At 55.8% G+C, this 56315-nt stretch carries 59 protein-coding genes and 1 tRNA gene (2 of these 60 only partly in view); 28 read left to right on the top strand and 32 right to left on the bottom strand.

Annotated features, from left to right (window positions below):
- From PJU76_RS06860 to PJU76_RS06845, 4 genes are all read left to right on the top strand, one after another.
- Positions 1–417: the final stretch of a translocation/assembly module TamB domain-containing protein gene (locus tag PJU76_RS06860; protein ID WP_271778904.1), read on the top strand. 3138 nt of this gene lie to the left of the window's left edge; 417 of the gene's 3555 nt are visible here — the last part of the coding sequence; the start codon falls outside the window, past its left edge; the stop codon is at positions 415–417.
- A 17-nt stretch (positions 418–434) separates the two neighbouring features.
- Positions 435–1526, top strand: coding sequence for an NAD(P)/FAD-dependent oxidoreductase (locus tag PJU76_RS06855; RefSeq protein WP_271778903.1), 1092 nt, complete (start codon positions 435–437; stop codon positions 1524–1526).
- A gap of 66 nt (positions 1527–1592) precedes the next feature.
- Positions 1593–2018 (top strand): Fur family transcriptional regulator, encoded by a 426-nt coding sequence (locus tag PJU76_RS06850; protein WP_271778902.1) that lies wholly within the window; start codon positions 1593–1595, stop codon positions 2016–2018.
- A gap of 56 nt (positions 2019–2074) precedes the next feature.
- Positions 2075–2150, top strand: a tRNA-Lys gene (locus tag PJU76_RS06845).
- Positions 2151–2228: 78 nt separating this feature from the next.
- Here PJU76_RS06845 and PJU76_RS06840 read toward each other — a convergent pair.
- Both PJU76_RS06840 and PJU76_RS06835 read right to left on the bottom strand, forming a co-directional pair.
- Positions 2229–2969: a M48 family metallopeptidase gene (locus PJU76_RS06840; RefSeq protein WP_271778901.1), complete on the bottom strand. Its 741-nt coding sequence runs from the start codon at positions 2967–2969 to the stop codon at positions 2229–2231.
- 132 nt (positions 2970–3101) lie between these two features.
- Positions 3102–3347 carry a hypothetical protein gene (locus tag PJU76_RS06835; protein WP_271778900.1) on the bottom strand — a complete coding sequence of 82 codons (246 nt, stop codon included), beginning with the start codon at positions 3345–3347 and terminating at the stop codon, positions 3102–3104.
- A gap of 353 nt (positions 3348–3700) precedes the next feature.
- On the opposite strand from PJU76_RS06835, the gene PJU76_RS06830 reads away from it, so the two are divergent.
- The 3 genes from PJU76_RS06830 to PJU76_RS06820 all read left to right on the top strand — a co-directional run bounded on the left by PJU76_RS06830 (position 3701) and on the right by PJU76_RS06820 (position 6401).
- The gene (locus tag PJU76_RS06830) at positions 3701–4321 is read left to right on the top strand and encodes a thioredoxin fold domain-containing protein (RefSeq protein ID WP_271778899.1); all 621 of its coding nucleotides are present in this window, start codon (positions 3701–3703) and stop codon (positions 4319–4321) included.
- A gap of 118 nt (positions 4322–4439) precedes the next feature.
- Complete coding sequence (locus PJU76_RS06825) at positions 4440–5156, top strand: VIT1/CCC1 transporter family protein (RefSeq protein ID WP_271778898.1); 717 nt, start codon at positions 4440–4442, stop codon at positions 5154–5156.
- A gap of 123 nt (positions 5157–5279) precedes the next feature.
- Complete coding sequence (locus PJU76_RS06820; RefSeq protein ID WP_271778897.1) at positions 5280–6401, top strand: fatty acid desaturase; 1122 nt, start codon at positions 5280–5282, stop codon at positions 6399–6401.
- Positions 6402–6419: 18 nt separating this feature from the next.
- Here the strand turns inward: PJU76_RS06820 and PJU76_RS06815 are convergent, their stop codons facing one another.
- The 3 genes from PJU76_RS06815 to rfaD are packed head-to-tail and all read right to left on the bottom strand — an operon-like array spanning position 6420 to position 8823.
- Positions 6420–6815, bottom strand: a complete 396-nt coding sequence (locus PJU76_RS06815; protein ID WP_271778896.1) for a hypothetical protein — start codon at positions 6813–6815, stop codon at positions 6420–6422.
- Positions 6816–6832: 17 nt separating this feature from the next.
- Entirely contained in the window at positions 6833–7834 is a 1002-nt protein-coding gene (locus tag PJU76_RS06810; RefSeq protein WP_271780999.1) for an NAD-dependent epimerase, read from the bottom strand.
- The gene (gene rfaD / locus PJU76_RS06805) at positions 7834–8823 is read right to left on the bottom strand and encodes an ADP-glyceromanno-heptose 6-epimerase (protein ID WP_271778895.1); all 990 of its coding nucleotides are present in this window, start codon (positions 8821–8823) and stop codon (positions 7834–7836) included. The genes PJU76_RS06810 and rfaD overlap by 1 nt, the downstream gene beginning before the upstream one ends.
- A gap of 158 nt (positions 8824–8981) precedes the next feature.
- Here rfaD and PJU76_RS06800 point away from each other — a divergent pair, with 158 nt between their 5' ends.
- The 3 genes from PJU76_RS06800 to PJU76_RS06790 all read left to right on the top strand — a co-directional run bounded on the left by PJU76_RS06800 (position 8982) and on the right by PJU76_RS06790 (position 14337).
- A complete protein-coding gene (locus PJU76_RS06800; protein WP_271778894.1) occupies positions 8982–10967 on the top strand; it encodes a monovalent cation:proton antiporter family protein in 1986 nt (661 codons plus the stop codon).
- A 96-nt stretch (positions 10968–11063) separates the two neighbouring features.
- Positions 11064–13031 (top strand): acetate--CoA ligase, encoded by a 1968-nt coding sequence (gene acs, locus PJU76_RS06795; RefSeq protein WP_271778893.1) that lies wholly within the window; start codon positions 11064–11066, stop codon positions 13029–13031.
- A 121-nt stretch (positions 13032–13152) separates the two neighbouring features.
- Positions 13153–14337 (top strand): glycosyltransferase, encoded by a 1185-nt coding sequence (locus tag PJU76_RS06790; RefSeq protein ID WP_271778892.1) that lies wholly within the window; start codon positions 13153–13155, stop codon positions 14335–14337.
- A gap of 7 nt (positions 14338–14344) precedes the next feature.
- On the opposite strand, the gene clpB is transcribed toward PJU76_RS06790, so the two are convergent.
- The 7 genes from clpB to xseB are packed head-to-tail and all read right to left on the bottom strand — an operon-like array spanning position 14345 to position 23121.
- Positions 14345–16945: an ATP-dependent chaperone ClpB gene (clpB, locus tag PJU76_RS06785; protein WP_271778891.1), complete on the bottom strand. Its 2601-nt coding sequence runs from the start codon at positions 16943–16945 to the stop codon at positions 14345–14347.
- A gap of 40 nt (positions 16946–16985) precedes the next feature.
- Positions 16986–18149, bottom strand: coding sequence for an MFS transporter (locus tag PJU76_RS06780; RefSeq protein WP_271778890.1), 1164 nt, complete (start codon positions 18147–18149; stop codon positions 16986–16988).
- Between the two features lie 3 nt (positions 18150–18152).
- Positions 18153–19244, bottom strand: coding sequence for a chorismate synthase (gene aroC / locus PJU76_RS06775; RefSeq protein WP_271778889.1), 1092 nt, complete (start codon positions 19242–19244; stop codon positions 18153–18155).
- Positions 19245–19247: 3 nt separating this feature from the next.
- Complete coding sequence (folE2, locus tag PJU76_RS06770; RefSeq protein ID WP_271778888.1) at positions 19248–20081, bottom strand: GTP cyclohydrolase FolE2; 834 nt, start codon at positions 20079–20081, stop codon at positions 19248–19250.
- Between the two features lie 3 nt (positions 20082–20084).
- The gene (gene dxs / locus PJU76_RS06765) at positions 20085–21959 is read right to left on the bottom strand and encodes a 1-deoxy-D-xylulose-5-phosphate synthase (protein ID WP_271778887.1); all 1875 of its coding nucleotides are present in this window, start codon (positions 21957–21959) and stop codon (positions 20085–20087) included.
- Positions 21956–22876, bottom strand: a complete 921-nt coding sequence (locus tag PJU76_RS06760; protein WP_271778886.1) for a farnesyl diphosphate synthase — start codon at positions 22874–22876, stop codon at positions 21956–21958. The genes dxs and PJU76_RS06760 overlap by 4 nt, the downstream gene beginning before the upstream one ends.
- A complete protein-coding gene (xseB, locus tag PJU76_RS06755) occupies positions 22873–23121 on the bottom strand; it encodes an exodeoxyribonuclease VII small subunit (RefSeq protein WP_271778885.1) in 249 nt (82 codons plus the stop codon). Before xseB ends, PJU76_RS06760 begins: the two co-directional genes overlap by 4 nt.
- Positions 23122–23251: 130 nt before the next feature.
- Between xseB and PJU76_RS06750 the strand changes: the two genes are divergently transcribed.
- Together PJU76_RS06750 and PJU76_RS06745 are read left to right on the top strand one after the other, a co-directional pair.
- Positions 23252–24469, top strand: coding sequence for an MFS transporter (locus PJU76_RS06750; RefSeq protein WP_271778884.1), 1218 nt, complete (start codon positions 23252–23254; stop codon positions 24467–24469).
- A gap of 114 nt (positions 24470–24583) precedes the next feature.
- Positions 24584–25423, top strand: a complete 840-nt coding sequence (locus PJU76_RS06745) for a TonB family protein (protein ID WP_271778883.1) — start codon at positions 24584–24586, stop codon at positions 25421–25423.
- Positions 25424–25501: 78 nt separating this feature from the next.
- Here PJU76_RS06745 and trxA read toward each other — a convergent pair whose 3' ends face one another.
- The gene (gene trxA, locus PJU76_RS06740) at positions 25502–25876 is read right to left on the bottom strand and encodes a thioredoxin (RefSeq protein WP_271778882.1); all 375 of its coding nucleotides are present in this window, start codon (positions 25874–25876) and stop codon (positions 25502–25504) included.
- Positions 25877–26039: 163 nt separating this feature from the next.
- Between trxA and xseA the strand changes: the two genes are divergently transcribed.
- On the top strand, positions 26040–27374 hold the full coding sequence (gene xseA / locus PJU76_RS06735; protein WP_271778881.1) for an exodeoxyribonuclease VII large subunit: 1335 nt from the start codon (positions 26040–26042) through the stop codon (positions 27372–27374).
- A gap of 56 nt (positions 27375–27430) precedes the next feature.
- Here xseA and PJU76_RS06730 read toward each other — a convergent pair whose 3' ends face one another.
- Positions 27431–27856: a DUF4168 domain-containing protein gene (locus PJU76_RS06730; RefSeq protein WP_271778880.1), complete on the bottom strand. Its 426-nt coding sequence runs from the start codon at positions 27854–27856 to the stop codon at positions 27431–27433.
- A gap of 658 nt (positions 27857–28514) precedes the next feature.
- Here PJU76_RS06730 and PJU76_RS06725 point away from each other — a divergent pair.
- The 6 genes from PJU76_RS06725 to PJU76_RS06700 all read left to right on the top strand — a co-directional run bounded on the left by PJU76_RS06725 (position 28515) and on the right by PJU76_RS06700 (position 36025).
- Positions 28515–30134, top strand: coding sequence for an APC family permease (locus tag PJU76_RS06725; protein ID WP_271778879.1), 1620 nt, complete (start codon positions 28515–28517; stop codon positions 30132–30134).
- Positions 30135–30327: 193 nt separating this feature from the next.
- Positions 30328–30840 (top strand): peptidylprolyl isomerase, encoded by a 513-nt coding sequence (locus tag PJU76_RS06720; RefSeq protein WP_271778878.1) that lies wholly within the window; start codon positions 30328–30330, stop codon positions 30838–30840.
- A 10-nt stretch (positions 30841–30850) separates the two neighbouring features.
- Positions 30851–31618 (top strand): UDP-2,3-diacylglucosamine diphosphatase, encoded by a 768-nt coding sequence (locus PJU76_RS06715; RefSeq protein WP_271778877.1) that lies wholly within the window; start codon positions 30851–30853, stop codon positions 31616–31618.
- Between the two features lie 31 nt (positions 31619–31649).
- On the top strand, positions 31650–34133 hold the full coding sequence (locus tag PJU76_RS06710; protein WP_271778876.1) for a cation-translocating P-type ATPase: 2484 nt from the start codon (positions 31650–31652) through the stop codon (positions 34131–34133).
- A gap of 69 nt (positions 34134–34202) precedes the next feature.
- Positions 34203–34391, top strand: coding sequence for a hypothetical protein (locus PJU76_RS06705; protein WP_271778875.1), 189 nt, complete (start codon positions 34203–34205; stop codon positions 34389–34391).
- On the top strand, positions 34376–36025 hold the full coding sequence (locus PJU76_RS06700; protein ID WP_271780991.1) for a hypothetical protein: 1650 nt from the start codon (positions 34376–34378) through the stop codon (positions 36023–36025). Before PJU76_RS06705 ends, PJU76_RS06700 begins: the two co-directional genes overlap by 16 nt.
- Here the strand turns inward: PJU76_RS06700 and PJU76_RS06695 are convergent.
- Positions 35992–37401 carry a 2-isopropylmalate synthase gene (locus PJU76_RS06695; RefSeq protein WP_271780990.1) on the bottom strand — a complete coding sequence of 470 codons (1410 nt, stop codon included), beginning with the start codon at positions 37399–37401 and terminating at the stop codon, positions 35992–35994. The genes PJU76_RS06700 and PJU76_RS06695 overlap by 34 nt on opposite strands.
- Before the next feature lie 141 nt (positions 37402–37542).
- On the opposite strand from PJU76_RS06695, the gene PJU76_RS06690 reads away from it, so the two are divergent.
- Both PJU76_RS06690 and PJU76_RS06685 read left to right on the top strand, forming a co-directional pair.
- Positions 37543–38028 carry an Lrp/AsnC family transcriptional regulator gene (locus PJU76_RS06690; RefSeq protein WP_271780989.1) on the top strand — a complete coding sequence of 162 codons (486 nt, stop codon included), beginning with the start codon at positions 37543–37545 and terminating at the stop codon, positions 38026–38028.
- Between the two features lie 143 nt (positions 38029–38171).
- The gene (locus tag PJU76_RS06685) at positions 38172–38585 is read left to right on the top strand and encodes a GFA family protein (protein WP_271780988.1); all 414 of its coding nucleotides are present in this window, start codon (positions 38172–38174) and stop codon (positions 38583–38585) included.
- A 269-nt stretch (positions 38586–38854) separates the two neighbouring features.
- Here the strand turns inward: PJU76_RS06685 and PJU76_RS06680 are convergent, their stop codons facing one another.
- The 3 genes from PJU76_RS06680 to PJU76_RS06670 all read right to left on the bottom strand — a co-directional run bounded on the left by PJU76_RS06680 (position 38855) and on the right by PJU76_RS06670 (position 40398).
- Positions 38855–39226, bottom strand: coding sequence for a VOC family protein (locus tag PJU76_RS06680; RefSeq protein ID WP_271780987.1), 372 nt, complete (start codon positions 39224–39226; stop codon positions 38855–38857).
- A 100-nt stretch (positions 39227–39326) separates the two neighbouring features.
- Positions 39327–39716, bottom strand: a complete 390-nt coding sequence (locus tag PJU76_RS06675) for a helix-turn-helix transcriptional regulator (RefSeq protein ID WP_271780986.1) — start codon at positions 39714–39716, stop codon at positions 39327–39329.
- Complete coding sequence (locus PJU76_RS06670; protein ID WP_271780985.1) at positions 39700–40398, bottom strand: ArsR/SmtB family transcription factor; 699 nt, start codon at positions 40396–40398, stop codon at positions 39700–39702. Before PJU76_RS06670 ends, PJU76_RS06675 begins: the two co-directional genes overlap by 17 nt.
- Positions 40399–40479: 81 nt before the next feature.
- Between PJU76_RS06670 and PJU76_RS06665 the strand changes: the two genes are divergently transcribed.
- From PJU76_RS06665 to ilvB, 3 genes are all read left to right on the top strand, one after another.
- Positions 40480–40890, top strand: coding sequence for a cupin domain-containing protein (locus PJU76_RS06665; protein WP_271780984.1), 411 nt, complete (start codon positions 40480–40482; stop codon positions 40888–40890).
- Positions 40891–40942: 52 nt separating this feature from the next.
- Positions 40943–41224, top strand: a complete 282-nt coding sequence (locus PJU76_RS06660) for a hypothetical protein (RefSeq protein WP_271780983.1) — start codon at positions 40943–40945, stop codon at positions 41222–41224.
- Between the two features lie 112 nt (positions 41225–41336).
- Complete coding sequence (ilvB, locus tag PJU76_RS06655) at positions 41337–43193, top strand: biosynthetic-type acetolactate synthase large subunit (protein ID WP_271780982.1); 1857 nt, start codon at positions 41337–41339, stop codon at positions 43191–43193.
- A gap of 118 nt (positions 43194–43311) precedes the next feature.
- Here ilvB and PJU76_RS06650 read toward each other — a convergent pair whose 3' ends face one another.
- The 7 genes from PJU76_RS06650 to PJU76_RS06625 form a co-directional block, all read right to left on the bottom strand.
- A complete protein-coding gene (locus tag PJU76_RS06650; RefSeq protein WP_271780981.1) occupies positions 43312–43830 on the bottom strand; it encodes a DinB family protein in 519 nt (172 codons plus the stop codon).
- Positions 43831–44090: 260 nt separating this feature from the next.
- Positions 44091–44306 (bottom strand): DUF4926 domain-containing protein, encoded by a 216-nt coding sequence (locus tag PJU76_RS06645; RefSeq protein WP_271780980.1) that lies wholly within the window; start codon positions 44304–44306, stop codon positions 44091–44093.
- Positions 44303–44437: a DUF6883 domain-containing protein gene (locus PJU76_RS13725; protein WP_408629753.1), complete on the bottom strand. Its 135-nt coding sequence runs from the start codon at positions 44435–44437 to the stop codon at positions 44303–44305. The genes PJU76_RS06645 and PJU76_RS13725 overlap by 4 nt, the downstream gene beginning before the upstream one ends.
- A 10-nt stretch (positions 44438–44447) precedes the next feature.
- The gene (locus tag PJU76_RS06640; RefSeq protein WP_271780979.1) at positions 44448–44834 is read right to left on the bottom strand and encodes a hypothetical protein; all 387 of its coding nucleotides are present in this window, start codon (positions 44832–44834) and stop codon (positions 44448–44450) included.
- 158 nt (positions 44835–44992) lie between these two features.
- Positions 44993–45355, bottom strand: coding sequence for a type II toxin-antitoxin system PemK/MazF family toxin (locus tag PJU76_RS06635; protein WP_271780978.1), 363 nt, complete (start codon positions 45353–45355; stop codon positions 44993–44995).
- A 14-nt stretch (positions 45356–45369) separates the two neighbouring features.
- Positions 45370–45621, bottom strand: coding sequence for an AbrB/MazE/SpoVT family DNA-binding domain-containing protein (locus PJU76_RS06630; protein WP_271780977.1), 252 nt, complete (start codon positions 45619–45621; stop codon positions 45370–45372).
- Between the two features lie 57 nt (positions 45622–45678).
- The gene (locus PJU76_RS06625; RefSeq protein ID WP_271780976.1) at positions 45679–45885 is read right to left on the bottom strand and encodes a hypothetical protein; all 207 of its coding nucleotides are present in this window, start codon (positions 45883–45885) and stop codon (positions 45679–45681) included.
- 21 nt (positions 45886–45906) lie between these two features.
- Here PJU76_RS06625 and PJU76_RS06620 point away from each other — a divergent pair, with 21 nt between their 5' ends.
- Positions 45907–46158, top strand: coding sequence for a hypothetical protein (locus tag PJU76_RS06620; protein ID WP_271780975.1), 252 nt, complete (start codon positions 45907–45909; stop codon positions 46156–46158).
- A 345-nt stretch (positions 46159–46503) separates the two neighbouring features.
- On the opposite strand, the gene PJU76_RS06615 is transcribed toward PJU76_RS06620, so the two are convergent.
- Together PJU76_RS06615 and PJU76_RS06610 are read right to left on the bottom strand one after the other, a co-directional pair.
- Positions 46504–46935, bottom strand: a complete 432-nt coding sequence (locus PJU76_RS06615; RefSeq protein ID WP_271780974.1) for a TA system VapC family ribonuclease toxin — start codon at positions 46933–46935, stop codon at positions 46504–46506.
- Positions 46935–47168, bottom strand: coding sequence for a CopG family transcriptional regulator (locus PJU76_RS06610; protein WP_271780973.1), 234 nt, complete (start codon positions 47166–47168; stop codon positions 46935–46937). Before PJU76_RS06610 ends, PJU76_RS06615 begins: the two co-directional genes overlap by 1 nt.
- Before the next feature lie 241 nt (positions 47169–47409).
- Between PJU76_RS06610 and PJU76_RS06605 the strand changes: the two genes are divergently transcribed.
- Positions 47410–47694 (top strand): hypothetical protein, encoded by a 285-nt coding sequence (locus PJU76_RS06605; protein WP_271780972.1) that lies wholly within the window; start codon positions 47410–47412, stop codon positions 47692–47694.
- A gap of 94 nt (positions 47695–47788) precedes the next feature.
- A complete protein-coding gene (locus tag PJU76_RS06600; RefSeq protein ID WP_271780971.1) occupies positions 47789–48313 on the top strand; it encodes a methylated-DNA--[protein]-cysteine S-methyltransferase in 525 nt (174 codons plus the stop codon).
- Here PJU76_RS06600 and PJU76_RS06595 read toward each other — a convergent pair.
- The 5 genes from PJU76_RS06595 to PJU76_RS06575 form a co-directional block, all read right to left on the bottom strand.
- Entirely contained in the window at positions 48310–49779 is a 1470-nt protein-coding gene (locus tag PJU76_RS06595; RefSeq protein WP_271780970.1) for a DNA-3-methyladenine glycosylase 2, read from the bottom strand. The genes PJU76_RS06600 and PJU76_RS06595 overlap by 4 nt on opposite strands.
- Before the next feature lie 106 nt (positions 49780–49885).
- Positions 49886–52267 (bottom strand): sucrose synthase, encoded by a 2382-nt coding sequence (locus tag PJU76_RS06590; RefSeq protein ID WP_271780969.1) that lies wholly within the window; start codon positions 52265–52267, stop codon positions 49886–49888.
- Positions 52260–54404, bottom strand: a complete 2145-nt coding sequence (locus tag PJU76_RS06585; RefSeq protein ID WP_271780968.1) for an HAD-IIB family hydrolase — start codon at positions 54402–54404, stop codon at positions 52260–52262. The genes PJU76_RS06590 and PJU76_RS06585 overlap by 8 nt, the downstream gene beginning before the upstream one ends.
- 2 nt (positions 54405–54406) lie before the next feature.
- The gene (locus tag PJU76_RS06580; protein WP_271780967.1) at positions 54407–55309 is read right to left on the bottom strand and encodes a PfkB family carbohydrate kinase; all 903 of its coding nucleotides are present in this window, start codon (positions 55307–55309) and stop codon (positions 54407–54409) included.
- Positions 55306–55878, bottom strand: a complete 573-nt coding sequence (locus PJU76_RS06575) for a mechanosensitive ion channel family protein (protein ID WP_271780966.1) — start codon at positions 55876–55878, stop codon at positions 55306–55308. The genes PJU76_RS06580 and PJU76_RS06575 overlap by 4 nt, the downstream gene beginning before the upstream one ends.
- A gap of 217 nt (positions 55879–56095) precedes the next feature.
- Here PJU76_RS06575 and PJU76_RS06570 point away from each other — a divergent pair, with 217 nt between their 5' ends.
- Positions 56096–56315, top strand: partial view of an MFS transporter gene (locus tag PJU76_RS06570; protein WP_271780965.1) — the 5' portion only. 1166 nt of this gene lie beyond the right edge of the window; 220 of the gene's 1386 nt are visible here — the first part of the coding sequence; it begins with the start codon at positions 56096–56098; the stop codon falls past the right edge of the window.

The raw sequence follows: 56315 nt of genomic DNA, 5'->3' as shown, positions 1-56315 counted from the left end.
GGTACACTGCAAATGCCCCAGGTGGCGCTCTATTCCAAGCCAGCGATGTCGCAGACAGACATCCTCTCCTATCTCGTGCTGGGTACTCCGAGTAGCGGCCTCGCCAGTCAGGATGCATTGCTTTCCGCCGCCGCCGGTACGCTCTTTTCTGCCAGTCGTGCCGCGGTCTTCGGCGATAACCTGAGTAGCAGCGGCATTAACGTTGGCGTAAGTTCCAATGGTAATTCGGGCTTGGCGGGTGCTATGGTCACCCTGGGCCATTATCTTACCCCCGATCTTTATCTCAGTGTCGGACAATCCGTGCTGGGTAGTGGTACCGTGGCACGCTTGCGTTACCGAATTTCACGCCACATCGAACTACAGACGGAGAGCGGCACCCAGAATGGCGCCAATATATTTTACCGAATTGATTTTTAAGATAGTGGTGACCTTAGATGCTCGCTGAAACCCCTGTGCAAACGGATGTTCTACTGATTGGCGGTGGTGCGATCGGCTTAGTCAGTGCGATTAAGCTTGCGGAGGCTGGTCTACGGGTTACAGTGCTCGATCAAGGTCATATCGGTCAGGAAGCATCATGGGCTGGTGGGGGTATTCTGAGCCCATTGTATCCGTGGCACTACCCCCCTGCCCTATTGCGTCTTGCGCTGTATAGTATGCAACGCTATTTCTCCCTGACTTCCACGTTGCTGGAGCAAACTGGCATTGATCCTGAGTGGATACCTTCCGGCTTGCTTATTCTGGAGGGCGAGCATGAGAAAATCCCAAATGATGTGCTGGCTTGGGGCGCCGCGTGGGGACTGGATTGGCGCCCAGGGCTGGCAGGCGAAACCCAAACACTCTGGTGCCCGGAAGTCGCACAAGTACGGAACCCCCGCTTGCTGGCGGCAATGGCCGCACGCTGTCGCCAACTGGGCATCATTTTGTATGAAAATACAGCAGTCACTGGCTTTCGTAAGCAAGGCGAACGGCTGCAAGGCATAGAAACCATCACCGGCTTTATCCCCGCGGAGCGGGCCATCGTGACCGCCGGTGCCTGGAGTGGAAAAATACTCGGAGAAATAGGCATTCACCTGGACATCATTCCAGTGCGCGGCCAAATGCTCCTGCTTCAGGGCAAACCGGGAGTCCTCAATACGATGTTGATGCGCGACAACCATTATCTGATACCGCGACGGGATGGTCTGATTCTGGCGGGCAGCACGAGCGAGCTTGCGGGGTTTGATAAATCGACCACGGACGAGGCACGAAACGAACTTGTGGACTTCGCCACTCAAGTCTATCCGGATCTGGAGTCGCTACCAATCCTCAAGCAATGGTCTGGATTGCGCCCAGGAAGTCAGGATAGTATTCCCTATATTGGTCCTGTTCCCGGCTGGGAGGGGCTTTTTGTCGCCGCTGGTCATTTCCGTTACGGACTTACCAATGCGCCCGCGACTGCCGACATTCTGGCATCCTTATTAATGAAGACGCCACCGCCGCTGGATATTAACCCTTATGCAGTTCTGGCACCGAGACCGGCACACTAAAGCCTTTTACTGGCTGTGCATTGGCGCTACAATTATAACGAGTTTAAAATTAAAGCGAGACCGCCCGTGGGAAATGACGACTGGAACAAGCAACGTGTGTTGGAAGTGCTTCGCGACGCGGGGGTGAATCCCACCAGCCAAAGGGTAGAGATTGGCTACGCGCTCTTCTCCTCTTGCGCGCATCTTTCCGCGGAAGAGATCATGCAGCGTGTCAATGCGGATTATCCCGTGGTGTCTAAGGCAACGGTCTATAACACCCTTGGCCTGTTCGCCGATCACTCATTGGTGCGCGAAGTGATTGTGGAGCCCGGCAAGGTGTTCTATGACCCCAATGTTTCTCTTCATCATCATTTCTATTATGTAGACTCGGGAGAGTTGCTGGATATTCCTGCGTCTGCCCTGCAAATCAACAGGCTCCCCGACCTGCCGCTGGAGACTGAAGTGGAAAGGGTCGAGGTGGTGATCCGGCTGCGACGATGCACGGCTCACTAACGCTACCGCGTCCGCTCTTGCTTTCTTGGCGAAAATTCCTATAATACGGGTCCTCTGGGTTGTTAGCTCAGTTGGTAGAGCAGCTGACTCTTAATCAGCGGGTCGTGGGTTCGATCCCCTCACAACCCACCATATAGAGCAGGCACTTAAATGGTTTTTCTAGGTGCCTTTTGTTTTTACTCATGAGGAAAAACAGGGTGCCAGTGCCGTTCATGGGGTTTTGTTTTCGCATTCAGGCAATACCAGTGGTAACCCCTCCTTCAGCTTACTCTTCACTTGCCGCCAGTGCGGCATCACCCGGTCCAGAATGCCTTTGAAGCGGTCATTATGTAACCGTTCCAGCAAGTGCGTCATTTCATGCACCACCACATATTCCAGGCAGGACTCGGGGTATTGTGCCAGATCCAGGTTCAGCCAGATTCTTCGTGCCTGAATATTACAGGTCCCCCAGCGGGTTTTCATGCGTTTGATGCCCCATTCCGCGACTTTTACCTTGAGAATGGGCTCGTATTGAGCAATGAGTTCAGGAATGCGTTCCTGTAGATTCTGTCGGTGCCAGGTTTGAAGCAGTCTTTCCTTATGGTCTTTGTTGGCGCCTTGCCGACAATATAGGTCAATAAAATGAGCGTGGCCGAGTTCAACGTGTCCGGCTTGGGTGGTGGAGTGGATTCTCAGCCGATATCGTTTGCCCAGGTAATAGTGACTCTCCCCGGATACATACGCACGGGGAGAGATTCTTTCCTGCCCGAGAAACTTTTGCTGCTGCTTTCTAATCCAGCTGAGGCGGTTGAGTACCGCTGCCCGTATGGCCTCTTCGCTGAGCCTTAATGGGGCCGCCACACGCACCCAACCAGTGGGCGGATACACCCCCAGGTGCAGGTTCTTGATCGGCTTTTTGATCACCTGCACGGACAGGTCACTGACTTGCAGCGTGAAGGTTTCAGTAATCACCGCGTTGTTCCTTCACCAAGGTACTGCTGGTAAGTGAGCACCTGTTCCCGGCGATTTTGAATCAGGGTCCCCAGCAGTTCAGGCCTCTTTGGACTGCTGGGGGATTCGTCGGTAGAAACAACGAGAAGCCAGTTACATGGGCATCTTCTTATGGTTCATCATATATGCCTTGCCGCATTTGCCATCATGGGCCTTGATCATTGCGGCACTCACGCAATGCCCTTCACTTTTGGCAGAGACAGGCATGGCCGCCGGTTGCGCAGTCATCAATATCTGTGGCGCTGCCGCATCCTCTGCTATAGCGGTTAAAGGTAAGGCACCGAGAGTGACGGCGAATGCGGAACTGAGCGTGACAGACCAAACAAAATTCTGCTTCATGACTAACTCCTTATAGGGTTTGCGGTTCAGGAATAATGGACTGCGTTGCCGATGCATTATTAACATCGCCTACTGGCAGTTCAGGCTACCATAAATGAGGAATGCAATATAGTAAAGTCATATATCTGACATGGCAAATTGAATGGCATGCGAATCCATGCTAATAGCATAATTTTTAATGGTAATATATATGACAGTTTATAATTTAAATCCAATAACATGTTTTTATATGAATAAGCGCATAGGGCAATTTTACCGTTGTTCATTAAAAATATGGAGAAGCTCCCTCAGTCTAATGCTATACTGCCCAGCCTCGGAATACGGTCTTGCTCTCCCTCCAAGGAATCTGTTACATGCAAATTTCATTCAAGTCGGTTTTGATTAACACGCTGACACTGGCTTCCACAATGGCGTCCGGTTTGACCTGGGCGGGTGCCGTCGTCGCCCCTCCCGTGCATCTCACCTATCCCAAGAAAATGACCGCGCAGTTCGTCTGGAATCAGGTCCTTGCACGGCAGGCCACCTATATCCAGGATGGGGACAAGGGGCCAATCATTTACGATTTCCAGGATCCCAACTGTCCTTATTGCCACGTCCTCTATAAAGCGGAGGCACCGTTGATTCGCGCCGGTCTGTTGACTGTGCGCTACGTGCCGGTGGCCTTTATCTCGCCCAACAGCCTGCCGGAAGCCGCTGCTTGGCTGCAGGCGTCGCAACCAATGCAGGCTTTGCAGCATTTCGAGAACATCATTGGGCCGAGTTTCCGAAATGGCGGCACGAAAGACCTGCCGAAAGCCTCGCCGACCGAAGATACTCGGGCCGATCTGCGAGAGAACATGAAACTACTGGGCTCGCTCGGCTTTCAGGGGACGCCGGCAATCATTTTCCGCGCGAAGTCTGGTCAGTTGGGCCGTATCCCAGGGGCTATTTCCGAAGCTCAACTCAAACGGCTTTTACCGAAGCTCGCCCCCTGATCGGGTTGACGTAACATGGACTCGGATGAATGCCCAAATCTGTAAGGGCCTCTGGTACAATAGCCCGGACAAAAAAGATTCAGCTGCGGAAGACTAGACAGGAGGGAGGATGCAAAAAATGGCACGAATCGTATCTCTTTCCAGGCACCATCAAGAAGACCATCGCCATAAGAACATCGGCTGGTTACGGGCCAGTGTGCTCGGTGCTAACGATGGCCTGCTTTCCACAGCGAGCCTGCTTACTGGTGTGGCGGCCGGGCGAGCGAACCATGAACAAATTTTACTTGCTGGTGCCGCAGCGCTGGTCGCTGGGGCCTTTGCCATGGCGGCTGGTGAATATGTATCCGTGAGTTCACAGGCCGATACCCAGCGGGCCGATCTTGAGATTGAAAGACGGGAACTGAAGAAGAGTCCCGATAAAGAACTTCTTGAGCTCCGCGATATTTATATGGCGCGCGGCCTTGACGAAGCACTGGCCCAGCAAGTCGCTGCGCAGCTTATGCAACGTGACGCCCTCGCCGCGCATGCGCGCGATGAACTAGGCCTGACGGAAATGGCCACGGCTCGGCCTGGCGAAGCTGCTTTAGCCTCAGCCGCATCTTTTGTATGTGGCGCCTTATTCCCGGTGCTGATCGCCGCTTTCGTGCTTCACAGCGAGGTGCTACCAGCCCTGTATACGACCACCATTCTGTTGCTGGTGATCCTTGGTGCGGTTGCTGCCAAGGCTGGGGGTGCATCCATGATAAAGGGCGCTCTCCGCGTTCTCTTCTGGGGAGCCCTCTCAATGGTCAGCACCACGCTGATCGGCTACCTGCTTGGACATGCAGTAATCTAACGAGTCTGACAATCTGTTTAGAATGCTTTTACCCCGTGCCTTGTCTTGCTTTTCAATTGCATAATAGGACACGTTGGTATATTGTACGGCATGAAATGGACTTGCTAGGGAGCACGTTTTGTCATGCCACTTACTTCCTCCGGTGCTGACTATAAGGCATTACACCCCATCAAGCTGCAAACCATCCGCGAGGCTATCCGACCGGAGCGTTATCAGCGTTCGGCAGCTATTGCCGTAGCTTGGTATGGTTTCGATGCGCTTCTTTATCTGTCCGCTATTGCGGGTGCGTTGCTCGTCGAAGCCTGGTGGCTTAAGTTGTTGTTCGGGCTCCTTGCCGGGTCGGCAGTCGCTTTTATGTTCGTCTGGGCGCACGATGCGGCGCACGGCGCCCTTTTCCAGAGCAAACGCACTGCCGAAATCATGGGCACAATCTTCATGCTGCCCTCGTTGAACATGTATCGCCTTTGGGCCTTCGGGCACAACCGCGTCCATCATGGCTTTACCAGCCTGACCACTGTCGACTGGATATGGCGTCCATGGACACCCCAAGAATATCGAAGCAAGACGGTTTGGCAGAAAATGATCTACCGCTTGGAACGCAGTCCTTACACCTGCGCCCTGCACTATCTGTTGCGGATCTGGTGGCCGGGCATGGTGCGTTTCAAAGCGGATGCCAAAAGCAAGGATCGGCAGGTATTTTTCTATAGCAAAATAGTGACGTTGGTGTTTTTTCTCAGCTTTTCCGCGCTGGCGTATTGGGCGGCAGGCATGATGGGCGTCATTGCGGCGGTAATCCTGCCCTTTCTGTTGTTCAACTACTACATCGCCTTATTTGTCTTTCTCCATCACACGCATCCTAAAGTACCCTTCTTCGCAGAGAAAGAGGAGTGGAGCCAGAGCGTTGGCCAACTGTATTGCAGCACTATTGTGCGTTGCTCAAAGATCAGCGAGTACCTGATCCACAATATTTTGCTCCACACGCCGCACCACGTGGACCCCCGGATCCCTTTCTACCATCTGAAGGGGGCCTACGAAGATTTGCGCGCGGAATACGGCCAGTATATTCATGAAACGCGCTTCAGCTTTTTTGAGGTTCGACGTATATTCAAAGAGTGTAAGCTATATGATTATGAGGGGAAATGCTGGATGAGCTTCCGCTCCGGTCGTAGTTGGATTGAGGAAAAGGCCGCTGACATCGCCGCATCCGCCGCCTCGTCCGTGTATCCAGGCAAAACGGCGCACTGAGTAAGTTAAGTTAATGTGTCAGTCTTCTGAGAGATCCGGGTGCCGGTTTCTCTGTGCGGGAGAGGGCGTGTTGAGCGCCCGAAGGTGCAAAATCTTCAGAAGTCGCTCGACCAGTGGATACAAAAGAACGGCGGAAACAGCTAGATAGACAATACCAGAGTAAAGTGCATAAACACTGGCAAACAATTTGGCGACTGTGCCGTGCAAGCCAGAAACTGGCCCCATGCCACTAAGAATCATGCTGGCATTCAGCAGGCTGTCGATCCAGTCGATATGCGCCAGAAAATGATAACCCAACACGCCCATGCCGAGGGAAAGCAGCATGAAACCCAGGCCTGCCCCCGTGTAACGCAACTGGCGCCATAGGAATTCCGTGCGGCTGCGAAGGGTTAACGGTTGATGAGTACGCATCATAATTCAGAAAGTTTCCCTCAGCCGTAATACTGGCGGTACCAAGTCACAAAGTGTTGCAGTCCCTTGTGCAAGGAGGTGTCTGGGGCAAAATCTATGCTTTGCTGTAATGGTGAAACGTCGGCATAGGTAGCCACCACATCGCCATCCTGCATGGGGAACCATTCAATCTGTGCGGATTTACCGAGGCATCCCTCCAGAGTATGGATGAAGTCCGTGAGTGCAATGGGCGTGTGGTTGCCAATGTTGTGGATGCAGAATGGTGCCGCACTGCTTGCCGGGTCTTCCGGCCAGATATTTTGCGCTTCCGGTGCATGTGGAATGAGGCGCGTCACCCCTTCGATGATGTCATCAATATAGGTGAAGTCGCGCCGCATTTGGCCGTGGTTGAATACGGGGATGGGTTGGCCGGCCAGAATCTTCTGCGTGAAGCTGAAATACGCCATATCGGGACGCCCCCAAGGCCCGTAGACGGTAAAAAACCGCAATCCCGTACTGGGGATGCCATACAGGTGGGCGTAGCTGTGTGCCACGAGCTCGCCGGCCCGCTTGGTGGCCGCATAAAGGCTGAGCGGATGATCCACCGGATCATGGACGCTGTAAGGCAGGCGATTGTTGGCACCGTATACAGAGCTAGAGGAAGCGAAGAGCAGGTGGCTTACTCCCTGCGCACGGCAGCCCTCCAGCACGTTCAAAAAGCCCACGACATTGCTGTCCACATAGCTATGCGGCGCTTTCAGGGAATGCCGCACCCCCGCCTGGGCAGCCAGATTGATGACGACGTCAAAGTGTGGGCCCGCAAAGAGCGTCTGCATAGCCTCGCGATTGGCCAGATCCAGAGGCTGAAACTGAAAAGCGGGATGCCCCTCCAGTTGCGCCAGGCGATCCCTTTTCAAACTGGGATCATAGTAGTCGTTGAGATTGTCTATGCCGCTGACAATCCAGCCATCCGCGAGTAAGCGACGGGCCATATGAAAACCGATGAATCCCGCAGCACCGGTAACCAGTACCCGCCCGTCCATCAAGCCAGCCGCTCCGCCAGCCATCGTACGTAGCGATCCACCCCCTGCTCCACCGTCAGGAAAGGTTTGGCATATCCCGCGCTACGCAACTTACCCACTTCCGCTTGGGTGAAACTCTGATATTTACCGTTCAGTGCCTCGGGCATATTGACGTAGCGAATGGTCTGCGCTTTCTGCAGTGCAGACAGGCTTTGTGCCGGGTGGTCTGCGCGGCGTTCCAGACTATTGATCACGGCGATCGCCACTTCGTTGAAACTCTGCGCCTGCCCGGTACCCACATTGTAGATTCCGCTGTGCGGGTGATCCAAAAAGTGCATATTGACGGCAACCACATCGTCTATGTGAATGAAATCACGCCGCTGCTCGCCATCGGCATAGCCATCCGTACCCGCAAACAAGCGAACATGATTATCCAGCCGATATTGGTTGAAAAAATGCAGCGCTACTGAGGCCATGCGATTTTTGTGGAATTCGCGTGGGCCGTAGACGTTGAAATAGCGAAAGCCATGCACCGGGGCCCGCAAGTCTGCCCACATCCGTCGGAGATACTGGTCGAACTGGAATTTGCTGAATCCGTAGATGTTGAGCGGGGATTCCGCGGCACGCTCCTCGACGAAGGTGCCGGTCATACCATAGACAGAGGCGCTGGAGGCGTAGAGAAAGGGAACATTATGACGCTGACACCAATGCAGCAAAATTTTGCTGAAGGCGAAGTTGTTTTCCATGACGTAACGGCCGTCGGTGGCCATGGTGTCGGAGCAGGCCCCTTCGTGAAAAATAGCCTCAATGCCCTTCAGGTGTCCATTTTCTACCTGGCGGAGAAAAGTTTCCGCCTCCATGTAATCGGTAAGTTCCAGATCGGTGAGATTAAGAAACTTGTCGGCGCGGGTCAGGTGGTCCACGACGAGGATATCTGTAATGCCCCGCTGATTGAGGGCTTGCACGAGATTGGCACCAATAAAACCGGCACCGCCAGTAACGATGTACATGCGTGATCCTCCTTTTCCCGCTATCATAGCAGAAAGCCGACGTCTTCCTATAAGGCGCCATAGCTCTGCCCTTTTGTCCGGGCTCAGACCTTTACTATTTCCTGCCGCAAACAATAAATGGCGCTCCAGAGAGGGTGTCGCCATATCCGAGGAGGAACATGCAAGACCACGGTCTGTTGACGATTATCCTGCTCCTGGCTACCGGGGTGCTGCTGGTCGGTTTTCTGCGCTACCTGCGTCTACCGGCGGTGTTTGCTTATCTGCTGACCGGCATCATTCTCGGCCCACATGCCCTGGCTGTAGTGCCGGATCTTGCCAGTACCCGACAACTCGCCGCTTTCGGTGTGGTTTTCCTGATGTTTAGCATCGGGCTGGAGTTCAGTCTGGCGCAGTTTTTGAGCATGCGTCGCCTGGTCTTCGGAATGGGGCTGGCGCAGGTGGTCTTGACCAGTCTGATTTTCGTCGGCATCGCTTTGCTCATCCCACTTTCCTGGAAGACCGGCGTAATCCTCGGGGGAATTCTGGCCATGTCGTCCACCGCCATGGTCGTGCGCGCGCTGGCCGAAAAAATGGAAATCCAGACCCGGCACGGACGTATCGCGGTGAGCGTGCTGCTTTTTCAGGACCTGGCTGTAGTGCCGCTACTGATTCTGATCCCTGCCCTTGCTGGTTCGACCACTAATCTGCCCCATGATTTGGCTATGGCCGGACTCAAGGCGATGCTGGTGCTGTTGGTTTTGTTGGTGATCGGGCGGCCGGTGATGCGGCCCTGGTTTCAGTTTGTGGCCAACCGTAAGTCCACGGAACTATTTATGCTCAATGTGTTATTGGTGACCTTGGGTTTGGCATGGATCACCGAACAGGCGGGATTATCGCTGGCTTTGGGGGCCTTTGTGGCGGGGATGCTGATTTCCGAGACGGCCTACCGTTATCAGGTGGAAGCGGACATCGCGCCTTTCCGCGACATTTTGTTGGGGCTCTTTTTCGTCACCATCGGTATGCTCGTGGATCTCCCCGCGTGGTGGGCGAATCTGGCCTGGGTTTTAACCGTGCTGGCCATGCTTCTGCTGTTGAAGGGTGCGCTGGTCTGGGGGCTGGCCCGTCTTTTCGGCTACGAGCCGGGTGTGGCATTGCGCTCAGCCATTGTGCTGGCGCAGGCAGGAGAGTTTGGCTTTGTGCTACTGGCGTTAGCCAATCAGTACCAACTGTTGCCCGCCCACGTGCTGCAACCGGTCCTCGGCGGTATGCTCGTGTCGATGATGCTGGCGCCCATCCTGGTGGAGCGCAATGGCTGGTTGGCGCGCCAATTGGTGGGCAGCTATCGCGGCCACCGCGATCAGCAACTGGCTGACATCCGCTCGGCAAATTTGCAGGCCCATGTCGTGCTCTGTGGCTACGGCCGGGTGGGGCAAAGTGTGGGGCGGGTCTTGGAAGAGGAAGGTATTCCTTTTGTGGCCCTTGATCTGGACCCGGTACGCGTACGCCAGGCGCAGTCTGCGGGTGAGTCGATCTTTTATGGGGATGCCAGTCGCCGCGATGTGTTGCAAGCGGCAGGGATTTTTTCGGCTCGGGCTGTAGTGATCACCTATGCGAATGTTACGTCGAGCCAACGCGTTTTATCCATTATTAAGGAGTTGCGCCCCGATCTGCCGGTAGTCGTCCGTGCCCATGACGACAGTCAACTGGAGAAGTTGGAGGCCGCCGGAGCCGATGAAGTGGTGCCGGAAGTGACCGAGGGTGCGCTGATGCTGGCCTCGCAGGCCTTGTTGCTGATGGGCTTCCCGATCAGTACGGTACTACGTCGGGTGCGGCGCTTCCGGCAGGAGCGTTACCAGTTTTTTCGAGGGGCCTTCTGGGGGAGTTCGGAGCCGGGCGAAGATCAGGATTCGGCGCGGCTGGCGTCTATCGCTCTGGGCGAAACGGCTTTTGCCATCCACCTCAGTCTGCGCGAACTGAATCTGACCAGTTTCGGGGTGGCGGTCGTAGCGGTGCGCCGTCATGGGATTCGCGGGCGCGAACCTTCTCCTGATACGGTACTCAAGCCCGGGGATGTGCTGGTGTTGTTCGGGACACCTGCGGCGCTCACCAAAGCTGAGACCTATGTGTTGGAAGGCAATATGGTACAGGAAGCGGCAACAGCGTGAGCCACTGGTCACCATACGGGTGGCCACAAAGTTTGTGCAGTGCTATGGTTTGAGAACTGCCTGTTCATTCATGATGACACCTTCGCCGAGTAATCCATGCCACCATCCATTGACTCTACCTTAGCCGAAACCCGCTCCTTTGCCGTCTCTGCTGATTTTGCCCGGCAGGCCAATATGAATGCGGAAACCTTTGCTCGTTTGAATCGTCAGGCGACCGAAGATCCTCATCGCTTCTGGGGAGATTTGGCGCGCGAATATCTAGACTGGGATCTTCCGTTTCAACAGGTGCTGGAGACCGATCATGCCCCTTTCTATCGCTGGTTCAGCGATGGTCAGCTCAATGTGGCGCACAACTGCGTGGATCGCCACCTGCAAGGTGCAACCCGGCACAAGGCGGCCTTGATTTGGGAGGGCGAGGATGGCAGCGTCAAAACCTTGACCTACGCGCAGTTACACCGCGAAATGTGCCTTTTTGCCAACGCTCTCAAACATCAGGGGGTACAAAAGGGGGATCGGGTCGCGATCTACATGCCCATGGTGCCAGAGGCGGTCATCGCCATGCTCGCCTGTGCACGGATCGGGGCGATCCACACGGTGGTGTTTAGCGGGTTCTCAGCGGAAGCCCTCAAGGACCGTCTGGAGGATACGGATGCCAAGATACTGATCACCGCCGACGGCGCCTGGCGTGCGGGCAAGCTTGTGCCACTCAAACGCCACGCGGATCAGGCTCTGCTGCGGGAGCGTGAACATTCCGTGCAGCGGGTTATTGTCCTACGTCGTACCGGTGCCGAAATCGATATGCAGGAAGGTCGCGATGTCTGGTGGGAGGATGTCATCATCGGTATGAGTGCCGATTGCCCTGCCTTACCTATGCAAGCGGAGGACCCGCTTTTCATTCTGTATACTTCGGGCAGTACCGGTAGACCTAAAGGGGTTTTCCACAGTAGCGCAGGCTATTTGCTTTGGGCCATGCTCACCACTCGCTGGGTTTTCGATGTCAAACCCGCTGATGTCTACTGGTGTACCGCCGATATCGGCTGGATCACCGGCCATAGCTACGTGGTCTATGGTCCGCTGGCGAACGGAGCCACCGTCTTCCTTTATGAAGGGGCACCCATGTATCCGCAGCCGGACCGGTTCTGGGAAATGATTGCGCGGCATGGCATCAGCATTTTCTACACGGCACCGACAGCAGTGCGCGCCTTCATGAAAATGGGCGACGAATGGCCGCAGCGCCATGATCTTTCCAGCCTGCGACTCATGGGTTCGGTGGGCGAACCCATGAATCCGGAGGCCTGGATGTGGTACCACGAACAGATCGGTGGCGGGCGCTGCCCGATAGCCGATACCTGGTGGCAGACAGAAACGGGGGGGCACATGATCGCGCCATTGCCCGGTGTGGCGGTCAACAAGCCAGGCTCTTGCGCCCTTCCCCTCCCCGGTATCAGCGCGCGCATTGTCAACGATCATGGCGACCCCATCACCGCTCCTGATGCCGGTGGCTACCTGATCATCGATCGACCCTGGCCAGGCATGTTGCGGGGCGTCTGGGGTAATCCAGAGCGTTATGTAGAGAGCTACTGGGCCAAGTTTGGTAATCGCTACTATATTGCCGGGGACAGCGCGCGCTGCGATGCCGACGGCTATTTCTGGGTGATGGGACGCATTGATGACGTGCTCAATGTCTCCGGGCATCGTTTGGGCACAGCGGAGGTGGAATCGGCGCTGGTGGCACATCCTGCGGTCGCGGAAGCGGCAGTGGTTGGCATTCCTCATGAAATCAAGGGTGAGGCCATTTGTGCTTTTGTTATAGTGAAACATCAATATCAGGGCGCTGATCGTGATGAACTGGGTGCGGCGCTACGGGCGCAGGTGACCGAACTGATCGGGGCGATAGCCCGTCCTGACGACATTCGCTTCACTGACGCCTTGCCGAAAACCCGTTCCGGTAAAATTATGCGCCGTCTGCTACGTTCTCTTGCTCGCGGCGAAGATATCACCCAGGATACCAGCACATTGGAAGATGAGGGCACCTTGCAGCACCTGACCACCGTTAAAAAATAAGGGCTCCTACGCCGCACCGCATATCACGGCGGCGTCATCAAATTGTCATCTTGCTCTGGCAGACTAAGGGGGATTCCGGCATGCGGGCTGGGAACCTCCTTTACATTGCCGGAGTCGTATCTTGCGCATTCTGATGATCACGGATACCTATTTTCCCCGAATCAGCGGGGTGGCCAGTTCTATCGAAAGCTTTCGTGCAGGATTGATTGGTCAGGGGCATGAAGTGGATATCCTGCTCCCTGCCTATGACGGTCGCAAAAAACATACGTCAGATAATAACGATGAGCGGGCGTTATGGCGTATACCTTCCTGGCGAATTCCCCTGTATCCCGAAGAGCGCTTCATGAAGTTTCGTGCCTTGCGCTCTGTGCACCGCAACCTGAGCCAGACCGCTTACGATCTGATCCATATTCAAACCCCATTTGTTGCCCATTATCACGGTGTGCGTCTGGCGCGCCGCTGGCGCATACCTGCTGTGCTCTCTTATCACACTTACTTTGAGGGCTATGTGGATTATTATTATCCAAAAATTCCCCGCAGCCTGCGCCGCGACTCAGTCCGGCGTTTATCGTGGCAGCAATGCCATGGAGTCGATGGCGTTGTCGTGCCGTCGCGCGCCATGGCGGAAATTCTCTGGAGTTACGGTATCAATCAACCCGTGCGGGTTATTCCGACGGGGGTGCGGCCCGAACATTTTTCGGGGGGCAAAGGCGCTGAATTTCGCAAGCGGCACCGTATTAGCGAGCAACGTCCCATCCTGCTTTATGCCGGCCGGATTGCACCAGAAAAAAATATTCCACTATTGTTCAATGCACTACCGCATATTCTGGAGCAAATGCCGGATGTATTATTGATGCTGGTCGGTGACGGCCCGGCGCGGTCAGTGTTGGAAACCCTCGCACAGTCACGAGGTCTAGCGGGTTCGATATGCTTTCTCGGTTATCTGGAGCGAAAAGAGGCCTTGAAAGACGCTTATGCAGCTGCTGACCTTTTCGTGTTTCCTTCTCGGACGGAAACGCAGGGAATGGTTTTGATTGAGGCGTTGGCGGCGGGATTGCCGGTGGTGGGTGTACCAGCGCTGGGCAGCGTGGACCTGCTTGGCTTAGGTAAGGGCACTCGCAGTGCCCGCAATGACCCCATGGATTTTGCTGGTCATTGTATTACCTTGCTGCGAGATGATGGCCAGCGAGCACAATTAGCAGCGGAAGCCCGCCAACTCGCCGCAGAATGGTCGGAAGGCCGGATGGCCCAGAACTTGTCACTGTTCTACGCCGAGATCATCGCTCGGGCTGCCCTTGTTTCGTAACCCAGACTCAGTGCGGGCGGCGCCCGGCAAAGGTAAAGCTGTCTCCTTCGAGAAGCACTTCAATGATCTCACCGGGTCCGAAATCACCTCGCAGCAGTTGCTGCGCGAGGGGGTTTTCGATTTCCCGCTGAATCACCCTTTTGAGGGGGCGCGCACCATAGGCGGGGTCATAGCCGACTTCGGCCAAACGATCCAGTGCGCCATCACTCAGTACCAGACCCATATCCCGTTCGCGCAGTCGTGCCCGCAGGAAACCCATTTGAATCTCAGTAATCTCGCGGAGCTGCACTGCGGTGAGTGGATGGAAGATGACCAACTCATCAATGCGATTGAGAAACTCCGGGCGGAAATGGTCTTGTACCACATCCATTACCGCAACGCGCATGCCGTCATAATCCCCCTTCCGACCGAATTCCTGAATCCGGTCGGAACCTAGGTTGGAGGTCATGACAATCACCGTGTTGCGAAAATCCACGGTGCGTCCCTGGCCATCGGTAAGGCGGCCATCATCGAGCACCTGCAGAAGGATATTGAAGACATCCGGGTGGGCCTTCTCCACTTCATCCAGCAAGATGACGGAATACGGTTTGCGTCGCACCGCTTCGGTAAGGTACCCACCTTCTTCGTAGCCCACATATCCGGGAGGCGCCCCGATGAGGCGTGCCACCGAATGTTTCTCCATGAACTCGCTCATGTCGATACGCACTAGATGCTCTTCACTGTCGAAAAGGAACTCGGCTAAGGCCTTGCTCAACTCCGTTTTACCAACACCCGTGGGGCCAAGGAAAAGGAAAGAACCATTGGGGCGCCTGGGATCTGACAACCCTGCCCGGGAGCGGCGAATGGCGTTGGATACCGCAGCGACGGCCTCGCTCTGGCCCACCACCCGCGTCTGTAAACGCTCCTCCATTTTCAAGAGTTTTTCCTTCTCGCCTTCCAGCATTTTAGAGACAGGGATACCGGTCCAGCGGGCAACCACTTCGGCAATTTCTTCTTCGCCGACCTCCGTGCGCAGCAGGGTGGGTTTAGCACCTGAGCCAGTAGATTCCGCATGGATTTCGGCATGGCGCAGTTGCGCTTCTAATGCCGGAATGGAGCTGTATTGCAGTTCCGCCATACGTTCTAAGTCGTTGGCACGGCGTGCCGTATCCAGTTCGACGCGCTTGCGATCCAGTTCTTTTTGGATTTGTGAAGTACCCTCAATCGCCAGCTTTTCGCCCTTCCAGACTTCTTCTAAATCCTGATATTTACGTTCCAACTCACTGATTTGATTTTGTAGAATACCAAGACGTTTGCGGCTGGCTTCATCCTTTTCCTTCTCCAGCGCTACCCGCTCAATATTCAACTGAATGATGCGGCGCTCCAGTTCATCCAGTTCCTGAGGTTTGGAATCGATCTCCATCTTAATGCGGGAGGCGGCTTCATCCATCAGATCTATGGCCTTGTCGGGCAGGTTACGGTCGGTGATATAGCGATGTGAAAGTTGCGCTGCGGCGACCAGTGCCGGATCGGTAATGCGTACGCCATGGTGGGCTTCATAGCGTTCTTTCAGGCCGCGCAAAATAGCGATGGTGTCTTCCACGCTGGGTTCGTCCACCAGCACGCGTTGGAAACGGCGCTCCAGCGCCGCATCCTTTTCGATGTATTTGCGGTACTCATCCAAGGTGGTGGCACCGATGCAATGCAATTCACCGCGCGCCAGCGCTGGCTTGAGCATGTTGCCAGCATCCATGGAGCCCTCAGCTTTTCCTGCCCCAACCAGCATATGAATCTCATCAATGAAAAGAATGATTTTACCTTCACTCTTCTCCAGGTCGTTGAGCAAGGACTTCAGGCGTTCCTCGAATTCGCCGCGGAACTTGGCACCCGCGATCAGTGCCCCTAAATCCAAACCCAACAGGCGTTTATCACGCAAGGATTCTGGCACTTCGCCATTGATCAAGCGCAGGGCCAGTCCTTCGACGATAGCCGTCTTGCCCACCCCTGGCTCGCCGATCAAGACCGGATTATTCTTGCTGCGGCGCAGCAAGACCTGAATGGTCCGGCGAATTTCGTCGTCACGGCCAATGACCGGGTCCAGTTTGCCTTGACTGGCCCGCTCCGTGTAATCAATGGTGTATTTCTCCAGCGCCTGACGTTGCTCTTCGGCATTAACGTCATTGATTTTTTCACCGCCGTGCAGGTCATGGACGGCCTGTTCCAGATCTTTGATGGTGGCGCCCGCCTCTTTCAGGAGGCGCCCAGCTTCACCCTTGTCATCCAGCAAGGCCAGTAGGAAGTGTTCGGTGGCGATGTACGTGTCACCGCGTTTTTGCCCTATCTTGTCGGCCAGGTTGAGCATATTGGTGAGATCGCGGCCTACTTGCACCTCTCCCGGATGCCCTTGTACCTTCGGCATGGACTCCAGCACGCGGTTCAACTGATTGCGCAGGGCATCGACCCGTACGCCGGCTTTCGACAGGAGTGGCCGGGCGATGCCACCTTCTTGATCAAGAAAAGCAATCAGCAGATGGACGGGGTCCATCTGCTGATGATCCTGGCCTAGAGCGAGACTCTGGGCATCCTGGAACGCCTGTTGAAATTTGGTGGTCAGTTTATCGGTACGCATGGAGTGACTCCCATAGATTGGCATTGCTCAGAAAATGGGATCATTCGGCCTCTTTTTCAAGAGTCGGTGCGGGTTGTAGTGCCCATATCAGGAAAAATGCACCTAAAAGTGCCAGCAGCGCCGCTGCGGAAAAAGTGCCTCGTCCACCCCAATGCGCCCAGGTCCAGCCAGCTCCGAGCGCTCCCAGACCTCCTCCCAAACCATAAACGATGCTCGCGTACAGAGCCATGCCGCGCCCGCGCAGAACACCGGGAAAGCGCTCCGACAACCAATGTACGGCCGCCAGGTGAAAGGCGCCATAGCTCGCCGCATGCAGGGTTTGCACCAGAATGACCCATATCAGCCCCGGCCACCAGGCGATCACCCCCCAGCGCATAGCGGTCAGAATAAAGGCGCCGGTGAATACCAGTGGCACGCCCCGGCGCCGGATAAAACGATCACCCCACCAGAAAAAGGCGACTTCGCAGAGCACTGCAAATCCCCACAGCATTCCGACAGCGGCACTCCCCAGACCGTGCTGTTCCGCATAAATAGAATAAAACGCGTAATAAGCGCCATGACTGGCCTGTTCCAGCAAACCCGCCAACAGGAAAAACCAGAGGCTCACATGGCGGAATGCACCGCTGAGGCGGGGACGTGGTGTATCGGTGGCGGGCAGCGTGCTATAGGGCAAATAGCGGCTAGCCCACCATGCACCCACCAGAAAAATGGCGATGCCAGGCAAAAACACGGTCAACCCCCAGCGGGCGATCAACCCGCCCATGCCCAGTGACAGGGCGATAAATCCGAGGGAGCCCCAGAGTCGAATGCGTCCATAGGCAGTGCCACGTCGTTGTGCCCAGTCCATGGTGGTGGCGTCCACCAAAGGCAGCGTCGCCGCCCAGAAGAAGGAGAAGGTCAGCGTAATAAGCAGCAGGGCCAGAAAGTTACCGTGGGCCAGCCACAAGGCAAGAAAACCCGCTGCGGTAATCAACGCCGCCCAGGGAACGATCCGCCGACTTCCCCAGAAGTGTGCCAGCCAGCCCCAGAGGTTGGGCGCCAGCACCTTGCTGAACTGCACCGCCGCAGTGAGGATTCCGATGGCCAGGGGATCCTGACCCTGGGCATGCAGCCACGGACCCCAATAGGGCATGAACGCCCCCAGCGCGCAAAAGTACAGGAAATAGAAGGTGGCGAGCCAGCCCCCTTCCCGGTCTGCCTGCATACCTTAGGCGGGAATGGGAGGCAGGGGTGCCTGCACGTCGGCGTTCTGGGCGCGGTGACGCATCCAGTGGTCCATGATCACCAGCGCCAGCATGGCCTCGACAATGGGAACCGCACGAATGCCGACGCAGGGATCATGGCGACCGGTGGTGATCACTTCGGCGGGTTGACCGTGTACATCGATGCTTTGCCGCGGAATACGAATACTGGAGGTCGGTTTGATGGCCACGGACAGCGTGAGATCCTGTCCGGAAGAAATGCCGCCCAAAACACCACCCGCATGATTACTTTGAAATCCCGCGGGGGTTATCGCGTCTCCATGATAGCTGCCCCGCTGCTCTACCACGGCGAAACCATCGCCCATGGCCACGGCCTTGGCCGCGTTGATGCTCATCATCGCCTTGGCGATGTCCGCTTCCAAACGATCAAATACCGGCTCACCGAGTCCGACCGGCATGCCGGTTACGCGCGCATCTATCCGCGCGCCGATGGAGTCTCCATCTTTGCGCAAGGCATCGAGAAAGTCGGCCATACGAAGCGCAGCCTGGGCATCAGGACAAAAGAAGTCATTGCGGGAGATTTCCGCCGCATCAAAAGTTTCGGCATGGAGGGGACCCATCTGTGCCATCCAAGCCTGTATGTTTACGCCGAGATGTTCGCGCAAAAACTTACGGGCGACGGCCCCGGCAGCGACCCTGGTCGCTGTTTCCCGTGCCGAGGAGCGACCGCCCCCCCTATAGTCCCGTCGACCGTATTTCTGCAGGTAAGTATAATCGGCATGGCCAGGGCGAAACAGGTCTTTGATTTTTCTATAATCCTGCGAACGCTGATCGGTATTGCGAATCAGCAGCCCGATGGGTGTGCCGGTGGTCAACCCCTCGAAGACACCGGAAAGTATCTCGATCTGGTCGGCTTCCTGACGCTGAGTGGTATGGCGTGACTGGCCGGGGCGGCGACGATCCAGCTCAATCTGGATATCGGCTTCGTTGAGCGACATGCCTGGCGGGCAGCCATCGACAATGCAGCCGATGGCCGGGCCATGACTCTCGCCAAAGGTGCTGACCCGGAAACACTCGCCGATACTGCTTCCGGCCATGAGTTATTTTTCCATTTCAATCATGGCATAAGCCGAGTGATTGTGAATCGACTCGAAGTTTTCAGAAGAAACCGAAAACCACTGTACGCGCGGGTCTTCCCGTAGTCGTAGTGCGACATCCCGCACCATATCTTCCACGAATTTGGGATGGTCATAAGCGTATTCCGTGACATATTTTTCATCGGGACGCTTCAGCACCCCGTAAAGCTGACAGGATGCCTCGGCTTCGATCAGGTCAATAATATCCTTAATCCAGATCGTTTCGCGGGCACGCACATGGACCCAGACATGCGCACGCTGGTTGTGGGCGCCGTATTCCGAAATGCTTTTAGAGCAAGGGCAAAGGCTGGTCACGGGCACCATGACACCTATGGTCAGGTGATAACCCGACGGGGTAATCTCGCCTATCAGTTCTACCTCGTAATCCAGCATGCTCCTGACGCCGGATACGGGGGCTGCTTTCTGCACAAAGAACGGTAAGCGCATCTCCAGCCGCGCTGAATCTGCCTCCAAACGCTGCCGCATCTGTTCTACCGCTGTGCCAAAGCTTTCCACGCTGAGGGGGCTCTCATGTGCGTTCAGGATCTCGATGAAGCGTGACATGTGTGTGCCTTTCAAGTGCGCAGGCAGGCTCACGTACATATTGCATTGGGCGACGGTGGGCTGCACCGTTCCGTCACGATCCTGAAACTGCATGGGATGGCGCACATCGCGGATACCCACCTGCTGGATGGCAATAGCCCGCGGGTCGGCACGACCTTGTACGTCTTCCAGGACTTCAACCGCGCAATCTCTCACCGCGGACCCCTCTTGGGAATAATAGACTGAATTGGTCATATACTACGCCCCGGACGGTGACCGGGCAAGCAACGCGAGCAATTCCCCACCGGATTTCTCGATCCCTGCAGCATCCAGACCCAGATCGGCAAGCCATTGGCCGGCATCGCCCTGTTCGATAAAGACGTCGGGCAAACCGAGCAAACGCAAGGGGCGCACGACGCCCTCGTTGAGCAGGAATTCCGCGACGGCACTACCGGCACCCCCCATGCGCGCGCCTTCCTCCACCGTCAGGAACGCCCGATGACTTTGCGCCAGACTGGTCAGTAATTCCGTGTCCAGGGGTTTGACGAAACGCATGTTGACGACGGTAGCGTCGAGCGCCGCACCGGCCACCATCGCTGCCGCGACCCGCGTACCGAAGGCGAGAATCGCCAGTTCCTTACCTTCCCGCAGAACCTCCGCCTTACCGATGGGGACTTGCCGTGACAAATCCTTGTTCAGCGCCAAGCCGCGACCGTTACCGCGCGGATAACGCACCAGCGCCGGGCCCTGATAGGCAAAGCCCGTGTTGAGCATGTCGCGCATTTCCTGCTCATCTTTGGGCGCCATAATAACCAGATTGGGAATGCAGCGGGCATAGGCCATGTCAAAAGCACCCTGATGAGTGGCGCCGTCGGCTCCCACCAATCCTGCGCGGTCAACGGCAAAAAGCACCGGCAGATTCTGGATGGCCACGTCATGCAGGAGTTGATCATAGGCTCGCTGCAGAAAGGTGGAGTAGATGGCGACCACCGGATGGATGCCGTCACAGGCCAGGCCCGCTGCAAAAGTTACCGCATGCTGCTCGGCAATACCCACATCAAAATAGCGATCGGGAAACAACTGCTCAAAACGCACCAGCCCGGAACCCTCCCGCATGGCCGGCGTGATAGCGACCAGATGCTTTTCTGCCGCGCCCTTATCACAGAGCCAATCGCCGAAAACCTGCGTGTAACTGACCGCGCCGGCGGGTTTCTTGGTCATTTTGCCATCCATCCGGTTAAACGGAGTCACTCCGTGATAGCCACAGGGATCCTGCTCGGCAGGACCATAGCCCTTACCTTTTTTGGTGATGATATGGAGTAAACGTGGCCCTCTGATTTTTTTGAGGTTTTCAAGAGTCTGGATCAACGCATCCAGATCGTGGCCATCTATGGGACCGAAATAATGAAATCCCATTTCCTCAAACAAGGTCCCCGGCGTCACCAGCCCCTTAACACCTTCTTCCGCCTTTTTTGCCAGTTCACGCAAGGGTGGTACAAAGCTCAGGGCCTGCCCCGCACCTTCCCGCACGGTGTTATAGAAGCGCCCAGAGAGGATGCGTGTCAGATACTGGGATACCGCCCCCACATTGGGTGAGATAGACATCTCATTATCATTGAGGATGACCAGCAAGTTGGCATCCAGGACGCCACCGTTATTCAAAGCCTCATAGGCGAGGCCCGCAGTCATGGCGCCATCGCCAATGATCGCCACCACTTCCCGCGATTTATGCCCCAGCTTGGCAGCTACGGCCATCCCCAAAGCAGCACTGATAGAGGTGCTGGAGTGACCGGCGCCAAAGCTGTCATAGGGGCTTTCGTCCCGCTTGAGGAAACCGGAGAGACCATCCTTGATGCGCAACCGGGGGAAGAGCGGGCCGCGCCCGGTCAGGATTTTGTGGGGGTATGCCTGATGGCCGACGTCCCAGATCAGGCGATCCTCTGGTGTGTTGAATACCGCGTGCAGTGCCACAGTCAGTTCCACCGCCCCCAGACAGGAGGAGAGATGTCCACCTGTCTGGCTGACCGTTTCCAGGAGAAACTGACGCACCATTTTGACCACGCTTTTTTGCTCGCTACGCGACATCTGTCGCAATTCGGCAGGCATGGGCATGTCCTTCAACAAGTCGTTCATTTATTGCGCTCTACAATGAGGCGCGCCAGGGCGCGGAGATGATCGGCCTCTGTCTGCCAGGACTGCAAAGCCTCCAAGGCCTCGTCGAGCAGGCGTCGAGCATAGTTTTGCGCCTCGACAAGGCCGAGCAAGGTAACAAAACTGGGCTTGTTACGGCTGCGATCCGCGCCTTGCCGCGCTTTTCCAGTCTGTTGCAAATCGCCAATCTCGTCGAGGATGTCATCCTGTACCTGAAAGGCGAGTCCGACGCGATCGGCGTAACGCAATAGTGCCGCGCCTCCTGGCTCCTTCTCAGCAATGCCCGCGGCGCAGAGCGCCAACTGTACGGCGCAGCGAATGAGCATGCCCGTCTTGTGCAGGTGCATCTGCTCTAGTGCAGGCAAAGCCAATTCATGACCAACGGCGGCCAGATCTATGGCCTGCCCGCCTACCATACCCCGCGAGCCAGAGGCCTGTGCAAGGGTTGCCAGCATCTGCACTTGCCATTCGGCAGTTACCCCCCAACCCGGCTCTGCCAGCACCAGAAAGGCTTGCGCCTGCAGGGCATCGCCCACGAGAATGGCGGTGGCCTCGTCATAGGCGCGATGACAGGTAGGCTGGCCACGGCGCAGATCATCATTATCCATGGCCGGGAGATCGTCATGTACCAGCGAATAGGCGTGAATCATTTCCAGCGCCGCCGCGGGACGGTCCAGATGTTCCAGTGGCACCCCCAGGCAGGCACCCGTCGCGTACACCAGTAAGGGACGGATACGTTTGCCACCACCCAGCGTACTGTAACGCATGGCGTCATGCAGACGCGCGGGCAGTATGTGTGCCGGAGGCAGCAGTGTTCCCAGAACGCTTTCGGTGCGCTGTACCGAAAGCTTCCGGAACTGCGCAAAAGTTTCGTTGTTCACAATGGCATCCAAGGTCATACGTCTTCTTCCTGAGTAAGCGGAGTGGGAACCGCGTCCTCTCCGAGTAATATTTCCACGGTCTGCCGGGCAGTTAGTAACTGCGTTTCAGCGTGCCGAGACAGCTCCATGCCGCGCTGGAAAAGGGCGACAGAGTCTTCCAGACCCAACTGCCCCTCTTCCAGGCGGCGAACGGTCTCTTCCAAGGCATCCAAGGTGCTTGCGAAGTCTGCGGGGGCTTCCACGGGGGATGATTCATTGTTCATGTGCTTTTCCATGTTCGTCAATTAAACACTAGGCCCAGTCCTCGGGGCAAGGGATAACGAAGATTCAGACTGGACGGTACGTTCGCCAGGCCCTAGAATCCGTGCCGTTCATATCCTAAGGGTTCCTGCCATGTTTCTGCAAAAGGCCGAGGATGCGCCGGGCGTAGACGATGATGTTACCCGCTTCGAGGTGCTCGGCGCTATCAGCGTGTCACATTTTCTCAACGATAGTATTCAGTCGCTGATGCTGGCGGTGTATCCACTGTTCAAAAGTAATTTTAATTTGAGTTTTGCACAGATCGGGTTGATTACCCTGGCCTATCAGTTGACCGCATCCATCATTCAACCATTGGTTGGGCGCTTTACCGATCGCCACCCTATGCCTTATTCATTGCCTTTTGGCATGTTGTTTACCTTTGGCGGGCTACTGCTGCTATCCGTGGCCCGGAATTATGAAGTGCTCTTATTGGCGGCGGCATTGGTAGGCCTGGGTTCATCGGTATTCCATCCTGAGTCCTCGCGGGTGGCGCGAATGGCTTCCGGCGGACGTCACGGGCTGGCGCAGTCCATTTTTCAGGTGGGTGGTAATGTGGGCGCGGCGGTGGGTCCATTGCTGGCCGCGTTTATCATCATGCCCAACGGTCAGCACAGCCTGTCGTGGTTTTCACTGGTGGCGTTACTGGCTATCGTGATTCTTTCTTTCGTGGGGCGTTGGTATCAGCGTCAGCGGCATCGGCCCAAAAGGCCAGCGGCAAAGCTCGTGGAGCCCTTGCTGCCTCCCAAACTGGTGCGCCGCGGTATTCTCATTCTGGTCGCGCTGATGTCCTCCAAGTTTTTGTATCTGACCAGCATCAGCAGCTATCTGATTTTTTACTTGATGCAGCGCTTTCATATTGCGACGCAGGAAGCGCAGATGCATCTTTTCATTTTTCTCGCGGCGGTGGCGGCGGGGACATTGATGGGGGGGCCGATTGGTGACCGGGTTGGCCGCAAGAAGGTGATTTGGGTCTCTTTGCTGGGGATCGCGCCTTTCACCCTCGTTTTGCCCTACGTGGGCCTGACCCTGAGCGCCGTTTTGACAATGATTATTGGGTTTTTGCTGGCTTCCGCCTTCCCAGCCATCGTGGTGTACGCGCAAGAATTGGTGCCCGGCAAGGTCGGGACCATTTCCGGTCTGTTTTTCGGCCTGGCTTTTGGACTGGGCGGAGTGGGTGCCGCATTGCTGGGGGAGCTGGCAGACATCTGGGGTATCCAGGTGGTGTATCAGATATGTGCTTTCCTGCCTTTGCTCGGTGTGCTGGCCGCATTTCTGCCTCATATCCCCAGCGTGCGGAAGCAGGCGACCTGAGTACGGTGTGCCGCCTTTACTCGGAGCGGTCGATGATTCAAGCTTACGCCCAGTGCCTGCGGAGCGCGGGCGGGTTGAATTGCGTGGGGCGGCGTTGCCGCGAGGTTAGGACGATTGGCCATCGCTGAACACAAGTTTTATTTTCTGGTTCCCGAGGAAAAGCCCCACTGGAGTGAGAGCCTGCTGCCTTGGCTGCTGCTCTCCGCCCTGCTCATGGCGGCGGGTATCATTTTCTTTGTCCATATTCATCAGAAGCCGAAAAGGCAATTGTTGCCGAATCAAACAGCGGTCCACAAAACTTTCCACATCATGCCCAAACCTATTCGCCCCCAGGCATCCAGTCCAACCAAGCCCCGTGTGGCACCGCTCAGCAGATCGGTGCCACATCGGGTCGTCCCCGCCGCACATCCGCAGCCCAGACCGCGACCCATGCCGCAACCTCGCCGCGTTCAGACGCGGGCACATCCGCTGCCGCCGCCGGTGTCGCCAGAGATGACGCCGGTATCTCCCGGTGCGCAAGCGCAGCCTTTGCCGCATATCAGCATCGGCAGGCTGGAGCAACAGATGGATCAGGTGGCCCGTGCCGCAACGGCTAGCCCGCCATTACCGAAGTTTAAGAATCCGAAGGGCCCGGTGGCGGATTTTTATATCGCCGGATGGATACAGAAACTGGAGCGGATTGGCGATCTTAATTACCCAGGAGACATGGTCGGGCAACTCAAGGTCAAAGTGGTACTGAATCCGCAGGGGGATCTTAAACGTATCATTATGGTGCAGTCGTCGGGGAACAAAGCCCTGGATGCGGCAGCGGAACGGATTATTCGGCTCTCTTTTCCCTATATGCCATTCTCAAAGCAGCTCGCGGAGCAAACCCGGAAAATTGAAATTCCGCTGAACATGCACTTTTTGGGTGTGCGGCATGTGTCGGCCGGGAGCGTTAATCCCATAAGGTAATCAGCGGTAATCGCTTTGCGCGGCCGCTTCCCTGTTTGAGATTCGCAGGCTTCCCCTGGATCAGCGCAAGAGGAGTGCTCAGTGCGTCGTCACGTCCGACTGATCGGCAATTTCTGCGCGGACTTCGTCCATGTCCAATGCCAGCGCCTGCTGAATGACTTCGTCCAGCGCGCTGGCGGGGAGTGATCCGGCCTGCGAAAAAATCCCGATCTGCTGACGGAAAACGGTCAGCGTAGGAATAGAGCGAATCTGGAAAGAGCCAGCCAGCTCCTGTTCCGTATCGGTATTGACCTTGCCGAAGACGATACCCGGATATTTTTCCGCAGCCGCCTCAAAGGTGGGGGCAAAAGCCTTGCAGGGTGCGCACCAGGCGGCCCAAAAGTCGATGATTACCATATCATTATCGGTGACAACGGCCTCAAAATTGGCGTGCGTGAGCTCTATTACGGCCATAATAACTCCCTTTTTAAGTGGGGTGTTCGCGCGGGAATGCGCCAAGCATGCGGGATCATCCCGAATGATAGAAAATGTACTATGCTGACCTTAGAACGCGGAGGGGACCAGGGTCAAGAGCTCCTGATCTTCGTCCCATCAGCCATGAGAGTATGCTATGACCATGAGTAATTCGCAGAACCCAATACTTACCGTCAGCGCACTGAACGGTGCTGTCCGCGAAATTATCGAGGGGAATTTCCCGCTGTTGAGGGTAGAGGGTGAACTTTCCAACTTCAGCAGTCCCGGATCGGGACACTGGTATTTTTCGTTGAAGGATGCTCGGGCGCAGGTGCGCTGTGCGATGTTCCGTCAGCGTAATGCCTATACGCGGATACAGCCGCACAATGGCATGCAGGTGCAGGTACTGGCTCAGCCGAGCCTGTATGAAGGACGCGGTGAATTTCAGTTGATTGTCGAGCAATTGCTGGATGCCGGTGAGGGGGATTTACAGGCACGCTTTGCAGCATTGAAGGACAAACTCGCGGCCGAAGGGCTTTTTGCGCCGGAGTTGAAGCGGCGCCTTCCCCGCTGGCCGCAGCGTGTTGCCGTGGTCACTTCCGCGAATGGGGCGGCGCTGCATGACATCCGGGTGACGCTGGCGCGGCGCTGGCCCATGCTCGCGGTAATGGTTTATCCGGTGCTGGTGCAGGGCGATCAGGCGGCGGCACAGATTTGCACGGCGCTAGGTCGCATCGCCAGTCGACAACGGGAAGACGTGGTGATCTTGGCGCGTGGCGGCGGCAGTGCAGAGGATCTGTGGTGTTTTAATGAAGAAAATGTGGCGCGGGCGATCCGTGCCTGCACGGTACCTGTGGTGACAGGCATTGGTCATGAAATTGATTTCACCATTGCCGATTTCGCCGGTGATCTGCGGGCAGCGACCCCCACCGCGGCGGCGGCAGCGATAAGTCCCGACCGCGCTGAGTGGTTGCCGCAGGTGCATGCACAACGCCGACAACTGGAGCAGTCCATGCAGCGCACGCTGCGGGACGCAACCCAGCGCCTCGATTATTTGCGGCTGCGCCTTCGTCACCCCGGCGAGCGGGTGCGGGATGCTGAACGCCGTTTGCGTTTGGTGCGTGGGGCCTTACGGCAGGCCATGCAGCGTCAGCAGACTGTATGGGGCGAACGACTGCAGGTTCTCCAGGCGCGACGTTTGCGGCAAGACCCTCGCCAGCGCTTGCAAGGTCTGAATGAGATGCTGGAAACCCGGCGCACCGCGTTGATTCAGGCGATAGACAAGAAATTGGCCAGTGCCGAGGCGCAACAGCAGCGGCAGGTGGCGGCCTTACATCTACTGGACCCCTTGGCCGTGCTGCAGCGTGGTTTTGCCGTCCTTCGCGACGGGGCTGGCGAGATTATTTATGGCAGCGAGTCCGTCGCTGTGCATGCGCAAATCAGCGCAACCCTGGCGCGCGGCACCTTGGTTTGCGAAATCGTCGATAAAAGTGATTAGCAATGCCCGCGAGGCTATCGCCGTTGACGAAGCCCCTCGGGCGGCAAGAAAACTTTCTACCCGCCATGCGCCTTTATTACGGTTTCGACACGCTGCGCGAATGCCGGATTCGTTTGTGCCTTTTTCATTAACGTCTCGTAGGCAACTGGTGAGAGATGATTCTTCGTCAGTACCGTTTTAACCTTCCGAGTATATGCCTGAATCAATTGTTGATGCTGGGTCTGCGTCAATTTTTGCGTAGCGAGGTCACGACGGATTTTTTGATTGATCGGTCGGACCGCTATGATCGCCGCAGCAAAATGATGCAACTCTCCGGGCCCCACCTTAGGGCCTGGAGAGTTGCCCTGACTTGACGGCATGGCCGAACTCGAAGATTGCTGCTGTGTGGCCATGGGACTACCCATACTTGCGAGGGCCAAGGTGCTGCCACAGGCAAAAACACCTGCTCCCAACAAAATGCGAAGTGTCAAATACTTTTTCATAGCTACTCCTCTCTATGGGTTTGTAAATAACTGCGTTAATAGTAGCAAAGATAATGGCGTAGTACATATCCACATCAACCTTCACATGAAATGTACCGTAACATGTTTTTTTTGTGATGCCAACCATGTGCACATATGGATAAATAGTTGTGCTTATGATAATTTTTTCGTTGCTCCATTGCCACGCCGAGATTCAAATTAATGATATACCATGAATAATTCCTAAAATTAATTATGTTAGAGCTTGTTTTTTAAATATATTTAATGCCATATGAAAGCGTGGTTCCCGTCTGGTTTGCCCTCTGCTTATCATGGAAATTATATATCCGGTCCGAGTGCTTTGGTTTTCAATATTATTGCTTTCCATGCTGATGTGGTGGCCACGCAACATCCATGATAATCCTTATCACCAGCGAAGTATTGCAATAAGCCATCCTTGACATAAGCAAAACTCTACTGGTACGGTGGGGTCGGCACGATGCTGACCGTGGCATCTCTACTTTGCCTATGAAAACGATCACCAAACGATTCTTGACAGGAGTCGTTGTGCTGTCGAGGCGGTTCAAAAAATCGCCAATGGCGCATCTATTTTGTTAATTCAATACAAATTATGTTAAAAATTTGTATGGTTTCTATGACGCGCATTCCAGGAGAAATAATGGCATCCGTAAAACCTCGGACCATAAAAGGGAAGCTGCGGCGAGAAGGTTCTCTGCACGGCCTTATACTGGCCTGTGTGGGTGCTTCGATTGGTTCCGGATGGTTGTTTGGGCCACTATATACGGCACAGCAGGCAGGCCCCTATGCGGTCGGTTCATGGATGATCGGCGCCTTCGCTATCCTTTTGCTGGCGCTGGTCTTTGCAGAACTTGGTCCGCTGATTCCCCGGGCGGGTGCAGTGGTTCATCTGGCCCACGTGGGAAACGGCCCGATCGTCGGCCATATGTGGAGCTGGATTCTCTTTCTTTCTTACGCCACCATCGCGCCCATCGAGGTTACGGCCATACTGACTTACGCTAATAATTACCTGCCGGGATTATTGCTGCAGCATTCCGACCTGCTCAGCAGCAAGGGTTTCGCCGTCGCGCTGGTATTGCTAGCCTTCTTTGTTGCCATCAATTTTCTGGTGGTACGCTGGGTGTTGAAAATCAACAATGGTGCCACCTGGTGGAAAATTTCGATTCCCGTGCTGACGGTTGGGGTATTGCTCGCCACATCGTGGCACCCAGGTAATTTCGTAGTGCATGCACAGAATGCAGCGGCAGATTTTCACGGAATGTTCGTTGCCGTGGCCACCGGCGGTGTGATTTTCAGCCTGCTGGGTTTCCGTCACGCTATCGACCTGGCGGGAGAAAGTAAAAACCCGAAACGGGATGTACCGATTGCCGTTATCGCCTCTGTCTTGGTTGCGTCGGGAATTTATATCGCCCTACAGGTGGCTTTTATCGGTGCGATACATCCTGATGATTTGACGGTGGGGGGTTGGCGGCAGCTCCATTTTTCGGGAATTAATGGTCCTTTTGCCGCTCTTGCCGCTGCGGTGGGAGCCGGTTGGCTGGCTGTGCTGCTGTACGTCGATGCGTTTGTATCGCCGGGCGGGACCGCATTGATTTATACCACCACGGCAGCCCGGGTTACCCTGGCGACCGCCGATACCGGGGCGTTGCCCAAGTGGGTCGCACGCATCAATCGGCATGGTGTCCCTTGGGCCAGCCTGATTTTACTGTATGTTGTCGGTGCGATCTTCTTTTTTCCGTTTCCCTCTTGGCAGAAAATGGTAGGTTACATCGCTTCAATGACGGTGCTGTCCTATATCATCGGCCCCATCGCGCTGATTCAGTTACGTCGGGCGATGCCTGACCTGGAGCGCCCCTTTCGCTTGTGGGCAGCACCAGTTATTGCACCTCTCACCTTCGTCGTGGCAAGCTGGATCGTGTTCTGGGCGGGTTTGAACACCCTGAACTTCATTTTCGGCACTTTGTTCGCCCTGCTCATCTTTTACGCGCTCACCGGCATCTGGCGGAAAGGACGGTGGTCCGCAATGGGATGGCAGTATATGTGGTGGATTATCCCCTATTTTCTGGGTTTGTGGGGAATCAGCTGGCTGAGCCCGGCAATTCTGGGCGGAACGGGGGTGCTTGGATTTTTTTCCGGCATGGCGGCGGTAGCCATTTTGAGCCTGCTGATATTTTATGTGGCAATTCATCAGGCGGTGGCGGACGGTACCATGAGAGCCTACATGCATCACTTTAGCAAGCGCGATTCCAGTGCACCGTGAAGAAGGCGTTTTTGTGTTTGCTGCGGATGCGGGTTTGGCTTTTTATCGCAACGACGGCGTTCTACCCTCCCGAGCCGGGTCCGGGTATCGACAAGGCCCGCTCTGTCGCTTTACTCTTGGCCTTCGTCGCCGCTGGCCTGAGTGGTGAATTTTTCCATCGGGGCGCTGATGCCCTGAATTCTGAGGAGTGTTCATGGCAAATCCGCAAGTGGTACTGCACAGCAACAAGGGTGATATCGTCATCGAGCTGGACGCCGACAAAGCGCCCAACACCGTCGAGAACTTTCTGAAGTATGTCGATGAGGGTTTTTTTGACGGCACCATCTTTCATCGCGTGATACCCGGTTTCATGATTCAGGGCGGCGGTTTTACGGCGGACATGCAGCAGAAAAAGGTCCATGCGCCCATCGCCAATGAGGCGGAGAATGGTCTGAAGAATGCGCGGGGCACTCTCGCCATGGCGCGGACCAATGATCCCCACTCCGCCACCGCGCAGTTTTTCATCAATCTGACAGACAATGATTTCCTCAACTTCAAGACTGCCTCTGGATCAGGATGGGGTTATGCCGTGTTTGGCAAAGTCGTCAATGGGATGGATGTGGTAGACGACATCGCCAAGACCCCGACTGGTAACCAGGGTATGCACCAGGACGTTCCCAAGGAGACTATTTCCATCGACAAGGGTGAGCGTCTGTCTGCGGCCTGAGTCCATAACGGTGCACGGTGCAGACTTTGATAACGGCCCCGTGCTGTTTATCTCTGACCTGCATCTGTGCTCCGCACAACCCGCGCTGACCGCCCTCTTCCGCCATTTTTGTTTGCGCGAGGGCCGGGCTGCACGGGCTGTTTTTATTCTGGGCGATCTGTTTGACTACTGGGTGCATCAGGAGCAGGCGGTGGAAGCGCCTTATGCGGAAATCCTTGCCCTGCTCCATGATCTGCAGAAGCGGGGCATCACGGTGTACCTCATGGTCGGTAACCGGGACTTTGCTCTGGATGCCGCCCTTCTGGCGCAGTTCGGGATCATCGCTCTGCCCGATCCGGCGCTGCTGCAACTGGGTGATCGGCGTGTCCTGCTGACCCATGGTGACTTGCTGTGTAGCGACGATCATCGTTATCAGCGCTTTCGCCGGGTGATCCGCCATCCGTTGACTCGCCTGACGCTGGGACGCCTGCCTTATGCCTGGCTCCAACGTATCGCCCGCGGATTGCGGCGCGGCAGTAGCCGGGAAGTGCGAGCCAAGGCACCAGCCATAACCGATGCCAATCCGCAGAGCATCGCCGCAGCCCTGCACGGGGAGGGTGCTTTCGCGCTGGATGGTGCCTCTTATGACATTTTGATTCACGGCCATACCCATCGTCCCGTTTGGGAGCGGGGGCCGGCGGGACGGCGCATGGTGTTGGGTGCCTGGGGCGTCGATGGCGCGCAAATTGGGCGTTGGGAGAACGGCCAATGGTCCTTGCAGCTATTTAGTCCTCCGTAGTTTCAACTTTTGCGCGACCGGAGGGAGTAAGATGGACGCCACGGAGCATGATCCAATGGTTGGCGGTCTGAGCAGCGCTGCGGCCTTGGCGTTGCGGCAACAATACGGGCCCAATCGTCTGCCCAAGGCCCATGCGCCGCGCTGGTGGCAACAACTGCTGGCGCAGTTCCGTAACACCCTCATCGCGATTCTGCTGGCCGCCGCACTCTTATCGCTGGTACTCGGACATCTGGTAGACGGCGCGGTCATCGGCGCGGTGATCCTGATCAACACCATGCTCGGCTTTGTTCAGGAGAACCGCGCGGAGAAAGCCGTGCAGGCACTGCAATCTTTTCTCGCCCCGCAGGTGTTGGTCCGTCGCGATGGCGCCTGGCAACATCTGCCCGCCGAAGCACTGGTGCCCGGCGACTGGGTGCGGGTAGAAAATGGTGCACGTATCAGCGCGGACATGCGCTTGCTGGAGGCGCATGCCCTGCGGGTGGACGAATCCCTGCTGACGGGGGAATCCGTCCCGGTGAATAAAACCACTTCTGGCGACGCGGGCGAGTTACTGCTGCGGGCCGGAACGCTGGTGACCGGGGGAGATGGCGTTGGCCAGGTGACCGCCACCGGCAGTGCCACCGAAATAGGCCGTATCCATCAGCTCATGGGAACTACCCTGACCATGCGCTCGCCTCTGCTGGAGCGCATCAGCCGCTTGTCGCGGACGCTCGCCTTCACCGTCGTTCTTCTGGCGGCCATCGCGGCGGGTATCGCTTGGTGGCGAGGCGAAGCGCTGGAGTTCGCCCTGCTCGCCGCCATCAGTCTGGCGGTAGCCATTATTCCCGAAGGGTTGCCAGCGATAATTAGTGTGACCCTGGCGCTGGGTGTGCAGCGTATGGCGCAACGGGGCGCCATCGTCCGCCAGTTGCCGGCGGTGGAAACCCTGGGCACGGTTACCGTCATTTGCACCGACAAAACGGGCACCCTGACAGAAAATCGTATGACCGTGCAGGACCTGGCCCTCGCCGATGACTCCCCTGCTCTGCTGCAACGTGCCCTGCGGGTCATGATTTTGTGTAATGACGCCCAACTACGCAACGATAAGAGCGGTATCGGTGACCCTCTGGAACAGGCCCTGCTCCGCTATGCGGGCACGCATGGTGCGGACGTCGACGTGTCGCGGATGGAATCTCCGCGGGTGGATGCCCGGCCTTTCAGCCACGAGCAGCCCTTCATGGCGACGCGCCACAGCGACGGCATCGCCATTAAAGGTGCCCCGGAGTGGGTCCTGCAGCGCTGTCAGTGGATGGCGACCGCCAGCGGGGTGGTGGAAGTCGTTCCGGCCTATTGGCACAAAGTCATTGCGGACATGGCGACTGTCGGCATGCGTACCATTGCCCTGGCCAGCGCGGTGGATGGGCAATGGGAGACTCTGGACGATGGTGGTTGGACCTGGTTGGGCGTTGTCGCCCTGCTGGATCCCCCACGTGCCGCCGTACCGGCCGCCATTGCCGCCTGCCGCAGCGCGGGTATCCGAGTGATTATGGTCACCGGCGATCATCCGCAGACGGCGGCCACTATCGCCCGTCAGGTCGGCATTCTGGAGGATGGTCCGGCAGCGGTGGTCGATCATGCCCAGTGGGCCAGCGCGGATGCCGAGGAACGGCGGGCCCTGGCCCGCGACGCGGTGGTTTTCGCCAGGGTGCAGCCCGCCGATAAGCTGGAACTGGTGCAGACCTTGCAGGCCAGCGGCGAGGTGGTCGCCATGACCGGTGATGGCGTCAACGATGCACCCGCCTTGCGCCGGGCGCAGATTGGTGTGGCCATGGGGCAATCGGGGAGCGACGTGGCCCGTGAGGCCGCGGCCATGGTGCTGAGTGACGACGACTTTGCCCATATCGCCACCGCCGTGGCGGAGGGGCGCCACATCTATGACAATATCCGGCGCACAACTTTCTTTATGCTGCCGACGAATTTTTCGGAAGGGCTGGTGATTTTTTTCGCGGTGCTGTCGGGAATGACCCTGCCTATCACTCCACTGCAAATACTCTGGGTGAACACTATTACCGCCAGTACGCTGACCCTGGCATTTGCATTCATGGGAGCGGATAAAGGCGTGATGGAGCGCCAACCGCGTCCGGCCCGGGAGGCGCTCATTCCAGGGATTTTGTGGTGGCGCATTTTCGGGTTGAGTACCTTTCTGGTTATAACCGTCTTTGTGGTGTTTTTTGGCGATGCGACGCAGCACAGCGATAGCCATGCGCATACTCTGGCGGTGAACGCCCTGGTAGGTATGGAGGCCGGAATACTGCTGGCCATGTATGGGCGCTGGCGTGGTGACCGGGGGGATGTCGTCCTGGTGGTGGCGATGTTGCTTGCTTTGTTTGCACAGACGCTTTTCTCCTGTCTGCCATTTTTTCAGCAGGTATTCGCGACAACGGCCATGGGGGGCGTGGATATGGGGATCATTGCCGTCTGCACGGCGTTGGCGTGGTTGGCTGGCAAGCTTGTGGCGGCTCCGCAGATGCTCTGAAACACATCACTACGCTGATATTCATGCTAGGATAGTCCCTGTAATCCGCCTCCATGAGGAGTTGTGAAAATGAAAAAGGAGACCATCCGCATTGTCCCTAAGCGCTCCAAACCACGTATGGGCGTGCAACCGACGCGGGTAGAAAGAGACCGCACCCTGTATAGCCGCAAGATCAAATATCGTGGCCAGGCAGATCAGGAAGGAGATCTCCACGCCGTGACGATATTACATCATCAGGGCATATGGCCACTTCTCTGAAACCACAGTCCGTCGAGGCGGGATGGATGACGCGCTGGTGGCACGATTCTTTACTTTTACTGCGTGGTGCTCCCGTTTCTTTCGTTACGCTGTATCTGGTGCTACTGCTGCTGAACGTGGCCTGGCAGCCGTTGATTCTGAGCATTCCTATCGCTTGCGGAGTCATGGCCATTATTTTCGCGGTAGCCATGGCGGTACACCAGGGCAGGACACAACTCATTGATGTGGGGCGCAGTATCCGCGACGTGCCGTGGTGGTCTCTGTCCCGTCTGGTTTTAGAGATTGCGCTGCTGGTAATGGCGCTGCTTATGCTGATGCTGCTCTTTCGGCATTATCTGGCGGGCATACTGAGCCATGATCATATTTCCTCTGTCGCCACCCTGCATAATTTGCGCTCGCCGGAATGGCAAAGCCTTCCCGAATGGTTGCGGTCCCTGATCACAAACGGGTTGGGTACGGCACAAACGATGTTGAGCAATGCTTTTCTGCTGCTTTCCGTGGGGGTCATCGTGGCCGGAATCACCACCCGAGCTTATCTGGCCCTGCTCGCCGGTATTCAGGCGGTACTGGTGAATGTGCGGGTCTGGCTGGTTTTTTTGCTGGCCAGCCTGTTATTACAGAGCTGCATCACTTTTTTGTCGGCGCGGTTGCACACTTTCGGGGCCGCCTTGCTGGTATCTATTCTAGGTGTTGCTCTGCTTTTGCTGGTGGGACTGTACGGCTGGTGTTTTGTCCGTGAAGCCTTCGGGTTGCCCGGCGCGCAGATGGCTAAACGCGTGGCGGCTGCGGTGTGGCGGCCGGAATCTGACATGCGAATAAATTTTTTGCCGATTACCACCGTGCTGGCAGCACTTATCATGAACATCCCAGCCGTATGTGCCGAGGATGCTATCCCAGCAAATCCCTGCACTGGGCCGTCCGCATTGCTTGCCCTCCTGGATCGACCCACAGTGTCTGATAGTGCCTGCGTGGTGCAATACGGCCAGGCCGTACTGGAACTGGGTTACCAACATGCCAACCTTACGGGAACCGGGGGCAATACCAATAATTTTCCCGAAGCGGAATTGCACTTCGGCCTGCCGGGTAACAACGAATTCGTCCTGCTGCCGCCCAACAATAATCTCCAGCAGGTCCCCGGCAGCCCGCATCTCCAGGGGTTCTCGGCTACCACGGTCGGCATCAAGCACGAGTTGGGCTATACCAAACATTGGTTGGGATCTGTGGAAAGCTTGTTTACCTTGCCCTCCGGGAGCCCTGCATTTAGCAGTCGAGGGCTGGGAGTGGCGGTTAACGGCATCGTTACCTACGCTCCCAGCAACGACACAGGAATATCCTTGCAATTGGGCATCACATCCCAGACTAACCCCGCACTTGCCGGAGGCGGGCGCTTCACCAGCGTTAATCCGGATATCACCTTCACTTGGTTGCCTTTGTGGAATTTGCAGTTCTACGGTGAAGTCTACGGACAGAGTCGTACTGGACCTGGCCTAGGACCTGGTTTTGATGCGGACGGTGGTGTGCAATACCTACTGTCCCCTTACTGCGAGGTGGACTTCGAAGAAGGGGTGCGCCTGAGCGGAAATTTAGGTGGATTTACGCACTACTTCGGGGCAGGCATGGGTTTTCTGTTCTGACAATCAACTTGCTCCCCTTCCCGGTTGAGACGGTAGCGGCGCAGGTGCCAGTCCTCCGCGGGGTGACAGTAATGGTTCTCGAACAGGGCGAAAATCTGCGCTGAGCTGACCTCACCCATCTCTTGTTCAGAAGCCGCTTGCACTACGGCGCTGAAGTCCTGCGCCAACCAGCGCGGCAAGGAAATACCGTGGTCGCGCTCCAGCACATGAGCGACGCCGCCTTTCCCTGACTGACTGTTGATGCGCACCACCTCCTCGTACTTACGCCCCAGATCAGCGGGATCGACAGGCAGATAGGGCACCTCCCAGACGGCGTCTTCCCGTCCTCGCCGATGGTGCATACCCTTGCGAATGGCATCCTGATGACTGCCGGAAAACGCCGTGTAGACCAGTTCGCCAAACCAGGGATGGCGCGGCGGCACGACCATACCCGTACACGCGGTATAGATCTCCGCGATTTCCGTGCCCATGGACATATCCAGTTGCGGATCAATGCCCTGAGAGTAGAGATTCATGGCCATGGTGAGAATATCCATGTTGCCGGTGCGCTCGCCATTGCCGAAGAGAGTGCCCTCCACCCGATCGGCACCCGCCAACACCGCCAGTTCCGCCGCCGCCACCGCGCAGCCGCGGTCATTGTGGTTGTGAACGCTGATCTGCACATGTTCCCGCCCGTGCAAATGGTCGCAGAACCATTCAATCTGGTCCGCGAAGACGTTGGGCATGGACGACTCGACGGTGGCAGGCAGGTTGAGGATCACCGCCTGCCCCTGGTCGGGCCGCCAGACCGCGTTGACCGCCTCGCAGACATCCACCGCATAATCCAACTCGGTGGTACTGAAGCTCTCCGGCGAATACTGAAAGATCCATTCCGTCTCTGGAGAACGTGCGGCTCCGGCCTTCACCCACTCCGCGCCACGCACGGCAATGGCCTTGACGCCCTCCCGATCCAGGCCAAACACCTGCTCGCGCTGGGCGGGGTTGGTGGAGTTGTAGACATGGACGATCGCCCGCCGCACTCCTTTCAACGCCTCGTAGGTGCGGTCAATCAGGGCTTCCCGCGCCTGGGTGAGCACCTGGATGGTCACCTGCTTGGGGATATGGTCTTCTTCGATGATGCGCCGCACAAAGTCAAAATCTGGCTGGGAGGCGGCGGGAAAACCCACCTCAATCTCCCGAAAGCCCATGCGCACGAGCAAATCGAAGATCCGGAGCTTTTGCTCGACACGCATAGGGGAAACCAGCGCCTGATTGCCATCGCGCAGATCGACGCTGGTCCAGACGGGCGCGTGGTGCATACGCCGGTTGGGCCAGCGCCGGTCCGGTTTGTGGACGGGCGCAAAGGCGTGGTAACGACGGTGGTTGAAAGTCCCCATGGTCCGATCTCCTGTGGCAAGTGACGATGGACGCAGTATAGGGAAGAAGTCGCGGCAGGTGCTTGCGAATTGGGGCTATAAAAGCGACTATGTCGCACGATTATTGCGCGCTAACACCCATTAACGGAGTAATATTGTGCCATGAAGTCGAAAGCCCCTACCATCGAATTAGATCGCTACGACCGCCGCATTCTGGAGGAGCTACAGCGCGACGGCGGACTCAGCAATCAGCGTCTCGCCGAGCGCATCGGTTTGTCCCCCTCCCCCTGCCTGCGCCGGGTGCAGGCACTGGAAGAGGCCGGGATCCTCCGCAAGCGCGTGGCCCTGCTGGATCCGCAGCGTCTGGGCCTGGCGCTGATGGTGCTGATGCACATCAGCATGGACCGCCATACCCCCGAGCGTTTCGAGCATTTTGAGGCAGAAATCCGTCGCTCTCCGGAGGTACTGGAGTGCTATCTCATCACCGGCCATGACGCGGATTACCAGATCAAGGTTGCCGTGCGTGATATGGCGCATTTCCAGGAATTTTTACTCAATCGCCTGACGCGCATTGAGGGGGTGACCGGCGTGCATTCCAGCTTTGTGCTGCGCAGGGTGGTGGATACGACAGAGTTGCCGGTGTATTGATCACTGTTTATCTTTTCAAGCGATGCATGAGGGCTTCCCTCGGCTTTATGTTTCAGCATGACGTTGTCGTGAGCGGGTAGCAATGGTCCACACTCCACAATCATCTCTATATCTTTTCTTTTTTCGGCTATTAGGAGTCCATTATGAATGCAAAGTATTCTGGACAGTGTCTTTGCGGGGAAATCAGCTATTCAGTTTATAATGATCCAGTGTTTACCGGAAATTGTCATTGCAAAGACTGCCAAAGATCATCAGGCAGCGCGTTCATTCCTGCGATGATTTTTCATGAGAAAGATGTTGTTGTTTCTGGTGAAGCAAGATATTTCGAGTCTCAGGTAGACAGCGGGAATATACACAAGAGAGGTTTCTGCCCGAATTGTGGTTCTCAATTGTTTGCTCAGTTCAGCAATATGCCAGGAATTCTAGGAGTAAAGGCTGGAACATTAAACGATTCATCAAGTTATATTCCAAGATTAGACTTCCATGTAGGTAGCGCTGCACCTTGGGACTTCATGAACCCAGATCTACCTAAAAAGAAGGGCGCAGCAAACAGCTAAACTTATAACCATCTTGGAATCCGCCGTCGCTCGGAGGGGCATCTTTGGTATTCTGGGCCCGCAGTTACCGCAGATCCTCTTCGCATGCCCCTCTGACACAAACTCCAACTATTTGATCTATCTCTCCAGTATCTATCGAGTGAAATCGGCACCCATTGCCACAGCGATCACATTCATATCGTGATCACTAATGCTGAAAAGACCAAAACGGAACTGATAGCCCCAGTTTCGCACATGCTCTGCGGATGCCACAGCAATCCAATTGCGGCTCATGGCGTCGTTGGAGTGAACACGCGAAGCCGATGCCCATCAGGATCAATTGCCAGAAAAGTATAGCCAAAGTCCATATCCACCGGTTCTTGTTCAATGACCAGTCCACGCTGTGTCCAATCAGTGAACAGATTACCAACGACATCGCGACTCGATACCGAAAACGCGATTTCCCCGCCACCGCCTGCCGCCGTTGCGGCGGGCTCCACTACGTGTTTCGACCACACCCCCAGCATCACTCCAGAATCCAGTGCGAACAGGGCAAAATTCGGCGATGTCTGAATAGGCGGTTTTTTCAATAGGCGGGCATAGAAATCGGCGCTGCGTTGCGGATTGTCTACGTACAAAATGATAAAATTCTGATCTGGCATGGTTTTCTCCATAGTGTTGGTAGATATCCGAGAAATTTCCTTTCTGCGGGAGTCCAGAGAATACCCACCACGGCTGTCAGATTCTGTCAGTAGTGTTTGCTTACTGCGGAGGGATGCCTTCCATTTCACGCCATGCCTTCAGCAGCGATTGTCGGCGGCGCGGGTAACGCTGTTCTTCTACGGCAAATGCGGCAATGCGATCCGTCCGGAAGTGCCGGAACCCTTGACGCAGTTCGCACCACGCGACGAGGACGCGCACGTTGTCAAGATACCCCAGCGCAAACGGCCAGACAGTCCGCTTGGTTTCGGTTTCCTGGAGATCCCGATAATGGATGGTGACTTTGCGCTCGGCGCGGATGGCCAGGCGAAGTTCGGACAAGTCGGTAGCGCCCGTAGAGATAGCCTTCCCAGGCCCAACCAGCAGTGCGGAAGCGTCCAGCATCTCCCGCAATTCACATGAGGTAACACCGCTCTCATACTTGTATGCCAAAGGCTTTCCAGAACCCTTGTTGACCAACGCTCGTGACCGAAATTTTTCGCTGTCCTGCGGGCTTTCGTAGCCACCCGTCTTCTTGGAATCGCGTCATCAACGCGGCTCCCAAGGCACCACCGATATGCGGACGACGCTCGCTCCAATCGATACACCGGCGTGCGAAAAGCCGATGTTGACGTCGCAAGTTCGGAAGATCCAAGCCCAAGGCGGCAAACCCACGCTCACCAACCTCTGAAACCGCATAATCGCGGTCATGCAGAGTTATCCAACCGCGATCCGTCAGCTGATCCGCTAACTGGATCGCAAGCTTTCCAGCCAGGTGGTCGTAGCAACTCCGTGCGTGGGATAGCGGATCAATAGCAGATCGGTCTGCCCGGTCCCTGAGGGTTGGTGGGTCGAAGAGCGCCATGAAGTTTTCCAGCACCTCGGCCACTTGTGGGCTGGCCAGCCGATAGTAGCGGTAGCGCAGGCAACGCTCCACCGCGAGCAATCCACCAGCGACCATCCGCGCCAGGTGATGGCTCGCGGTCTGTGGGGTGACGCCTGCCCGGTAAGCCAGCTCGCTCGCGGGTAACGCGTCGCCAGCAATCAATGCCCAAACCATGGCGGCACGTGCAGGGACCCCCAGCAGGGCAGCCAGCTCGTGCAGCTCCACGGATTTCGCGTCACGCAATTCCACACTTCGATCCTCATCGAAACCACCACCATCCTCGCCGCAGTATAGTGGTTCCGCGTTTTGTACACACTCAAGGAGAATGCCATGCCTCTTCACCCCATTACCGCCATACCCGATCAGCTTGCTTGGATTCCCGGAAGCCAAGCGCTAGGGGACGTATCCCTCTTCCAGGGGGAGGAAACGATCCATGTCAAGATTTTGAGTGACCGCCGGTCTGAAGGCGGCGGGATGGCGCAGATTGTTCGATTCTCGCCACCATCGGGAATGCTCATCAAAATTGTGGCAAATGCCCGATCCGATGAACACATCTATATCCTATCTGGTGGCCACGGAGACAAGTCCGGGCGGCAACGTCTCTTCCCGGGGGTATATCTTCTGCATCCGCAAGGATTAGCGCATGGCGCCTTTTTGGCCATTGAGACCACGGTATTCCAGGTCTACAGCGGAGAACCTGACGAGTTACTCGATTATCAGGTTCTACCGATTAGCGGCTAGCGAGACAAGAAAACAGGCGCCGAGGCTATCGCGGCGCTTGTACCGGAGCTTCTTGATCGTGCAGTTCCCTTGGCGCGTCCATGCGCTTGCTTGGAATTGCCGTGACCCGGCTGGTCATCATCCATGCAGCGAGCCGGGCAACGCTCCAGATGAGGGTGCTGGACTGAATCCTGAACTTGCCCACGTATATGGCCAGGGAATAGGCGGTGATGCAGCGAAGCTGCCGTTCATCCAAAAACTGAGCACCGTCCCTACCTTCTACGGAGCGATCATTGCACCGAAACTATGGGGATCTTTTAGCAGAAAATACAGTCAAATTATTGACGTAAAATAATATTATATCATCCATTTATTCGCTATCATGGTGATGATAAATAATATTTATGTGCAACCATGCTGACTCTTAACATATTATTGTAATGCTAATCGTGTATGAGTGATGAATTATGAAACATAATCTTGGCACTAATGTTTTAAAAAAAAGCAATAAAATTATTATGTCAGGAGCTGACATGGTGTTGCAAGTATTAAGTCAAGAACACGTAAATACGATTTTTGGTTACAGTGGAGGAGCCATTCTTCCCACTTACGATGCAATTTTTCGTTATAACGAATCTCATAACAGAAAACCAGAAAAACAAATTCGCTTGATCGTACCAGCTAACGAGCAGGGCGCCGGATTCATGGCCGCAGGTTACGCAAGAGCTAGCGGTAACGTAGGGGTGTGCTTAGTAACATCTGGCCCCGGTGCTACAAATACGGTAACGCCGGTTCGAGATTGCATGGCCGATTCGATTCCTATGGTTCTAATTAGTGGGCAAGTGGCTCGTGCGGCGATAGGTACTGACGCGTTCCAGGAAGCGTCTGTGTTTAACATTATGAGCGCTTGTGCAAAACATGTATTTCTCGTAACCGACCCTCTTAAGCTTGAAGCCACTTTACGCACAGCCTTCGAAATCGCAAGGACCGGGCGTCCAGGACCTGTAGTTGTTGATATTCCAAAAGATATTCAAAACTGGATTGGTGAATATCAGGGTGGCGGTGTATTGGAGCTTAAAGGATATCGTGACAGAATGAAGTCGCAGCAGGTGTTTTCCAGAATATCACCCCAAAAAGCTGATGCCTTTTTTGATCTCTTAGAAAACAGCCATCGGCCTCTTGTTTACGCTGGAGGTGGGGTAATTAATAGCAATTCTGCATCAGAGTTCAAAGAATTTATCGAGCGATATCGTATTCCTGTGGTTACAACACTTATGGGTATCGGAAGCTTAAGTACAACTCATGCGATGAACTATCACATGCTTGGAATGCATGGAACGGCTTACGCCAACTATGCCGTAGAAGATTGCGATTTACTAATTGCTATCGGAGCAAGATTTGATGACCGCGTAGTTGGCTATCCACATAAGTTTGCGCCAAATGCTCGTGCAATTGCACAGATTGATATCGATCCATCTGAGATATGTAAGGTGAAAAATGCGGATTGGCATCACGTTGGTGATATAAGATCGACTTTAATTAGCTTGTGCGAACACAAGGCAGCCATTGGAAAAGACTACTCTGCGTGGCACGTACACCTACAATCTATTCGAAGCACACATCGTATGGACTTTGATAGGGAAAGCGAGTTGATTCAACCGTATTACGTAATTGAGGAGCTAAATAGAATAACGAATGGCGATGCAATTATTACCACCGGGGTGGGCCAGCACCAAATGTGGGCAGCGCAATATTGCGAGTTCAGGGGCTCGAGGATGTTTTTGACTTCAGGTGGAATGGGCACTATGGGGTTTGGTCTTCCTGCTGCCATTGGTGCACAAGTCGCTAATCCAAAACGCTTAGTTATAGATATTGATGGCGATGGTAGTTTACGTATGAATTTCGGAGAGATGGAAACGGCAACGACATATAATCTTCCCATTAAGGTTCTGTTATTTAACAATTTTGGTGATGGCATGGTACGCCAATGGCAAAAACTGTATTTTAGTGATCGCTTCTCCGGAAGCGATAAATCATTACATCGCAAAGATTTTGTGAAATCTGCTGAAGCCGATGGTTTTGAGTTTGCGAAGCGTATTACTAAGAATGGGGAAGTTACCAAGGCGCTTGCTGAATTTATTTCTTTCCAAGGTCCGGCATTTCTGGAGGTGATTATTGATCCAGATGCTGGCGTTTATCCAATGGTTGGGCCAGGTCAGCCTTACAACAAGATGATTACTGGACCATTTATTATGCAAAGAGAACAGGGAGTCGCGCCTACAGATGAATTACCATATAGCATCGACAAGTCAGACATGTTTTGAAATTATTAAATATAACAAGCTATCGTCAAGCACCGCAACGCGAACGGTAATAGTGTTCATGTTTTCCTGAGAAAGTTTACAGGGCGAAAATTACTATGTCATAACATGGTATTCTATCTCAAGCTTTATCAGGGATCGAATGCCGTACCATATAAATCAAGTCTATTTCAGGACAGGCGTAACCCATCGTCGTGATTGCAGCCGTAATTTGCCCGCGATGGTGTGTGCCATGATTGAATACGTGATCCAGCGTGGATGCAAAGGGAGATGACGTATATTTACCGTTTGAGGTTTTATAATTAATGACTGCATCGTCGGAAAACTTATCATCACTAGTTTTCATGATAAAGTTCTCCCAACAAGATGCGGACTGCGTTAAACGTTTAATTAATTCCTCTAAGTTTTCTTCAATTTCTGCGTCAAGTGTGATTTTCCGAGAAGACTCATTGTTGAATCGAGAAATCCATATTAGGTCAGCTACTAACAAATGATTTAATGTTCCATGGATACTCCTGAAATATAAACCACAATCTTTTTTGTATTCAGCATTAGGTATTAGCTTTATCCTTTCCAGGAGCTTTCGTGTTGCCCACTGGTGGTAGCGGGACATGGTGATAAAATGATCGCGAAGAGCCATTCTATTAGACCTTATGTATCATTATGCTTGGTGAGTTTCCGCTCGCCCAATAGTAAGGCATCGATTACAGATCCTCGGCGAACAGCCTGTCGTGCCATTGCCATGGTGACATCTCCTGCAGGCAGGCAGGCTGTGCTGGGAAAAGCATAGTGCAATTCAGCAGGCTAGGCTATTTATTTCATTACGCGATTAGGCAACCCAATGACCGCAAACAGTCTTTAACAGTCATCTTAGCGCGAAAAACTTCTGTGGCACTCTTTTTAGATCATGCCGTGCGAATACTTTATGTTTGGAGCGTAGTGCAGCAGCATGAGGCGATCCTCCGCCACTGCCGAGGTGATATAGTCGTCGCCCACAAGAAACTCAACTTCCACGTGACCAGGGTCCAACGCTTCCACGACGGTCCCGATCTGGCTACGCAGTAGGTGTTGTTCTGGTATGGGTTCCAACAGCGCTACAACGTCGAGTATTTTCATGATGTCCTCACATAGCAACTTGTCAGCCTGGGAACGTCTTCTCCAGTCCGGATGATCCAACCCGTGCGAACGACCGCGGACTTTCCCTGGTGTGGTGATCCGTGAGTTTTTGCTTCGTGACGGTCGGTCATAGATGAAGTTCTATCCGCCAACGGCACGGTTTTGGGGAGAAAGGAGCATGATGACCCGGTCCAGCTTGTCCGTCTGGCGCTCTATTTTGTCCTCGACGCGATCCATTCTCGCCGTGAAACTGGCTTCCATGTGGTCTATCCTTGCACCAAGTGCTGATTCTATGGCGCCTATTTTAGATTCGATCCGGTCCATGCGACCGTCCAGGCGGGTTTCCATGCGAGCCGAAGCCTCCGCCGACTCATGGCGTTGAGCCAATATCTGCGCGGCTTGTTCACTTAATCGCTCACTCATCTGGCTTTGCACGCCGCGGACCTCTGCGATCTGCGCCTTGATCGCGTCAAGTTCTGGCACCAGGAAAGCCTGTATGGCCTGTTTTACGTCTTCGGCAACGGTCATGATTTTCCCTCCGGTCACGGGCATAGTATAAGGGGAACCTGGGGCAGGCAAGAGGTGAGGTGGAGAGCTTTTATTTCTGATTATGGGCATAATTAGAACAGCAAAAATTGGCCGGGGGAGGCACGCTCAAGACGGATGCCATGCACCGTACGACATATCTACACGTCCACGCTGATTTTGATGATCTGATTGAGAATATGGCACACCTGCCTGAACAGAGGGTCGGAAAGGCTTCCCTGTGGGTGGCGTGCGGCCTTTCTGGTACGCCAGTCAAAGGATTTCGGCTGATGGCAAAGAACATAGCTGGTTTTGCCCGCCTTGCGCCCTGAAGCCGCACTCACCGCCACAGCAAACGGATTGCCGGCGTTATATTCAGCCGTGGTCATGGGCAGGCCGATCACCAGCGAGGTTCGGTCATTGAACGCTTTCGTAGACAACACCAGAAATGGGTAACGGTCCCGCATTTCCCTTCCGGCATAAGGGCTACAGTCGATCCACAGGATTTCCTGCCGGTCTGGCACCCAGTTCCCTGGCGTCACCATGGTTCAGCGCCGACCCGTTCAGCGGCCATGGCCTCGCCACCATGTAAGGCGGGATCGAAGAGAGCAAGACGATCCTCCAGCGTCAAATCGGCGGTTGTGCTGATCGGCTCAACAATAACGCACCCGTGCTCTACCGACAGCCTTACTTCCTGGTCTGCATGGAGTCTGGCTTCGTTGGCGATGGTGGCGGGCAACCTGACACCCAAATTGTTTCCCCACTTTTTGATGATGAGACAGATTGCCATAAATTGCTCCTTCAACTGTCTGATGTTTATACTAAAGTATAAACATGATGCGTGCGGTCAGCAAGACCGTCCCGCCCGCTCCCGAATCACAGCCAGAGAATCCCTCACCAGCAATTCTCCGTTGTGCCACACCACGCGCATCAGCTCGTCCCACTCGCCGCCAGCCTCGTCGATCCGACAGGTCCTGATCTCGCCGGTTTCCAGATAGGGGAGGATGGCCCAGAAATGGGGCGGGGTCCCTACCCGACGATTTGCATCCCCCATTTACACGCCTTTCTCAGCATAATGACCACGATCCTAAGCCGCTCTGCGCAAGGCGCGTGGAACCATCTGGCGGGATGCATCAATCCGTTCAATCCCCATCTACACACCTTTCTCAGCATGCCGCCGACAACTTTGGCGCCCTTGCAAGTGGCGATTGTCCAGCAGGAGGTGCTGCGTCAGGCGCAGATGCTGTCCTATATTGACGGGTTCTGGGCCTTGGGCGGGGTTTTCGTAATCACCACCGGGATTTTGCTCATCGCAAAGAAATTTTGAGAAGACGCCACAATTCTGCCTGCCCCGTGTGAGTGACGCGCAGTACGCGGCCTTTGTGCTGGCGAGGCGATAGTAACAGTGTCGACCCGTGCTGACCATGAGCAGAAATCCGCCAGCGACCAGCTTGTTCAGGTGGGCGCTAGTTGCCTGCGGCGAAAGAGCGGCGCAACGTGCCAGCTCACCAGCCGGTAAGGCGCCTCCATCCATCAACGCGAAAGGCCGGCGCCTCCTTCCCGACCTTAGTGACTACACCAACCGCAAGCAGCATATCCTGGCAACCATACACAAGTTCTGTGCCATCATCGTATTGCAAGCAAAAGCGTTTTCCGGTCATCTCAAAGCTCCTTATTTAATTTTGTTTATGCATTGCAAACTGTTGCGCACGGCATTGGTCACTAAGCGATGATCGAAGGTTGCCAGTTGGCCCTCATGGGCGCAGGCCAGCGCCAAGAGGTAGCTATTGGTAATCTGACCAGAAGTTAGCAGACGCGATGCGTCGATATGATCGACATCCAGCAGGCTGATGTCATCTGGCCAAAAAACATGGCCAGGTGACGCGCGCAATCCCTGAATCAGGGGTGCCACTGCCGCTGGCGTGCCTGGCGAATTTGGATAGCGCGGATGGCTCACAATGCGCAGTACACCATTCTCTGTTAAGGGACAGGTAGCCCATGCGGGTTGCCCATGGGCTGCAAACCATTCATGGGCCATATCATGCTGAACATGCATGGGGTCGATGAGCGCAATCAGCACGTTTACATCGAGCAAGAAGATCATTATGGCAATTCGTCGCGCAACTGATTCACTATTTCCAGAGTCGCCGGGAGTGCATCCGGGCGCACCGACAGCAAGGGAATCCCATTACGGGAATGACCACCAGAGGTGTTTTGTGATTGCAGAGCCTGCCGCAAAAGTGCTGAAACAACGGCACCTACAGGCTTATGCTGTCGATCCGCTAGCCCTTTCGCCGCCGCCAGTACGTCATCATCAATCGCCAGTGTGGTGCGCATAGGTCGTTCACCTTGTAAGTCATCAGACATCTAGCATCATACATCAAAATCATTGGTCTGGCCATCAAGGAGAGTGGTGACTGTTCAGCTTCTGCCACCCATCGCCACCTGATGGCACTACCTTGAAGCGCAGCGGTTGAAGAACTGATGCTGCCCTGATACTGTACAAAAATACATCTCCATTTGCAGGAGGCCTTCATGTGCTCCACGCCTAAAATCAACGTAGATGACGATTGCCCACATGACTGACCGCCACGACCACTCAAACATCACGCTGATCGCTGTCTGCTTCGGGCTGTTCATGATCCAACTCGACCTTACCGTGGTGAACGTTGCGCTCAAAAGCATTCAGGACAATCTGCATGCGGGCGTCACGGCCCTGCAGTGGGTGGTCGATGCCTATGCCATTTTGTTTTCCAGCCTGATGCTGACGACCGGCGTTGTGGCCGCCATTCTGGGCAGTGCCGCTGCGCTGTTACTGGGTGCCTTTATTTCCTGGCAATTTATTGAGTTTCATACGATATAGCGACTGAGGAGGTGACTTTACCGTCCAAAAGTGGCGAGCATTTGTCCGTATCCGGGTATAGCATCATTTCAGAGTCCATATTTGGGAGATTTTCATGCTGAACGAACCGCTTCGATGGCAGTTAGATCGTGTCACTACCCCGTTGGGTGTCATGCTGCTGGTCACCGACGCGCAAAACATCTTGCGTGCACTGGACTGGGCGGACAGCGAGGCCCGCATGCTGGATCGACTCCGCCTGCTCTACGGCTCCGATGGGGTAACGCTGACATCGGGGACCGCCCCGCAGCCGGTTCGCAACGGTCTGGAAGCCTACTGGGCGGGTGATCTCAACGCCGTCTCCGCCATCCCCGTAGAAACCGCGAGCACCAAGTTTCAGCAGGCGGCCTGGGCCTGGTTGCGCAGCATTCCCGCCGGAGAAACCCGCAGCTACCAGGAACAGGCGAGGGGCATGGACCGGGCATCGGCGGTGCGTGCCGTGGGGCGTGCCAACGGAGCGAATCCCATTGGTATTGTCATTCCCTGCCATCGCGTCATCGGCGCCAACGGCACCTTGACCGGGTACGCGGGCGGAATGGAGCGCAAACGCTGGCTGTTGCGGCATGAGGGTGGTGATTTTTAGGGCTGCGCCCACAAACGCATGGCCGCATAGGCCCGCCAGGGCCGCCATGCTTCGGCGAGCATCAGCATTTCTGCGGAGCTGGGGCGCCCACCCTCCGTTTCCAGCGCGCGCAGTAGTCCCAGGTCTGAATGGGGGAAGGCGTCCGGATCACGGTAACCGCGCATGGCGATGTAGTGCGCCGTCCACGGGCCGATACCCGGCAGTTCGCAGAGGTTTTTGATGATGCCGTCGAGGGGGTGCGCCGAAGCAGTCAGGCGGCCCTCTTGCATGGCCACAGCCAGAGCCTGCAGCGCTTTTTCTCTGGCACGGGTTAGGCCGATAGAGCGCAGATCGGCGGCCATGACGGCGGCGGGTGTCGGGAATATCCTGGAGATTCCCGTGCCGTTTGAAAGTCGCGCGATATCCTCTGTGAGTGATTCCCCAAGGGCGGCAACAAGCCGACCCGATAGCGTGGTCGCCGCGGCCACACTGATTTGCTGACCCAATATCGCGCGCACGGTGAGTTCGAACAAATCCCATGCGCCCGGGATACGCAATCCCGGCCTCGCCCTGACGCGTGAAGCCATAAGCGGATCTGTGGAAAGATGCTGGTCGATCCTAATGATCTCCGTATCCAGGTCAAACAGGCGGCGCAATCGCGCCACGATGACGCCTACGGGGGGAATTTTCGTTGCGTGTATGGTTGCCAGAAGCTGATCGGCCACCGGATCAGGATGGACTTCGACAAGGCCCTGTACCCCCTCTAGCTCAAAGGCGCGCCAATATTGACCGGACTGTACGGCCTCCACCCCAGGGATGGCACGGCCTGCCAGAAATTCCAGCAGTGCCGTCCAGTCATAAGGCGGGGTATAGGGCAGCTTCAAGGTGATACCCGCAGCCATGTCGCTCTTCGAAGCGGAGGTATGGCGCAGTGTGCCGGGTGCACACCCACAATGGCGCTGCATGACCGCATTGAAACGGCGGACGCTGCCAAATCCTGCGGCAAGTGCGACATCGGTCATGGAAAGTCCGGTTTCTGCAATCAGTTTTTTTGCCAGCAGAATACGCTGCATCTGCGCCAGAGCCGTCGGCGGGCTGCCGAGCACGCGCCCAAACAGTCGCCGCAAATGCCGTTCGCTGACACCTAATTGCGCAGCCACCTCCTCCAAACTAGTGCCATTCCAAGCGCCGTCATCATTCATCCGCTGCAAGGCCCGAGAAACCATCAGGGCGCTGCCCTCTGCGAAGGGTTCGGTTCCCGCCAACTCCGGGCGGCAACGCAAACAGGCTCGGAAGCCCAACTGCCGGGCTATCGCAGCGCTGGGTACAAAGAGACAGTTTTCCAGCTTGGGGGGTCGTGCGGGACATATCGGACGACAATAGATGCCCGTGGATAACACCGCCGTGTAGAACTTGCCGTCAAACCGCGCGTCTTTTGCCAGGACGGCGCGGTAGCACGCTTCGCGATTAAGGTCCGATGTATTCATAGTCCCTTTATAAGCTAGGCGGCAGCGGGCGTCTCGTCATTTTCGGACGTCGATATTGAGGAGCGACGCCGTGCAAAATCAAATCCACACCATTTTTTATGTGCCCTCACGACTCCCCCAACGGCACCGCATGGGCCAGAGGCCGCCACTGCAAATGCTGAAACATCTGCAAATAGCGGCGGGCGGCGTGATGATCGGTTTTGAGCATGAAGCGCCAGAAGCCGAAAATCCGGGCCAACGTCATCATCTGCGTGGCGTAATTGCCCCAGGTATAGCGCGCGTTGACCCGCGCTAATGCGCCCTCGGAAATTGTCTCCCAGACACGGATATCGGCAGCAGCCGCTTCCAGGAAATCCGCCAGCTTTTCAGCCGCCTCCTGCTGGTTATTGGGGTCGATATGAAAGCCGGAAACACCGTCTTCGATGATTTCCAGGGGGCCGCCAAAGCGGGTGGCAAAAACCGGTAGACCAGAACTCATGGCTTCGATCACCGTCAGTCCGAAGGCCTCAAAGAGTGCGGGCTGGACAAAGCATCCACGGGTATCGCCAATAAACCGGTAGAGTTCCCCCGCTACACTTTTGTCGAGTAAAGCGCCTATCCAGCGCATCTGCCCGTCGAGTTGATGCGCATCCATAATATCGTGCATCCTTTGGATTTGCGCCCTCTCCTCTTCGTCCTGAGAATTCTGCGGGTCGACGTGACCGCCGATGATAACCAGGTTGGCCAATTTGCGCAGCCGTTCCGAGGCACCAAAAATCTCAGCCAGCCCGCTGAGATTTTTGATGTGATCCATGCGCGCCATACTGAAAATGATGGGTTTATCCCGCTCCTTTAGTACGCCGCGACGATCCGCGGCGAGCTCCTCGCCAAAGAGCAACGCATCAATATCGTCGTGCAGAAAACGCAGACGTTCTTTGCGGGAGGAATAGGGAAAATAATAGTGGGCGTCGGCCCCCGGAGAGACGATATTAAATTTGATATCGAAGACGTCAATCCCGTTTTCCACCCGATATAGTCCGGGGAGGCTGTAATTTTGATATCCTTCGTACTGGCCCACCTCGCGGTCATTTCCGGCGATCTCCTGATAGGTGCTGGTAATGATAATGTCGGCGGAGTTCATGGCGATGAGGTCCGCGGTGAACTGGCAGGCGAAATGATGGCTGGCATCGTGATCACGCCAGTAGAGATCGCTGTAGAGATATTTACTCTTCTCCAGCGCGTGGGCAATGTTGCATTGGGTGACATTGAGCCGCGCACTGAGGATGGTGGCCACCAGATTACCATCGGAATAATTGCCGATAATCAGATCGGGACGACGACCAAATTCCGCCAGGGCCTCCCGTTCAAGGTCATCGGCATAGCGTTCCAGCCAGGGCCAGACATTGAAGCGGGATATCCACTGCGGCAATATTTCGCCATTGGGGTGGCGGAAAGGCACACGGAGAATCTGCACGTTGTCGGCGCCCTGGACGGACTCCAGACGCTGGTCGCAGGAGGTGCCATCGGCATTGGGAATCAGGCGGGTGGCGATCAGAATACGAGGTACGATATCCACCCCCTGACGGGCCAGGCGCCCGCGCATTTCCTGTTCCAGCGCCCGCGCCTGATCGAGAATGTAAACGACCTGCCCGCCGGTGTCCGGACGTCCGAGCACCTTGTCCTGCGCGAACCAGCCATGAATAGACACGATCAGTATTTTGGAGATCATGGGGATGCGGTCGATGAATGCTTGCAGACTTTCTGCCGAGGGGGCGTCCAAGAGATCCATCAGCAGGCGCATGGTTTCGCGCACCCGGCCGGCGGTGTCTCCCCAGCCAGGGGCGAAGCCGCGATGGGTCATCTCCACGGCAAACTCCGTCCACGGTTTGGTCTTGGGGAGCGTCGCCAGATACTGCACGGTCTGGCGTAGTGCCTCGAAATCCGGCGGCTGATCATGCACCATCAGCGATTGTCCGTTGAGCTTATGCACGGCCAAAAAGTCGAGAATGCTCTGGCGCCCCGTCTTGATGTTCCCAAACAGTCGCCCAGCCAGGCGGCGGTTCATATATATAAGCCCTTGTCCGATGGTGTCCTCATCTTGCAGGTGATAGGGGACAGCACGGAAATCCTCAAAATTCACGGTGAGTATCGGCTCCTGATCATTTGCGGGAAGCACCTGTTTTTCTTTGAAAGCCAAATAATCACCCGGCGTGAGTGTCTCCAGATCGAGCTGTTCCCGATGCAGGCGCAAATAAGTCCAGCGCCCAGGGCCGGGACGCCAGGCCAGATAGATCCAGGGCTCTGCGAGCACCGCCTCTTGCAGTCTGGAGAAAAACTCCTGCAACACCACGAGGTCTGCATCATTGCCGTAGTCTGCGGCAAAGTCGTCGATGGCCGCTTGCAAGTCGGTATAGAGCAGAAATGGGCGTTGCAGATTGAACAGATATCGCAACAGCTCGGCAACACAATGGGGATTGTGGCTGATACAGCGGCGCAGATTGTCAGGCATGGGCTTCTCCTGGGAAACGGTAGTGCTGGATGCCTTCAAGAATACCCCAGGCATGATGGGCACTGGCGAAATAGATGTGATGTTTATCTCTTAGTCCGTGTAGTTCCGGGCTGTGGTTGCCGACAATAACCCCACAAATTTCGCCGCCCATCATGTCGGCGTCGTTGCCGGAGTCTCCCGCGGTAAGCACCGCATGCAAGGGCAATCCCCAGCGAAAGGCCAGGAAACGGATGGCGTGGCCCTTGGAAGCACGAATGGGCAACACATCCAGAAAGCAATTATGGGAAAGCACCACATGGGCGGCGATCTGTTGCTCATGCAAGCGCTGCTGCAGGTCTTTCGTCGTCGGTGGGCGCTTGGGGTCTACATAATAGCTTACCTTGAAGGCGCTCTGGGTGAATTTTTCCTGCAGGCGCAGGCCGGGCACCCCGGCCAGTGCCTGCAATACCCCTTCACGCCACCAGCGATAGTGCAGATGAGCGGCCCAGTCCTGATCCTCGCACAGCTTGCTGCCATAGACGATACGCGTACCCACATCGGTGATGCAGATGTCCGGACAGGGGACCTGGTGTGCCGCGAGTATCTCCATGGTTTGTTTTAGGTTGCGGCCGGTGGCCACGCCAAAGGCTACCCGGGGATGCTCCCTCAGCCATTCCATCAGTATGGCGAGCCCCGTCGGGTCGCCAATCAGCGTATTGTCGATGTCGGATATGAGCAGATGATCCGCCGTCGGTAAGGCACGGCGTATCCCCTGGCGGGCGGCGCACTCGCGGCGCAGCTGTTTGCGCTGACGTCGGAGGATACGTTCCACTTCCGCCAGATAACGACGCGCATGGGCATCCCAGCTATAGACCCGGTGCACCCCCAGCAAGCCTGCCCGGCTGGCGCGCTGCCAACGTTGGCGATCAAACAGCATTTGCCGGAGGGCGTCTTGCATTTCTCCGATATTCAGCGGATCCACCAGAATGCCGTTGCGACAGTAACGGATGATATCCTGCGGGCCACCATGCCGGGTGGCGATGACCGGCAAACCCGAGGCCGCAGCTTCCAGCAGGGTCAGGCCAAAGGGTTCAGTGAGTGCCGGATTGATGAAAACACCCTTATAAATGGCCGCATAACGGTAATATTCGGGAATATCTTCCGGTTCGTGGTGCTTGGGAAGGGCGACTCGCCCGTAAAGATCGTAATCGTCAAGGGCATGCAGTACGCTCTGAATCACCCTTTTCGCCCCGTGCGGGAGCTGCCCAAGGTGGTCACGTTGGCCCATGACCAGAACCAGGTTGGCCTTTTCCCGTAAAACGGGGTCCGTGGCGTAGGCCTCAATCAAACGTTGAAAATTTTTACGCTCATCGGGACGGGCAATGGCCAGAATGGGGGGTTTGCGCGGTGCCTCCAAAAAACGGCGTAAGTCGGGCAGCAGCGGTGAAGAACGCTGCCGCCCTGGTCGGGAAAACCGTCGCAAATCCACACCCGGCGGCAGGATCTTGAAATGCGCCCGCACGGCGTTCTCGTACAGGCCATACTGTTCCTCCACTTCCTGACGAGTGCTGGCCAGGACCACGGACGCTTCACTGAGTACGGATTCTTCGGCGGCGATGCGTCGCGGGAAACGAAACTGCCGGTCGATACTTTCCACCTTACGACCGGTAGTGATCAGCCTTTCCCGCTTATCCCGCCCCAGGGAATGACCGGTGTGAATGAGCGGAATGCCCAGCAGGCGGGAGAGGCGCACCCCTACGTAACCCGCATCGGCATAGTGGCTGTGGATGATATCGGGAATACAGTCTTCACTACGGATAAAATGCAGCGCACTGTCCACAAAAGTATCCAGGTAATCCCAGAGCCGCTCTTTTTGCAGGTATTTATGCTCCGGCCCGGCAGGCAGACGAATAATTCGCGCGCCGGATGCCAATAGTTCGCGCGGTTCTCCATAAATGGGATTCATGCCGGGATCGCTAAAGCGGCGCGTGAGAAGGTCGATCCGGGTGACACGAGGGTCCCGTGCCAGCGCCTGTATTTCGTCGAGGACATAGCCAACCTGGCCGCCGGTATCTGCATCGACCCCGAGTTCCGGGGTTCCGCAAATGCGGCCGTGGATACTCAGCATCAGAATGTAAAGACCCTGGTGGTCTGACAAATTTAATCCTCCTTAGTCCACCGCGCCATTATGGTCCGATAAAACTCGGGTTGATCCGGTATGGCGCCGGATGACGCACAAATGGCCGCTGCCAATTCCCCTGCCCTCTGCAATCGCCGTGGAATGGCATCGCCGTGAAACAGGCTCCAGAGCCAGCCTGCGGCAAAGGCATCCCCAGCCCCGACGGTGTCCTGGACAGCAGTGGAGACTGCTTCCGCCTCGTAAAAATTGGCCCCATCCCCATAAGCGGCACCTGCAGCGCCGCGGGTCAGCAAGACGGCCTGCACATCAAAATGCCGGGCCACCATCTGCATCGCTTCCCGCAGGGTCGAAGCTGGAGAGAGTTCGTAAGTACGAATGATCTGTTCCAGTTCCTCCATATTGCATTTCAGTATAGACGAACCCTGTATGGTTTCGGTCAGCAATTCCTGATTCCACCAGGGATCGCGCAGATTGATATCTACAAAGCGCCACTGGGCACGGGCGCGTAACTGACGCCAGGTCGCCCGCGACGGCCCGTTCTCCCGCAAGGCGAGACTACCGTGATAGAGCCAGGAAATGGCGGGGATCACGCCGGAGGACAGACGAATGGCATCGTAAGCCTGATGCGGCAGAATTTCGAAGCGATGCCCCTGCCGGACGTCTGCCGTCACCCGTACCCGACCGGTGGGAAGCAACGCGTCCTCCGTCATTTCGTCCGTGGACATCCCCCAGTCCCGCATGTGCTGCAAGATGCGTTGGCCCGAGGCATCCCGTCCCACCCTGCTGACAAAAACGGACGCCACACCCAGCGCATGGAGGTGTTGCGCGACATTGAAGGGCGCGCCACCCAGTCGTCGCACATCTCCGAAATCGTCGATCAGACACTCGCCGAAAATAACGCCGATGGGCACGTCTGCATTCATGGTACAGCCTTCTCATCCGCGCTGGCTTTTTTTTTGACATCGGGCAAACGACGAATAATGCGTTGGAAAAAGAGATTATTGGGTATCACCACAATCTGGCCGTCATCCTGGCGCAACTCGGTAAACATGAGATTTTCTTCAATGACCTCACCGGTCAGTGATTCCGGGAATATCTCGATACGTTGCCCCAACTGTAAGGGCTGCCAGAACCAGATAAAAAAGCGTGCCGTAATGTTGCTGACCATGGCCCATACGGCCAGCATACCGACGCCAATCACCGCCAGTAAGCTGACAAAAGTGGTCCAGACGGCAGTGACGTCGACACCCCAGACCCGCAGTACGACAACCCAGACAATGAGCCAGAGAAACCAGGTGGTGATTCTCTGGAGCATCACGCCATAGCCACGGGACATGGCCCGTCGCCTGCCAAGAAAGTCCATAAGATGAACAATTACATTGCCATACCAGCGTAATATCAGAAGGCTGCCCGCCACGATCAGCAGGGTATATATCAGCCGGTGCAATAACCATTCGGGGTTCGTCGTCAGCCCGTGGAAAATCATGCTCATACATCACTCCCCTCTGCTTTGTTTTTTACCATAACGTAGCGAACGCAGGCGGGCAAATCCGCGCCCGCCGGGCGTCATGCCCACGGTAATCCATGTTTGCGAAATCCAACGCTATATTATTTGTCAGGGAACCAACGGAGCAAAGGCCTATCAGATAAGTTATACACCTCGCACGATACCGTAAATGGCGGTCCGACAAACGACATCAGGAGAGGTCATGGCAGACACCAGGAATCCCGGCACCATCATGGGCGAGAAGGTTATTGCCGCCCGCATTCAACTGGCACGCGAACACCTGGATCGCTTGCGCGCCATCCTGAAGGAGCCCGACCGCTGGGTGTCTGTCTGGTTTTTGGCCTATGCCCTGCTGGGGGCGGTTTCCTCCGGGCTGCTGCCTATTCTCTTGCCCCTGATGATTGTCACCCTCACCCATCATC

It is taken from the genome of Acidithiobacillus ferriphilus, from assembly GCF_028215975.1.
GTDB lineage: Bacteria > Pseudomonadota > Gammaproteobacteria > Acidithiobacillales > Acidithiobacillaceae > Acidithiobacillus > Acidithiobacillus ferriphilus.
This window is presented reverse-complemented; position numbering and strand designations above follow the sequence as displayed.

Coding starts and splice junctions, on each gene's coding strand:
- PJU76_RS06855 (WP_271778903.1), top strand. CDS start 435: ATGCTCGCTGAAACCCCTGTGCAAACGGATGTTCTACTGATTGGCGGT.
- PJU76_RS06835 (WP_271778900.1), bottom strand. CDS start 3,347: ATGAAGCAGAATTTTGTTTGGTCTGTCACGCTCAGTTCCGCATTCGCC.
- PJU76_RS06830 (WP_271778899.1), top strand. CDS start 3,701: ATGCAAATTTCATTCAAGTCGGTTTTGATTAACACGCTGACACTGGCT.
- PJU76_RS06825 (WP_271778898.1), top strand. CDS start 4,440: ATGGCACGAATCGTATCTCTTTCCAGGCACCATCAAGAAGACCATCGC.
- PJU76_RS06820 (WP_271778897.1), top strand. CDS start 5,280: ATGCCACTTACTTCCTCCGGTGCTGACTATAAGGCATTACACCCCATC.
- PJU76_RS06815 (WP_271778896.1), bottom strand. CDS start 6,815: ATGATGCGTACTCATCAACCGTTAACCCTTCGCAGCCGCACGGAATTC.
- PJU76_RS06810 (WP_271780999.1), bottom strand. CDS start 7,834: ATGGACGGGCGGGTACTGGTTACCGGTGCTGCGGGATTCATCGGTTTT.
- rfaD (WP_271778895.1), bottom strand. CDS start 8,823: ATGTACATCGTTACTGGCGGTGCCGGTTTTATTGGTGCCAATCTCGTG.
- PJU76_RS06800 (WP_271778894.1), top strand. CDS start 8,982: ATGCAAGACCACGGTCTGTTGACGATTATCCTGCTCCTGGCTACCGGG.
- acs (WP_271778893.1), top strand. CDS start 11,064: ATGCCACCATCCATTGACTCTACCTTAGCCGAAACCCGCTCCTTTGCC.
- clpB (WP_271778891.1), bottom strand. CDS start 16,945: ATGCGTACCGATAAACTGACCACCAAATTTCAACAGGCGTTCCAGGAT.
- PJU76_RS06780 (WP_271778890.1), bottom strand. CDS start 18,149: ATGCAGGCAGACCGGGAAGGGGGCTGGCTCGCCACCTTCTATTTCCTG.
- aroC (WP_271778889.1), bottom strand. CDS start 19,244: ATGGCCGGAAGCAGTATCGGCGAGTGTTTCCGGGTCAGCACCTTTGGC.
- folE2 (WP_271778888.1), bottom strand. CDS start 20,081: ATGACCAATTCAGTCTATTATTCCCAAGAGGGGTCCGCGGTGAGAGAT.
- dxs (WP_271778887.1), bottom strand. CDS start 21,959: ATGAACGACTTGTTGAAGGACATGCCCATGCCTGCCGAATTGCGACAG.
- PJU76_RS06760 (WP_271778886.1), bottom strand. CDS start 22,876: ATGACCTTGGATGCCATTGTGAACAACGAAACTTTTGCGCAGTTCCGG.
- xseB (WP_271778885.1), bottom strand. CDS start 23,121: ATGAACAATGAATCATCCCCCGTGGAAGCCCCCGCAGACTTCGCAAGC.
- PJU76_RS06750 (WP_271778884.1), top strand. CDS start 23,252: ATGTTTCTGCAAAAGGCCGAGGATGCGCCGGGCGTAGACGATGATGTT.
- trxA (WP_271778882.1), bottom strand. CDS start 25,876: ATGGCCGTAATAGAGCTCACGCACGCCAATTTTGAGGCCGTTGTCACC.
- xseA (WP_271778881.1), top strand. CDS start 26,040: ATGAGTAATTCGCAGAACCCAATACTTACCGTCAGCGCACTGAACGGT.
- PJU76_RS06730 (WP_271778880.1), bottom strand. CDS start 27,856: ATGAAAAAGTATTTGACACTTCGCATTTTGTTGGGAGCAGGTGTTTTT.
- PJU76_RS06725 (WP_271778879.1), top strand. CDS start 28,515: ATGGCATCCGTAAAACCTCGGACCATAAAAGGGAAGCTGCGGCGAGAA.
- PJU76_RS06720 (WP_271778878.1), top strand. CDS start 30,328: ATGGCAAATCCGCAAGTGGTACTGCACAGCAACAAGGGTGATATCGTC.
- PJU76_RS06710 (WP_271778876.1), top strand. CDS start 31,650: ATGGACGCCACGGAGCATGATCCAATGGTTGGCGGTCTGAGCAGCGCT.
- PJU76_RS06705 (WP_271778875.1), top strand. CDS start 34,203: ATGAAAAAGGAGACCATCCGCATTGTCCCTAAGCGCTCCAAACCACGT.
- PJU76_RS06700 (WP_271780991.1), top strand. CDS start 34,376: ATGGCCACTTCTCTGAAACCACAGTCCGTCGAGGCGGGATGGATGACG.
- PJU76_RS06695 (WP_271780990.1), bottom strand. CDS start 37,401: ATGGGGACTTTCAACCACCGTCGTTACCACGCCTTTGCGCCCGTCCAC.
- PJU76_RS06690 (WP_271780989.1), top strand. CDS start 37,543: ATGAAGTCGAAAGCCCCTACCATCGAATTAGATCGCTACGACCGCCGC.
- PJU76_RS06685 (WP_271780988.1), top strand. CDS start 38,172: ATGAATGCAAAGTATTCTGGACAGTGTCTTTGCGGGGAAATCAGCTAT.
- PJU76_RS06680 (WP_271780987.1), bottom strand. CDS start 39,226: ATGCCAGATCAGAATTTTATCATTTTGTACGTAGACAATCCGCAACGC.
- PJU76_RS06665 (WP_271780984.1), top strand. CDS start 40,480: ATGCCTCTTCACCCCATTACCGCCATACCCGATCAGCTTGCTTGGATT.
- ilvB (WP_271780982.1), top strand. CDS start 41,337: ATGAAACATAATCTTGGCACTAATGTTTTAAAAAAAAGCAATAAAATT.
- PJU76_RS06650 (WP_271780981.1), bottom strand. CDS start 43,830: ATGGCTCTTCGCGATCATTTTATCACCATGTCCCGCTACCACCAGTGG.
- PJU76_RS06645 (WP_271780980.1), bottom strand. CDS start 44,306: ATGAAAATACTCGACGTTGTAGCGCTGTTGGAACCCATACCAGAACAA.
- PJU76_RS13725 (WP_408629753.1), bottom strand. CDS start 44,437: ATGACCGACCGTCACGAAGCAAAAACTCACGGATCACCACACCAGGGA.
- PJU76_RS06640 (WP_271780979.1), bottom strand. CDS start 44,834: ATGACCGTTGCCGAAGACGTAAAACAGGCCATACAGGCTTTCCTGGTG.
- PJU76_RS06630 (WP_271780977.1), bottom strand. CDS start 45,621: ATGGCAATCTGTCTCATCATCAAAAAGTGGGGAAACAATTTGGGTGTC.
- PJU76_RS06625 (WP_271780976.1), bottom strand. CDS start 45,885: ATGGGGGATGCAAATCGTCGGGTAGGGACCCCGCCCCATTTCTGGGCC.
- PJU76_RS06620 (WP_271780975.1), top strand. CDS start 45,907: ATGACCACGATCCTAAGCCGCTCTGCGCAAGGCGCGTGGAACCATCTG.
- PJU76_RS06615 (WP_271780974.1), bottom strand. CDS start 46,935: ATGATCTTCTTGCTCGATGTAAACGTGCTGATTGCGCTCATCGACCCC.
- PJU76_RS06610 (WP_271780973.1), bottom strand. CDS start 47,168: ATGCGCACCACACTGGCGATTGATGATGACGTACTGGCGGCGGCGAAA.
- PJU76_RS06605 (WP_271780972.1), top strand. CDS start 47,410: ATGACTGACCGCCACGACCACTCAAACATCACGCTGATCGCTGTCTGC.
- PJU76_RS06600 (WP_271780971.1), top strand. CDS start 47,789: ATGCTGAACGAACCGCTTCGATGGCAGTTAGATCGTGTCACTACCCCG.
- PJU76_RS06595 (WP_271780970.1), bottom strand. CDS start 49,779: ATGAATACATCGGACCTTAATCGCGAAGCGTGCTACCGCGCCGTCCTG.
- PJU76_RS06590 (WP_271780969.1), bottom strand. CDS start 52,267: ATGCCTGACAATCTGCGCCGCTGTATCAGCCACAATCCCCATTGTGTT.
- PJU76_RS06580 (WP_271780967.1), bottom strand. CDS start 55,309: ATGAATGCAGACGTGCCCATCGGCGTTATTTTCGGCGAGTGTCTGATC.
- PJU76_RS06575 (WP_271780966.1), bottom strand. CDS start 55,878: ATGAGCATGATTTTCCACGGGCTGACGACGAACCCCGAATGGTTATTG.